At 63.9% G+C, this 43,447-nt stretch carries 39 protein-coding genes and 1 rRNA gene; 19 read left to right on the top strand and 21 right to left on the bottom strand.

Translation table 11 applies throughout. The features are described from left to right. The 4 genes from ACX80Q_RS15345 to ACX80Q_RS15330 form a co-directional block, all read right to left on the bottom strand. Nucleotides 1-73 (bottom strand): 16S ribosomal RNA (locus ACX80Q_RS15345); the annotation flags it as partial. A 511-nt stretch (nt 74-584) separates the two neighbouring features. Further along, a complete protein-coding gene (gene tyrS, locus ACX80Q_RS15340; protein ID WP_459331398.1) occupies nt 585-1,895 on the bottom strand; it encodes a tyrosine--tRNA ligase in 1,311 nt (436 codons plus the stop codon). Nucleotides 1,896-2,041: 146 nt separating this feature from the next. Next, nucleotides 2,042-4,282 carry a HelD family protein gene (locus tag ACX80Q_RS15335; protein ID WP_459331397.1) on the bottom strand — a complete coding sequence of 747 codons (2,241 nt, stop codon included), beginning with the start codon at nt 4,280-4,282 and terminating at the stop codon, nt 2,042-2,044. Between the two features lie 132 nt (nt 4,283-4,414). Beyond that, entirely contained in the window at nt 4,415-4,975 is a 561-nt protein-coding gene (locus ACX80Q_RS15330; protein ID WP_459331401.1) for an adenine phosphoribosyltransferase, read from the bottom strand. On the opposite strand from ACX80Q_RS15330, the gene ACX80Q_RS15325 reads away from it, so the two are divergent. Further along, entirely contained in the window at nt 4,896-5,714 is an 819-nt protein-coding gene (locus ACX80Q_RS15325) for a GNAT family N-acetyltransferase (protein ID WP_459331396.1), read from the top strand. The genes ACX80Q_RS15330 and ACX80Q_RS15325 overlap by 80 nt on opposite strands. Here ACX80Q_RS15325 and ACX80Q_RS15320 read toward each other — a convergent pair. Beyond that, a complete protein-coding gene (locus ACX80Q_RS15320) occupies nt 5,653-6,318 on the bottom strand; it encodes a DNA-3-methyladenine glycosylase (RefSeq protein ID WP_459331395.1) in 666 nt (221 codons plus the stop codon). The genes ACX80Q_RS15325 and ACX80Q_RS15320 overlap by 62 nt on opposite strands. A gap of 55 nt (nt 6,319-6,373) precedes the next feature. Here ACX80Q_RS15320 and ACX80Q_RS15315 point away from each other — a divergent pair, with 55 nt between their 5' ends. Then, nucleotides 6,374-7,249, top strand: coding sequence for a DNA-3-methyladenine glycosylase family protein (locus ACX80Q_RS15315; protein WP_459331394.1), 876 nt, complete (start codon nt 6,374-6,376; stop codon nt 7,247-7,249). Between the two features lie 104 nt (nt 7,250-7,353). On the opposite strand, the gene ACX80Q_RS15310 is transcribed toward ACX80Q_RS15315, so the two are convergent. From ACX80Q_RS15310 to ACX80Q_RS15295, 4 genes are all read right to left on the bottom strand, one after another. Beyond that, nucleotides 7,354-8,286 carry a hypothetical protein gene (locus ACX80Q_RS15310; RefSeq protein ID WP_459331393.1) on the bottom strand — a complete coding sequence of 311 codons (933 nt, stop codon included), beginning with the start codon at nt 8,284-8,286 and terminating at the stop codon, nt 7,354-7,356. Nucleotides 8,287-8,439: 153 nt separating this feature from the next. Further along, nucleotides 8,440-9,174: a maleylpyruvate isomerase family mycothiol-dependent enzyme gene (locus tag ACX80Q_RS15305; RefSeq protein WP_459331392.1), complete on the bottom strand. Its 735-nt coding sequence runs from the start codon at nt 9,172-9,174 to the stop codon at nt 8,440-8,442. An 83-nt stretch (nt 9,175-9,257) separates the two neighbouring features. Beyond that, entirely contained in the window at nt 9,258-10,682 is a 1,425-nt protein-coding gene (argH, locus tag ACX80Q_RS15300; RefSeq protein ID WP_459331391.1) for an argininosuccinate lyase, read from the bottom strand. 2 nt (nt 10,683-10,684) lie between these two features. After that, nucleotides 10,685-11,890: an argininosuccinate synthase gene (locus ACX80Q_RS15295; protein WP_459331390.1), complete on the bottom strand. Its 1,206-nt coding sequence runs from the start codon at nt 11,888-11,890 to the stop codon at nt 10,685-10,687. A gap of 265 nt (nt 11,891-12,155) precedes the next feature. Here ACX80Q_RS15295 and ACX80Q_RS15290 point away from each other — a divergent pair, with 265 nt between their 5' ends. After that, complete coding sequence (locus ACX80Q_RS15290) at nt 12,156-12,767, top strand: aminopeptidase P N-terminal domain-containing protein (RefSeq protein WP_459331389.1); 612 nt, start codon at nt 12,156-12,158, stop codon at nt 12,765-12,767. Beyond that, on the top strand, nt 12,652-13,623 hold the full coding sequence (locus ACX80Q_RS15285; RefSeq protein WP_459331400.1) for a M24 family metallopeptidase: 972 nt from the start codon (nt 12,652-12,654) through the stop codon (nt 13,621-13,623). The genes ACX80Q_RS15290 and ACX80Q_RS15285 overlap by 116 nt, the downstream gene beginning before the upstream one ends. Before the next feature lie 15 nt (nt 13,624-13,638). Here ACX80Q_RS15285 and ACX80Q_RS15280 read toward each other — a convergent pair whose 3' ends face one another. The 6 genes from ACX80Q_RS15280 to argC all read right to left on the bottom strand — a co-directional run bounded on the left by ACX80Q_RS15280 (nt 13,639) and on the right by argC (nt 19,735). Then, nucleotides 13,639-14,175 (bottom strand): arginine repressor, encoded by a 537-nt coding sequence (locus ACX80Q_RS15280; protein WP_459331388.1) that lies wholly within the window; start codon nt 14,173-14,175, stop codon nt 13,639-13,641. A gap of 2 nt (nt 14,176-14,177) precedes the next feature. Continuing rightward, complete coding sequence (argF, locus tag ACX80Q_RS15275; protein WP_459331387.1) at nt 14,178-15,146, bottom strand: ornithine carbamoyltransferase; 969 nt, start codon at nt 15,144-15,146, stop codon at nt 14,178-14,180. Continuing rightward, entirely contained in the window at nt 15,143-16,420 is a 1,278-nt protein-coding gene (locus ACX80Q_RS15270; protein WP_459331386.1) for an acetylornithine transaminase, read from the bottom strand. Before ACX80Q_RS15270 ends, argF begins: the two co-directional genes overlap by 4 nt. After that, a complete protein-coding gene (gene argB, locus ACX80Q_RS15265; protein ID WP_459331385.1) occupies nt 16,420-17,316 on the bottom strand; it encodes an acetylglutamate kinase in 897 nt (298 codons plus the stop codon). The genes ACX80Q_RS15270 and argB overlap by 1 nt, the downstream gene beginning before the upstream one ends. Before the next feature lie 206 nt (nt 17,317-17,522). Beyond that, nucleotides 17,523-18,692, bottom strand: a complete 1,170-nt coding sequence (gene argJ, locus ACX80Q_RS15260) for a bifunctional glutamate N-acetyltransferase/amino-acid acetyltransferase ArgJ (RefSeq protein WP_459331384.1) — start codon at nt 18,690-18,692, stop codon at nt 17,523-17,525. Further along, the gene (argC, locus tag ACX80Q_RS15255) at nt 18,689-19,735 is read right to left on the bottom strand and encodes an N-acetyl-gamma-glutamyl-phosphate reductase (protein ID WP_459331383.1); all 1,047 of its coding nucleotides are present in this window, start codon (nt 19,733-19,735) and stop codon (nt 18,689-18,691) included. Before argC ends, argJ begins: the two co-directional genes overlap by 4 nt. Nucleotides 19,736-19,875: 140 nt before the next feature. On the opposite strand from argC, the gene ACX80Q_RS15250 reads away from it, so the two are divergent. The 3 genes from ACX80Q_RS15250 to ACX80Q_RS15240 all read left to right on the top strand — a co-directional run bounded on the left by ACX80Q_RS15250 (nt 19,876) and on the right by ACX80Q_RS15240 (nt 26,327). Next, nucleotides 19,876-20,850 (top strand): quinone oxidoreductase family protein, encoded by a 975-nt coding sequence (locus ACX80Q_RS15250; protein WP_459331382.1) that lies wholly within the window; start codon nt 19,876-19,878, stop codon nt 20,848-20,850. 111 nt (nt 20,851-20,961) lie between these two features. Further along, nucleotides 20,962-24,927 (top strand): Pls/PosA family non-ribosomal peptide synthetase, encoded by a 3,966-nt coding sequence (locus tag ACX80Q_RS15245; protein ID WP_459331381.1) that lies wholly within the window; start codon nt 20,962-20,964, stop codon nt 24,925-24,927. A gap of 29 nt (nt 24,928-24,956) precedes the next feature. Beyond that, nucleotides 24,957-26,327: a M1 family metallopeptidase gene (locus ACX80Q_RS15240; RefSeq protein ID WP_459331380.1), complete on the top strand. Its 1,371-nt coding sequence runs from the start codon at nt 24,957-24,959 to the stop codon at nt 26,325-26,327. Here the strand turns inward: ACX80Q_RS15240 and ACX80Q_RS15235 are convergent. Next, nucleotides 26,278-27,000 carry a 4'-phosphopantetheinyl transferase family protein gene (locus ACX80Q_RS15235; RefSeq protein WP_459331379.1) on the bottom strand — a complete coding sequence of 241 codons (723 nt, stop codon included), beginning with the start codon at nt 26,998-27,000 and terminating at the stop codon, nt 26,278-26,280. The genes ACX80Q_RS15240 and ACX80Q_RS15235 overlap by 50 nt on opposite strands. Before the next feature lie 55 nt (nt 27,001-27,055). Between ACX80Q_RS15235 and ppk2 the strand changes: the two genes are divergently transcribed. The 5 genes from ppk2 to ACX80Q_RS15210 all read left to right on the top strand — a co-directional run bounded on the left by ppk2 (nt 27,056) and on the right by ACX80Q_RS15210 (nt 31,204). Beyond that, nucleotides 27,056-27,940: a polyphosphate kinase 2 gene (ppk2, locus tag ACX80Q_RS15230; protein WP_459331378.1), complete on the top strand. Its 885-nt coding sequence runs from the start codon at nt 27,056-27,058 to the stop codon at nt 27,938-27,940. A 32-nt stretch (nt 27,941-27,972) separates the two neighbouring features. Beyond that, entirely contained in the window at nt 27,973-28,593 is a 621-nt protein-coding gene (locus ACX80Q_RS15225; RefSeq protein ID WP_459331377.1) for an MBL fold metallo-hydrolase, read from the top strand. 199 nt (nt 28,594-28,792) lie between these two features. Then, nucleotides 28,793-29,590: a hypothetical protein gene (locus ACX80Q_RS15220; protein ID WP_459331376.1), complete on the top strand. Its 798-nt coding sequence runs from the start codon at nt 28,793-28,795 to the stop codon at nt 29,588-29,590. 16 nt (nt 29,591-29,606) lie between these two features. Next, on the top strand, nt 29,607-30,314 hold the full coding sequence (locus ACX80Q_RS15215; protein WP_459331375.1) for a class F sortase: 708 nt from the start codon (nt 29,607-29,609) through the stop codon (nt 30,312-30,314). Between the two features lie 50 nt (nt 30,315-30,364). Continuing rightward, nucleotides 30,365-31,204 (top strand): cupredoxin domain-containing protein, encoded by an 840-nt coding sequence (locus ACX80Q_RS15210; RefSeq protein ID WP_459331374.1) that lies wholly within the window; start codon nt 30,365-30,367, stop codon nt 31,202-31,204. 124 nt (nt 31,205-31,328) lie between these two features. Here the strand turns inward: ACX80Q_RS15210 and pheT are convergent, their stop codons facing one another. Both pheT and pheS read right to left on the bottom strand, forming a co-directional pair. After that, nucleotides 31,329-33,872, bottom strand: a complete 2,544-nt coding sequence (gene pheT / locus ACX80Q_RS15205; RefSeq protein WP_459331373.1) for a phenylalanine--tRNA ligase subunit beta — start codon at nt 33,870-33,872, stop codon at nt 31,329-31,331. A gap of 5 nt (nt 33,873-33,877) precedes the next feature. Beyond that, complete coding sequence (gene pheS, locus ACX80Q_RS15200) at nt 33,878-34,963, bottom strand: phenylalanine--tRNA ligase subunit alpha (protein ID WP_459331399.1); 1,086 nt, start codon at nt 34,961-34,963, stop codon at nt 33,878-33,880. 306 nt (nt 34,964-35,269) lie between these two features. Here pheS and ACX80Q_RS15195 point away from each other — a divergent pair, with 306 nt between their 5' ends. From ACX80Q_RS15195 to ACX80Q_RS15175, 5 genes are read left to right on the top strand one after another with little or no spacing between them, the layout of a single operon-like run. Next, on the top strand, nt 35,270-35,752 hold the full coding sequence (locus ACX80Q_RS15195) for a hypothetical protein (protein WP_459331372.1): 483 nt from the start codon (nt 35,270-35,272) through the stop codon (nt 35,750-35,752). Beyond that, nucleotides 35,749-36,378 (top strand): hypothetical protein, encoded by a 630-nt coding sequence (locus ACX80Q_RS15190; RefSeq protein WP_459331371.1) that lies wholly within the window; start codon nt 35,749-35,751, stop codon nt 36,376-36,378. Before ACX80Q_RS15195 ends, ACX80Q_RS15190 begins: the two co-directional genes overlap by 4 nt. Continuing rightward, the gene (locus tag ACX80Q_RS15185) at nt 36,375-36,956 is read left to right on the top strand and encodes a hypothetical protein (RefSeq protein ID WP_459331370.1); all 582 of its coding nucleotides are present in this window, start codon (nt 36,375-36,377) and stop codon (nt 36,954-36,956) included. Before ACX80Q_RS15190 ends, ACX80Q_RS15185 begins: the two co-directional genes overlap by 4 nt. Beyond that, a complete protein-coding gene (locus tag ACX80Q_RS15180) occupies nt 36,953-37,456 on the top strand; it encodes a hypothetical protein (RefSeq protein ID WP_459331369.1) in 504 nt (167 codons plus the stop codon). The genes ACX80Q_RS15185 and ACX80Q_RS15180 overlap by 4 nt, the downstream gene beginning before the upstream one ends. Next, nucleotides 37,453-38,091 carry an SIMPL domain-containing protein gene (locus ACX80Q_RS15175; protein ID WP_459331368.1) on the top strand — a complete coding sequence of 213 codons (639 nt, stop codon included), beginning with the start codon at nt 37,453-37,455 and terminating at the stop codon, nt 38,089-38,091. Before ACX80Q_RS15180 ends, ACX80Q_RS15175 begins: the two co-directional genes overlap by 4 nt. A 69-nt stretch (nt 38,092-38,160) precedes the next feature. Here ACX80Q_RS15175 and ACX80Q_RS15170 read toward each other — a convergent pair whose 3' ends face one another. After that, nucleotides 38,161-39,660, bottom strand: a complete 1,500-nt coding sequence (locus ACX80Q_RS15170; RefSeq protein ID WP_459331367.1) for a long-chain-fatty-acid--CoA ligase — start codon at nt 39,658-39,660, stop codon at nt 38,161-38,163. Between the two features lie 186 nt (nt 39,661-39,846). Between ACX80Q_RS15170 and ACX80Q_RS15165 the strand changes: the two genes are divergently transcribed. Next, on the top strand, nt 39,847-40,959 hold the full coding sequence (locus ACX80Q_RS15165; RefSeq protein ID WP_459331366.1) for an Rv2578c family radical SAM protein: 1,113 nt from the start codon (nt 39,847-39,849) through the stop codon (nt 40,957-40,959). Nucleotides 40,960-41,000: 41 nt separating this feature from the next. Here ACX80Q_RS15165 and ACX80Q_RS15160 read toward each other — a convergent pair whose 3' ends face one another. Further along, on the bottom strand, nt 41,001-41,192 hold the full coding sequence (locus ACX80Q_RS15160; RefSeq protein ID WP_459331365.1) for a DUF5302 domain-containing protein: 192 nt from the start codon (nt 41,190-41,192) through the stop codon (nt 41,001-41,003). Nucleotides 41,193-41,270: 78 nt separating this feature from the next. Then, complete coding sequence (locus ACX80Q_RS15155; protein ID WP_459331364.1) at nt 41,271-41,699, bottom strand: (deoxy)nucleoside triphosphate pyrophosphohydrolase; 429 nt, start codon at nt 41,697-41,699, stop codon at nt 41,271-41,273. 135 nt (nt 41,700-41,834) lie between these two features. Between ACX80Q_RS15155 and ACX80Q_RS15150 the strand changes: the two genes are divergently transcribed. Then, nucleotides 41,835-43,052, top strand: coding sequence for an MFS transporter (locus ACX80Q_RS15150; protein WP_459331363.1), 1,218 nt, complete (start codon nt 41,835-41,837; stop codon nt 43,050-43,052). Nucleotides 43,053-43,447: the final 395 nt, after the last annotated feature.

Below are 43,447 nucleotides of genomic sequence, written 5' to 3'. Positions count from 1 at the left end.
TTCATCGTTCGACTTGCATGTGTTAAGCACGCCGCCAGCGTTCATCCTGAGCCAGGATCAAACTCTCCGTTAATAACTAAACAGACACACACACTCACACCGGAAAAAGGTAGCAAATGCATGCACTAAATTCGAAACCAGCTAAACGGCCAGTCATCACCACAGGGGCGGCAACAACCAACCAAATAACCAATTCAATATAAATAAATTGGTATCAATAAAACTTGGCACACTATTGAGTTCTCAAACAACAATTACAATTCGAGTACTTCCAAACTGTTTTTCACAATTTGTTTTCGTCGACGTGATGTTTCAATGTTATTTCATCAGAATCCATTTGTCCAATCCGCATTTTGTGCGGCTGGTCACTTCATGAATTCCGCAAACCTATATTTCAATAAACAATTCGAATTGAAGAGACGAATATATTGTCTTGTAATTTGTAGGTTTGGTTTCCTGCAAGATGGGAGTCGGTGCTTCTCTCGAAGCGGCTCAACCTTGTGCAAGCAACAGATAGAACAATACACAGATGCCCGCCCCCAACGCAAATCGGGGGCGGGCTCCAGTGAAACGTTCGATGAACGCTAGCCGGCGAGTTCAACCATGGCCAGGGTCCGCTTGCCGCGGCGCACCAGCAGGTACTTGCCGTGCAAAGCCTCGTCAGCACCCAGAACTGCATCAAGATCGGTGACCTTGACATTGTTCACGTAGGCGCCACCCTCCCCCACAGTGCGGCGGGCCTCTGAATTAGTTTTGGACAGACCCGAGGCAACCAGCAGTTCAACAATGCCCAGGCCGGAAGCCGGAGCTGTGGCATGCGGCAATTCACGAGTTGCAGATTCCAGCGTTGCAGCATCCAGCTCAGCCAATTCACCCTGGCCAAACAATGCGGCGGATGCTGCAATGACCTTCAAGGTGGCGTCCACTCCATGTACCAGTGAGGTCACCTGGAAGGCAAGGGTGCGCTGGCCTTCGCGGGCCTGCGGCTTTTCCGCAACGGCGGCAGCAATCGCGGCGATCTCCTCGCGGGACAGGAAAGTGAAGACCTTCAGGCGGTCCACAACATCGGCGTCCGCGGTGTTAAGCCAGAACTGGTACATGTCGAACGGGCTGCACATGGCGGCGTCGAGCCAGATGGCGTTGCCCTCGCTCTTGCCGAATTTGGTGCCGTCGGAGTTGGTGATCAGCGGCGTGCCCAGTGCATGGACGGAAGTGCCCTCGACCTTTCGGATCAGATCGGTGCCGCTGGTCAAGTTGCCCCACTGGTCCGAGCCACCCTGCTGCAGAACACAGCCGTACTGGCGGAACAGTTCCAGGTAGTCCATGCCCTGCAGGATCTGGTAGCTGAATTCGGCGTAGCTGATGCCCTCATCGGAATTCAGGCGCGAGGCAACAATGTCCTTCTTGATCATGGTGCCGACCCGGAAGTACTTGCCAATGTCGCGCAGGAAGTCAATGGCGCTCATGGGCGCAGTCCAGTCAAGGTTGTTAACCATGCGGGCCGCGTTCTCACCCTCGAAGGACAGGAAGCGCTGCACCTGACCCTGCAGGTAGCCAACCCACTCGGCAACCGTCTCTTTGGAGTTCATGGTGCGTTCGGCTGTGGGACGCGGGTCCCCCACCAGACCCGTGGAACCGCCCACCAAACCGAGGGGCTTGTGGCCGGCCAGCTGCATGCGCCGCATGGTCAGCAGCTGCACCAGGTTGCCAAGGTGCAGGCTCGGTGCGGTGGGGTCGAAGCCGCAATAGTACGTGATCGGCTCGCCGGCGAGCAGCTCTTCAAGGGCTGCCTCGTCGGTGGAGACCTGGACCAGGCCTCTCCACTTGAGCTCCTGCCAAACATTGGCGAAGCTGGAGTCGTTCTCGGGGGCACGGAGTTCAGTTTGCAAAGGCACGCTGTCAAAATTACCAGCACGACGGCGTTTCTTTGCCATTCCTGACCGCGTTGCGTCCCGCTGTGCCCGCCAGGGCAACCCACCGCTGCCCCAAACAACGGCGGGACCCGCACCTGTTGCACGGGTCCCGCTGTCTAGGACATCAGTTACTTTTCGATTCCTGCCGGCAACGGCTGGGAAGTGATCAGGCGCAGGCGCTGGGTGGGCCGGGTCATGGCAACATAGAGATCGCCAACGCGGCCGCCGGCACCGGCCAGCAGTGCTGCCGGTTCCACAATCACCACACCATCAAACTCCAGGCCCTTGGCCTCGTGCGGATCAATGACCACAATGTTCTGCTCAACCGAACCGGCTCCATGACCCACGCGGTGCCCATAAACGGCCCGCAAGGCGGCAGCAGTTTCCGCCACCAAGGCTGTGGGTGCAATGACGGCCACCAGACCACCGGCCACGGCCGTGGATTCCTCCTCCATGACGGCAACAACCTGCGCCACCACAGCGTCGGGTGCCACCAGGTCAACCAAAGGTTCCCATTCGCCGTCGCGCACTGCCTTGGGGGCAGACACAATCTGGCCGGCGGCGTTTGCCATCCGCACAGCGGCTTCGGCGATCTGGATGGGCGTGCGGTAGTTGACGCTGAGCTCCTCCAGGTTCCAGCGCTCCCCCATGAACGGGGTCAGCGCCTGCTGCCAGGAAATGGCACCTGCCGCTGAACTTGTCTGGGCAATGTCGCCCACAATCGTGAAGGATTTCACGGGGCACCGGCGCACCAACAGACGCCACTGCATGGGCGACAGCTCCTGGGCCTCATCAACCACAACATGGCCATAGGCCCAGGTCCTGTCGGTGAGGGCGCGCTCGGCATTGCTCAGGCGCTCCCCCTCCACCACGTTGAAGTCCGCCAGCTGCTCGGCAGTGAGCATGCCGTCCACACCGGAATCCTCCAGCTGCTGGTTCATGTTGGAGATGGCTTTTTCAGCATTGGCCAGATCGCGCTTGCGCTGCGCATCGGCGGCAGCCTCGGCCCGGCCGCCCGTCTCATCCAGGTCTCCCAGCAGTTCCGCGGCCTCATCCAGCAGCGGAACATCGGACTCGCTCCACGGCGCATTGGCAGGGCGTGCCAGCAGGGCGCGCTCGGCATCGGTGAGGGCGGGGGTGACGGCCTTGAGGATTTCGGGCTTGCTGAACATGTCGCGGATGAGCTTTTGCGGGCTCATCGGCATCCAGCACAGGTTCAACATGACGCGGACGTCGCGTGAACCCCGCACGTCGTCGGCCAGGTATGACCTGTCGGCGGTGTTGCCGGCGCTGTTTTCCTCAATGTGCTCGCGCAGCTGGGTGGTCAGCTCGCCCAGGAGCGTCTTAACGAATGTCACGCGGGCCTCGTTGTGCGGCTTGCCCGTGGCGCGCGCCCGGTCTCTGGCGCGGCGCACCTGGCGCACCGTCAGGGTCAAACGGGTGCCTTCGACGTCGAGCCGCACATCCTGGTGCGGCAGGCGCTGGCGGTTGGCCACGGCGTTGGCAATGACCTGGGTCATCTCGATCCGGCCCTTGAGCAGGGAAACCTCGGGGGTCTCGGGGGCCGTGGCCGTGATGCCGGGCAACAACTGGCCGAGGCTGGCCATGACCACACCGGTTTCACCCAGGGACGGCAGCACGCGCTCAATGTATTTCATGAACGCGTTGGAGGGGCCCACCAGCAGCACGCCGGCCGACTGCAGGCGTTCGCGGTGGGTGTACAGCAGGTACGCGGCACGGTGCAGGGCCACGGCCGTCTTGCCGGTGCCCGGTCCACCCTGCACCACCAAGGCGCCGCTCAGCGGTGAACGGATAATCCTGTCCTGCTCGGACTGGATGGTGCCCACAATGTCATTCATACGGCCCGTGCGCTTGGAGTTCAAGGCGGCCAGCAGGGCACCCTCACCCTGGAGGTGCTCGCCGTCGACCAGCATGGTGTGGTCCAGGACGTCGTCCTCGATGGCCTTGACGTTGCGGCCCTGCAGGATCAGGTGACGGCGGCGGCGCACGCCCATGCGCTCAAAAGCCGTGGCCTGGTAGAAGGTGCCGGCTTCGGGGGCGCGCCAGTCAACCATGAGCTGGCGCAGATCCGCCGTGGACAGGCCAATGCGGCCAATGTAGCGGTACTCGCCGGTTTCCAGGTCGAGGCGGCCAAACACCAGCTTGTCATCCACTGCGTTCAGCTGGGCCAGGCGGTTCTCATAGAGCGTGGCAAAGGCGTCACGTTCGGACCGGTTCTGGTGCGTGCCCATGGATTTGGCACGGCGCACGTCCGCCAATTGCTCCACTTTTTCGGCCCGGAGTTCATCCAGGCGGGAGTAGAGACCGTCAACATAGCTACGTTCCTGGGCCAACTCGTGGTCATACATGCAAGACTCCTGAAATGTAAGGCATACCGCCAAAAGGCGGACCGTCTAGTCTATCCCGCCGGGCGCCCCCGCGCTGGCAGCTGTGAGCAGAAACGCACAGTGTCTTCCAGGACAGCCCGGCTGGCTTGGGGGTCAGACGTGCAGCAGCGACACCACGTCGTGGGCGGCCAAATTCGCCCGGCCCGGCAATGCGTCGATCTCCAAGACCACGCCGATGCCGGCCACCTGGGCGCCCGTGCGCTCCAGCAGGGCAGCAGCTGCGCCGAGCGTGCCGCCGGTGGCGAGTACGTCGTCGAGAATTAACACACGCGTACCAACACGGACGTCCTCCTGGTGTAGTTCCAGGGTTGCCTCACCGTACTCCAGCGCGTAATTCTGCGCGTACACCTCGCGGGGCAGCTTTCCGGCCTTGCGGATGGTGATCACGCCCGTTCCCGTGGCGTACGCAGCGGCAGCGGCCAGCAGGAAGCCGCGGGCCTCAACTCCGGCCACGGCGTCGAACGTTCCGGCGAATTTTTCCACAATGGCATCCACCACTTCTTTGAAGGCCGCACCGTCGGCAAACACGGGGGTTAAATCTTTGAAAACAATTCCCTCCGTGGGGTAGTCCTCAATGGTGGCGCAGAGGCCGCTGATAGTGGCTGCAACTCCCGTATTTTCGGGGTTTTTGGGGCTCTGGGCGGGGGTGTTCAAGTTCAGGTTCACAGCTCTACGGTACAGCGTTGAAAACAGGGGCTTTTCGGATGCCCAAAAAGGTGCTTATATATTCTCCGTGCAACACAACATTTCACTCCCCGGACACGGTGTCCGGCTTGTGCCGTTACGGCGTCGTCACGCGGCAGATTTGTACCCCTACATCGATGTAGACATGTGGGCAGGTATGGCCTCGGAACGGCCTACATCCAAACGTGCATTGGAACGGCTTTTTGCCACCCGGATCGCCGATCCGTCCATCATTGCCTTCGCTGTCATTGATGAGGAGACCGGCACCGTGGCGGGCACCACAAGCCTCTACGACTTTGTGCCGGAGCAGTCGCGGGTTGAATTGGGTATGACATTTTTTGGCCGGAATTACTGGGGCCGCAACGTCAATGCGTCCTCAAAACTGGCGCTGCTGACCTTTGCCTTTGAGGAGCTTTTGGTGCACCGGGTCACCCTGCGCTGCGATGTGCGCAATGTGCGCAGCGCCGCGGCCATTGTGAAGCTGGGCGCCACCCTGGAAGGTGTGCTGCGCGGCTACCGGCGCGGGCACGACGGTTCCCGCGTGGACACCAGCGTGTACTCGCTGCTGGAACATGAGTGGCCGGCGTCGCGCTCGGGCTTGGTCCACCGCCTCACCCCGGCGGATCTGCTGCCAGAGGTGACGGAGCTTATTGAGTTTTCCGAGCAGCTGGCACGGGCCGACGCGGAGCACGTACCGCTCCTGGCTTAAACGCGGAGACGGTGGGATCGCCGTCGAGCCAAAACCTCCACGGATAGTCGGCGGTGCCGCCGGGGCCGCTGATGCCCACGCGCGGACCCGTCATGACGTTTTTGGCGGGGGTGTCCGGCAGGGTCACGGTGACTTCGCCATGGAGCGCAGCCATGCCGTTGTGTTCGCGGCCGAAACCCATGGCCTTGGCGAGCCGGGCTGGGCCCCGCGCCAGCTCGGCGTCGTTCTTGGCCGTGGGGCGGCGCAGGCGTGCCAGTTCCTGGCCCTCAACAATCTCCCCCGCCCGCATGAGGCAACCGGAGGACGTGCCCTCGGGGCGGCACACCAGGTTGGCGCAAAAATGCATGCCGTAGGTGAAATACACATAGAGGTGGCCGGGCGGGCCAAACATTGCGTCGTTGCGCTTGGTCCTGCCCCGATAGCTGTGGGCCCCGGGATCCGGATCCGCCGAGTCCGCCGGGCCCAGGTAGGCCTCCACCTCGCTCAACCGGACTGCGACGGGACCTTCCGGACTCTCATGCCTCACCAAGGCGCCCAGCAGGTAGGGCGCCACCTCGGTGGCGGGTCTTTGGAGGAGTTCCAGCAGGTCCATGGACTCGGGCATGGCTCCACGCTAGCAGGGCACCCGTGGGTGTGAAGAGGCATGGGAGGATGTTTTCATGGCCGTTGCATTGGACTTCACTCCCCCGTTTGAGCCGGGCATCTTTGACTTTCTGGCCGCCCGCTCCGTGGCCGGCGTTGAAGAAGCTGATTCGAACAGCTACGCGCGTACTTTGTTGCTTCCTGGCGGCCACGGCTGGTTCCACGTTGCGTGGGACGGCAGTGCCTTGTGGCTGGATCATGCCGTGGAGGATCCTGCCGATGCGCCGATCCTGCTCAGCAGGGTGCGGCATTTGTTCAACCTGGACCACGACCCTCTGGCAGCCGACGCAGCCTTGGGCAGCCATCCCCTGCTGGCTGAGCGGGTTGCCTTGCTGCCCGGGATCCGGCTTCCCGGCTGCGTGGATCCCGCAGAGATCCTGATCCGGGCCATGGTGGGCCAGCAGATCACCGTGGCAGCGGCACGCACTGCTCTCAACCAGCTCGTTGCGCTCAGCACGCCAAGCCGCCTGCCTCATGGCTCGATGACGCAATTCTTTCCCTCGCCTGCTGAGCTTGCGGCTGGCGGGGGGGACATACTGCGCGGCCCCCAACGGCGGACTGACTCCGTTCTGGCCGTGGCCGGAATGCTTGCTGAGGGTTCGTTGCATCTTAGTGCTGCGGACACGTTGGAGTCCTTGGCCGAAAAGTTGCTCCCCATTCCCGGGATAGGGCCGTGGACTGTGGGCTATGTGGCCATGAGGGTGCTGGGCAGCAGCGACATCTTCCTGCCCAGCGACGCCGCCGTCCGCAACGGCTACGGGCTGCTGCGCGGGGACGCCCTGGCCCAGGCCCGCACCATCAAGCCGGCTGAGCTGGCACGCATGGCAGAGCCCTTGCGGCCGTGGCGTTCCTACGCGACCCTGCACCTGTGGCGCGTGTCGGGGGAAAAGTAGGCCCCTCCGTACTCGCCCCCTTGCCTCGCGAACGTACAGTTGATGCCCATGTTGTGCGACAACATCGGCATCAACTGTACGTTCGGCAGGCGTAAGCGGGGGCTTCAGCGGGGGCGCCATCCCCTGGCGCGCAATGCGTCAGCCACTTTGCGCACAACGGCGGGTTTGTCCCCGCGGAGGTCTTCCAGGGAAACTCGGACCTCTTCCCAGCCAAGAGCCCTGCTGGTCTGCAGACGGCGAATGTCGCGCAGGTACTGCTCGGGGGTGTCGTGATGGCGGCCGTCGTACTGCAGGCCGATTCGGAACTGGCGGTATGCGCCATCGGGCCACAGGACGGCACGGCCAGCCGGATCGCGCACCACAACGTTTAATTCAGGCTCCGGCAGCCCCGCTTCAAGCAGGGCCAGGCGCATGAAGGTCTCTGGCGGCGAGTCGGCGCCCACGCGAATCAGTTCCAGTGCCACCCGCGCGTTGCGCAGCCCCCTGCCGCCATGATGCCGGGCAACAACCTTAACCAGCTCTACCATGCGGCAGATTGGTTCACGCGGGGCTGGAAACTCCGGCCCGTGGCTGCACACCAAGAAATCACCGGCCGCCACCAAGTCTTCCAGGGGCAGGCAGGCGGCAAGGTCCAGCCACGTTCGTGCAGGACTGGTGAGCCGCACGCCGTCGAGCTCCCAAATCTCATCCTCAGCCAGCGCAAGCCTGTGCCCCACCACATTGACCCGCCGAGGGGCGCCTTTTGCGGGTGGATTGGCCAGGTGGATGCGCCAGTCGTTGGCGGCCCCCGGCGGCAGCGGAATATTCCACAATTGCGCGGCGGAGACGTGGCTCAGCACGCTCAGGGGATTGGCCTCGGTGTAGGCGGCCAGGGCTGCGGCGCCTTGCAGCGGAATGCCGGCGGGAACCCGGATGCCCCGGGAGACGATGAACAAGTCACCGGCACGGGTCCGCCCCCGCGGCACGCCGGCGGCATCGGAAGACTGGGTGGTGAACGACCTCCCATAAAGGTACTGCGGCAACTGGATTCGGCGCATATCCCATTGTTTCGCGAAAAAATGGGGCACGTCACAGTTATCCACAGGCAGTTCCAGCCGCTGCCTCGCGAACGTACAGTTGATGCCGGTGTTGGCGTGCAACATCGGCATCCACTGTACGTTCGCGAGGCAGGGGAAGTGGGAGGGGCGGGATTACTTGGTGGGGAACGCCGAGGGCCAGGGCAGCAGGACCGGCAGCTCCACCGAATCCGCGGCAGCTTCCGCGCGCAGCGACCCCATGGTGGGGGTGCGTCCGGCCAGCCAGGCGGTGATGTCCGTCAGCATGCCGGACACGGACACCGTGTTGGTGCCAGTGCCCACAGTCATGGGCGGCAGCGCCAAGGGCAGCAGCTTCAACTGGATTGAGCCGGGCACCCGGGCGTCCAGGAACTCAATCAGGTACAGGCAGAACTCCTTGGACCAGGTCTCGGGCCCGCGCCCCAGCTGCAGGTCGGCCAGGTGGATGACCAGCTCACGCCAGTACGCCAAAGCGCCGTCGCGCACCACGCCGTTGCGGTAACTGATGGGCAGCTCCCACTGGGAATCGTCCAGGCTGTCCAGCACTGTCAGGGCGCGTGAGAAGCCGGCGGCGATGTAGTCCCTGTGCAACTCCGCCGAATGCCCCGCGTTCATCTCGATGGCCTGCGTCCGCCCGCCTTGGCCGCCGTCGTAAAATTCAATCAATTCACCGCGCAGCGCGTACTCAACCTGGCGCGCAATGGCGTTGGAAACATGAGCAATGTGGGCCAGAACGTGGCCTCGGGTCCACCCGGGCAAATCGGTGGGGGCCAGGACGTCCTCGTCACTCAGGCCCACCAGCTTTGCGCTCACCGTGTCCGCCGCAGCCTTGAGGCGATCCATGAGCTGCGCGTTTGAAATATCAGTCATGAACATAGCGTAGAGCAGGAATTGCCCGCATCCAGCATGGATGCGGGCAATTCCTTGTGCTCTCGGAAGAAGTACGACGCCGGTCAGGCCAGGAAGGCCCTGACCTCGCCCAGCTGCCCCTCAAGGGCCGCCAGCTGCGCCAACACGGCCGAGGGGGCGGTGCCGCCCTGGGCGTTGCGGCTGTTCAGCGAGCCGTTGGTGCTCAGGACTGTGCGCACCTCGGGGGTGAGGTGCGCCGAAATACCGGCGTACTCCTCGTCCGTCAGGTCCCACAGCTCCACGCCGCGGCCCTCGGCAAGCTTCACAGCAGCGCCGGAGAGCTCGTGGGCATCGCGGAACGGCACACCCTGGCGGACCAGCCATTCGGCAATGTCGGTGGCCAAGGCAAAGCCCTGCGGCGCCAACGACTCCATGCGCTCGGTGTTGAACACCAAGGTGGCCATCATGCCGGAAACGGCGGGCAGCAGGAGCTCAAGGGTGTCGGCCGCGTCAAAGACGGGCTCCTTGTCCTCCTGCAGATCCCTGTTGTACGCCAGGGGCAGGCCCTTGAGTGTGGCCAGCAGCCCGGTCAGGTCACCAATGAGGCGCCCTGCCTTGCCGCGGGCCAGCTCCGCCACATCGGGGTTCTTCTTCTGCGGCATGATCGAGGACCCTGTGGAGTAGGAGTCGTGCAGCGTCACAAAGGAGAACTCCTTGGTGGCCCACAGGATGACTTCCTCGGAGATCCGGGACAAGTCCACGCCGATCATGGCGCACACCCAGGCGAACTCGGCAAAAACATCGCGGGAGGCGGTGCCGTCAATCGAGTTCCAGGCTGCCGAGTCAAAGCCAAGCTCAAGGGCGACGGCGTTCGGGTCAAGACCCAGCGAGGAACCGGCCAAAGCACCGGAGCCGTAGGGTGAAACCGCCGCACGCTTGTCCCAGTCCACCAGTCGCTGCACATCCCGCAACAGGGCCCAGGCGTGGGCCAGCAGGTGGTGGCTCAGCAGGATGGGCTGGGCGTGCTGGAGATGGGTGCGCCCCGGCATGGCAACACCGTGGTGCGCCTTTGCCTGCTCCACCAGGGCATCAACCACTGAGAGAACTCCTGCGGCTATGATCCTGGCGTGGTCGCGGAGGTACATGCGGCCCAGCGTGGCGATCTGGTCGTTGCGTGAGCGGCCGGCACGGAGCTTGCCGCCCAAGGCCGTTCCAGCACGCTCAATCAGGCCGCGCTCCAATGAACCGTGCACGTCCTCGTCCGAATCGGCCGGTCCGTAGGCTCCCGACTTCACATCGGCCTCGAGCTCCTCAAGCGCCTTGAGCATGCCTGCTAGTTCGTCTGCGCTGAGCAACCCCGCCGTGTTCAGAACACGGGCATGGGCCTTGGAGCCGGCAATGTCATACAGGGCCAGCCGCCAGTCAAAGTGTGTTGACTTGCTCAGTGCCGCCAGGGCGTCTGCGGGGCCGCCCTGAAAACGGCCACCCCACAGTGCACCCTCGTTCGTCCCGTGATTGACCTGAGTCATGGTTACAGGCCCAGGACGCGCTGGTCGCGGGTTGAGGCAACCTTGGAGGACATGCCCCACAGCTCGATGAAGCCCTTGGCCTGTGACTGGTCGAACGTGTCGCCGGTGTCGTAGGTGGCCAGATCGAAGTCGTACAGGGAGGTCTCGGAGCGGCGGCCGTTCACGATGGCCGCACCACCGTGGAGGGTCATGCGGATGTCACCGGAAACGTACTTCTGGGTGTCCTCGATGAAGGCGTCCAAGGAGCGCTTCAGCGGGGAGAACCACTGGCCGTCGTAGACCAGCTCGGCCCAGCGCTGGCTGACAGTTGCCTTGAAGCGGGCCTGCTCGCGCTCCAGGGTGATGTCCTCGAGGTGTTTGTGGGCCGTGATCAGGGCCATGGCGCCGGGGGCCTCGTAGATTTCGCGGCTCTTGATGCCGACCAGGCGGTCCTCGACGACGTCGATCCGGCCAACACCCTGGGCGCCTGCACGGCGGTTCAGTTCCTGGATGGCCTGCAGCGGGGAAACCTTGATGCCGTCAATGGCAACCGGGACACCCTGGTGGAAGGAGATGATGACCTCGTCCGGTGCCGGCGGGAATTCCGGGGTGGCCGTGTAGTCGTAAATGTCCTTGGTGGGAGCATTCCAGATGTCTTCGAGGTAGCCGGTTTCGACGGCGCGGCCCCAGACGTTCTGGTCAATGGAGTACGGGTTCTTCTTGGTGGTTTCGATCGGCAGGTTGTTGGCTTCGGCGTAGGCAATGGCCTTGTCGCGGGTCAGTGCCAGGTCGCGGACCGGCGCAATGCACTTCAGGTCCGGGCCCAGTGTCTGGATGCCCACTTCAAAGCGGACCTGGTCGTTGCCCTTGCCGGTGCAGCCGTGGGCAACCGTGGTGGCGCCGAATTCGCGGGCGGCCTTGACCAGGTGCTTGACGATCACGGGGCGGGAGATGGCCGAAACCAGGGGGTAGTGACCCTGGTAGAGGGCGTTGGCCTTCAAGGTGGGCATGGCGTATTCGTTGGCGAATTCGTCGCGAGCATCGGCAACGTAGGCTTCGACGGCGCCGCAACCGAGCGCGCGCTGGCGGATGTCCTCGAGGGACTCGCCACCCTGTCCAACGTCAACGGCAACGGCGATAACTTCCGCCCCTGTTGCTTCGCCGATCCAGCCGATGGCAACGGAGGTGTCGAGGCCGCCGGAGTATGCCAATACAATGCGTTCAGTCACGTTCGTGTCTCCCTATTTTGTACAACTCGTCAGAGTGTTGTTTCGCGTTACTTCACAGCATAGTGCATGGTTATGCATTCTCACTAAAAGATATTCACAGCGCGCCGCGTGGCCGGCCACCACAACCATCCCGTCCCCGCGGCCCGGCGGCCGAGCAACTGGCGCGGCGGCTGATTTCTGGGGAAGATGGAGGCAAAAGACGGACCCGTTTGCCATTGTGGCACGAGCCCAACAACAGCCGCTACCGGTGGAGGAAATTCAAGAAATGACCGAACATATTGCAACACCCACCCCTTCCCCGGCGGCCCGGAGACTCGAGGAGGCCCGCCCGCCAAAGTTGGCCAATGTGCCGGTCTTCACCGAGTACATGAGCCACGGCTGGGGAACACCGGATAGGACCCCGCCCGTGGTGGCGGGTGCCGCCGCAGCCGCCGGGCGCCACCGCTCGCGCCTCTCGGAACAATTCCCCGGCCAGGCGCTGGTGATTGGCGCCGGCACCGCACCGCGGCGCGCCAACGACACGTTTTACGACTTCCGGCCGGATTCAGACTTTTACTGGCTCAGCGGCGCCGCGATTGAGGGCGCAGTCCTGGTGATGGCCCCCTCCGGCGCATCCCACGACGCCACCTTGTTCATTCCCGCCCCGTTCTATCCCGGCGATCCGCAGTTCTTCACCAACGCAGCCCACGGTGAGATGTGGGTGGGTTCGGCCCCCCGACTTCTCCGACTGGGCCGACGCCCTGACCCTCTCCGTGAAGCCCCTGTCCGAGCTCGACGCCGGGATCGTTGCGGCCATGCGGGCCGGCACGGGCACCCTTGGCGCTGGAATCCTCACCACGGAGCTGCGCAGCCGCCACGGCATCCTGGCTGGCAGTGAACTTGGGCAGTCCCTGGCGGTCTTGCGCATGGTCAAGGACGACTGGGAGATTGCCCAGCTCCGCGAAGCAGTGGATCACACCATCAACGGGTTTGCCGCCGTCGTCGGGGAGATCCCCGCAGCCATCAGGGCCGGCGGGGAACGCTGGCTGCAGGGCACCTTTGACCGGCACGCCCGCACCCACGGCAACGGGGTTGGCTACGCCACCATTGTTGGCAGCGGCAAGCACGCGCCCACCCTGCACTGGGTGCGTTGCGACGGACCCGTCCTGGAGGACAAGGTGCTGCTGCTGGACATGGGGGTGGAGGCCAATAGCTTCTACACAGCCGATGTCACGCGGACCTTCCCGGGAAGCGGCACCTTCAGCCCCATCCAGCGCCAAGTCCACGACCTGGTCGAAAAGTCGCACCGGGCAGGACTGGCCGCCGTGGGACCGGGCCGGCCGTGGACGGACTTCCACCACGCCTCCATGGAGGTCATCGCCAACGGGCTCAGCGACTGGGGGCTGCTACCCGTCTCCGTGGATGAAGCCCTATCCCCCGCCGGCCAGCACCACCGCCGCTACCTGGTCTGCGGTGTGGGTCATCATCTGGGCCTGGACGTGCACGACTGTGCACAGTCAAGCCACGAAGACTACCAGGATGCCACCATGGTGCCGGGCATGGTGCTGGCCGTGGAGCCCGGGCTGTACTTTCACGAACATGACCTGACCCTGCCGCCCGAGCTGCGCGGCATTGGCGTCCGCTTGGAGGACAACGTCCTGATCACCGCCACGGGCTCCGAGGTCATCTCCGACGCCCTGCCGCTGGATGCCAGCGGCATCGAGGCGTGGATGGCGCAGGCGCAGAAGGGTTAGTCGGGTTCCGGGGCCTCAGGCCCCGGAACCGGATTCGGCAGCAAATTGCAGGAACCGCTCGGCCACGTCCGCCCCGCCCAGGGGGTCCCGGGTGATGACCATGACGGTGTCATCCCCGGCGATGGTGCCAAGAATGGCGGGCATCACCGAGTGGTCGATCGCCAGGGCCAGGAAGTTTGCGGCTCCCGGCGGGGTCCGCAGCACGGCAATGTTTGCCGAGGATTCGGCCGTCACCAGCAGTTCACCACACAGGCGAATCAGGCGGGTGTCCAGCAGCTCCTGCGACGACGCTGAATGCACGCTGCGGTCCCCGCCTTCCGGGGGCAGCGCATAAATCAAGGCGCCGTCCTTGCCACGCACCCGGACGGCCCGCAACTCCACGAGGTCCCGCGACAGTGTTGCCTGGCCCACCACCAGGCCGTCGTCTGCCAGCAAACTGGCCAGCTCCGCCTGGGAGCGCACGGCCCGGTTGCTCAGCAGTGCCTGCACCCGGGCCTGCCGGGCAATCTTGGTGGCCGGCATTCCTGCCCCGGACAGCGATGATTTAGACATGGCTAGCTGCCGGCCGCACTGTGGGCAGCCTCAGTCGCAGACTTTTCCACCAGCCAGACCATGAGCGCCTTTTGGGCGTGCAGGCGGTTCTCCGCCTCATCCCAGACCACTGACTGCGGCCCGTCGATGACGGAGGCGGAGATCTCATAGCCGCGGTAGGCGGGCAGGCAATGCAGCACAATGGCGTCGGGCGCCGCCTGGGCCAGCGCTGCGTCGTCGAGCGCGTAATCCTTGAACAGTTCCAGGCGTTGGGCCTTCTCATCCTCCTGCCCCATGGAAACCCAGGTGTCCGTGACCAGCACGTCGGCGCCGGCAACGGCTGCGGCCACGTCTGTGGTGATCAGGGCCGAGCCACCGGTGAGCAGTGCCCGTTCCTGGGCGGCCTGGACGACGGCGTCTGCCGGCAAATACCCGGCCGGACCGGTAATGCGAACGTGCATGCCAGCCGTGACGCCGGCCAAGAGGTAGGAGTTGGCCATGTTGTTGGCGCTGTCTCCCATGTAGGTCATGGTCAGCCCGGCCAGGTTCCCCTTGTGCTCCTTGATGGTGAGCAGGTCTGCCAGTAGCTGGCACGGGTGGTAGTCATCGGAGAGGGCGTTGATGACGGGCACCTTGGAGTTGGCGGCCATTTCTTCCAGCCCGGCCTGGCTGTAGGTGCGCCACACGATGGTGGAGACCATTCGCTCAAGCACCTTGGCTGTATCGCTGACGGATTCCTTGTGACCAATCTGGGCCTCACCCGGGTTGATGATTAGCGGGTTGCCGCCCAAGGCCGCGATGCCGGCGGCGAAGGAGACCCTGGTGCGGGTGGAGGTCTTGTCAAAGATCACGGCCACCGTTTGGGCACCGGATCCAGCACCGGCAAACGTGTTCTTGGAGTAGGGCTCTTGCTTCAGGAGTGCTGCGAGCTCCAACACCTCGGCCTGTTCGGCCGGGCTCAAGTCCGTGTCGATGAGGAAATGCCTGGTCATGGTTGGTTCCCTTCCAGATTGGCCGCTGCCACGGCTGTGGCAATCAGGGCGGGCAGGGCCGCGATGAATGACTGGGCCTGCTCAACGCTCAAGTTCAGCGGCGGGGCCAGGCGGACGGTGTTGGGGCGCGGGGCGTTGACAATGAACCCTGCCTCCAGCGCTGCGCTGACAACTCCGGCGGCAACAGGCTCTGCCAGGTCAAAGCCGATCAGCAAGCCGAAGGCGCGAACTTCAGTGACGCCGTCGACCTTGGCGATGCCCTGGGCGAAGACTTCGCTCACGGACCGGACATTGGCCAGCACCTGTTGGGACTCCAAAACATGCAAGGTGGCCAGCGCCGCGGCAGTTGCCACCGGGTTCCCACCAAAGGTTGTGCCGTGCTGGCCGGCGCTCAGAAGCTTGGAGGGGTCCTCGCCGAAGGTGATGATGGCGCCGATGGGGAACCCGCCACCCAGCCCCTTGGCCAGGGTCATGGCATCCGGGGTGATGCCTGCGGCAATGCCGGCAAACCAGTCGCCCGTGCGCCCAACGCCCGTCTGGACCTCGTCCAGGATCAGCAGCGCACCGTGTTCACGGGTCAATTCCCGGGCGGCCTGCAGGTACTCGGGTGAGAGCGGGCGGACACCGGCCTCGCCCTGAATGGGTTCGATGACCAGCGCGGCAACTGTCTCATCCATGGCCCCGCGTAACGCGTCAATGTCGTCAAAAGCGATGTGGCGCACGCCTGCCGGCATGGGCTCAAACGGTTCCCGGTAAGCCTGCTTGGCAGTCATGGCCAGGGCTCCCATGGTGCGGCCGTGGAAACCGCCCTCGAGGGCCAAAATGGTGGGCCGTGCCTTGCCGCCGTGGGCGCGGGCCAGCTTAAACGCGGCCTCGTTGGCCTCGGTGCCGGAGTTGGCGAAGAACACCTTGGAACCGTCCGGAGCCTGGCTGAGCTGGAGCAGTTTTTCGGCCAAGGCAATCTGGGTGGGACTCGTGAAGAAGTTGGACACGTGGCCCAGGGTGGCCAGTTGGCTGGCAATAACAGAGGTGACGAAGGGGTGGGCGTGGCCCAGCGCGTTGACGGCAATGCCGCCGAGCAGGTCCAGGTATTCCTTGCCGTCCGCGTCCCAGACCAGGGCGCCGGCGCCGCGCACCAGAACGCGCTGGGGGCTGCCAAAGACGCCCATGAGGGAGCCGCTGTAGCGGGCCAGCCACTGGGCGCTGGTGCCGGTGCCGGTGACGGCAGCAGCGTTGGCGTTGGACAGATCGGTTGTCGGCTTGTTCTCAGTCATTACTTGTCATCCTCATCCGGGAAAATTTGGGTCCCGTTGCCTTCAAATGTCATCAATTCCAGCAGCACCGAGTGGGCACTGCGCCCGTCCACCACTGCGGCGCGGGCCACGCCGCCGTCGACGGCCGCCAGGCAGGCACCCATCTTGGGGATCATGCCCGATTCCAGCCGCGGCAACATGTCACGCAGGGCGTTGGCGCTGAGCTCGCTGAGCAGCGAGGACTTGTCCGGCCAGTTGGCGTAGAGGCCTTCCACATCGGTCAGGATGACCAGCCGGGAGGCCTGCAAGGCGATGGCCAGCGCAGCGGCGGCGGTGTCGGCGTTGACGTTCAAAACGGTTGATGGATCGCCGAGTTCCGGCGCCACAGTGGAAATCACCGGGATCCGACCGGCCTCCAGCAGGTCCAAGATAGCTCCGGGGTTGACCCCCACCACCTCGCCCACAAGGCCCAGATCAACGGGCAGACCGTCCACGATGGTGCCCGTGCGCTCTGCCTGCAACAGTGCGCCGTCCTCACCGGACAGGCCCACGGCGTAGGCACCGTGCTCGTTGATCAGGCCCACCAGTTCGCGGCCCACCTGGCCCGTCAGCACCATCCTGACAACGTCCATGGCCTCCGGTGTGGTGACGCGCAGCCCGCCCTTGAACTCGCTCTTGATGTCCAGGCGCTTGAGCATGGCGTTGATCTGCGGCCCGCCACCATGAACCACCACCGGCTTGATGCCCACATGGTGCATGAACACAATGTCCTCGGCGAAGGCCCGGCGCAGCTCGTCGTTGATCATGGCGTTGCCGCCGTACTTGACCACCACCACCGTGTCAGCGAACTGCTGAATCCACGGCAAAGCCTCAATCAAAGTGCCAGCCTTGCCCTGCGCTGTAGCCACCGAACTCATCATGTTGTCCTTCAATCCTGTTGTGTACTGCACTGTTGGCGCCGCGTTTCCAACTCTCGTAACCGTGCGGCCGTCGCCCCGCCCGCGCAGCCGGTGCCCTGGTCCCGGAGCGAGGATGGATTTTGCCAGCGAGGAACGAGCGGCAAAATCTTACTGCTCGCGAGGGACCAGGGACCGGCGTAGCGGGCCTGGCCGATGGCCAGCGGTTACGAGGAGTAGGCGCTGTTTTCTTCGACGTACGCGTGCGTGAGGTCGTTGGTCCAGATGGTGGCGGTGGCCAGTCCGGCGTTGAGATCGATTTCCACTGTGACTTCGCGGCCACTGAGATCCACCAGGTCGCGGGAGTCGCCAATGCAGCCGTTGCGGCAGATTTGGATGCCGTTGATGCTGACGTTGATCTTGTCTGGGTCAAAGACGGCGTCGGTGGTGCCCACGGAGGCCAGGACGCGGCCCCAATTGGGGTCGTTGCCGAAGATGGCTGCCTTGAACAGGTTGGAGCGGGCCACGGATCGGGAAACTACTTCGGCGTCGCGTTCGCTGTCCGCGTGGGTGGTGATGATGGCGATGTCGTGGCTTGCGCCCTCGGCGTCGGCTATCAGCTCGCGGGCCAGGGTGGCGCACACTTGGGTCAGGCCGGCGGTGAATTCATCCATGTCCGGGAATGCTTTGGCGGCGCCGGAGGCCATGAGGAGAACGGTGTCGTTGGTGGACATGCAACCGTCGGAGTCGGCACGGTTGAAGGTGACCCGAACGGCGTCGTGCAAGGCGGAATCGAGCCCTTCTGCTTCAACCGCGGCGTCGGTGGTGATGACAACCAGCATGGTGGCCAGCCCGGGTGCCAGCATGCCGGCGCCCTTGGCCATGCCGCCAATGCTGTAGCTGAAGCCTTCCGCGTTGGGCGGTGAGGTCCAGGCCGCCTGCTTGGAGACGGTGTCGGTGGTCATGATCGCTGTGGCGGCGGCAGCACCGCCGTCGGACGCCAGGGCGGCCGCGGCGGCAACAACCCCGGGCAGGATCTTGTCCATGGGCAGTTGCTCGCCGATCAATCCTGTGGAGCAGACGGCAACGTCTGTGGCGGAAATGCCCAGGATATCCGCAACCTTCTCGGCCGTGGCGTGCGTGTTTTGGAATCCTTCGGGGCCGGTGCAGGCATTGGCGCCGCCGGAGTTCAATACCACGGCATCAACCCGGCCGTCGCGCAGGACCTGGCGGGACCAATGGATGGGCGCGGCAGCAACACGGTTGGTGGTGAAAACGGCGGCGGCTGTGCGCTCGGGTCCGTCGTTGATGACCAGGGCCAGGTCAGGGTTGCCGGATGTCTTCAGCCCGGCAGTAACGCCGGCTGCGCGGAATCCTTGTGCAGTTGTCACGCTCATGGTGCTACTCCTTGGAAGGTCAAGCCCGTGGTTTCGGCCAGGCCGAGGGCAATGTTCATGGACTGTACTGCGCCGCCGGCGGTGCCTTTGGTCAAGTTGTCAATGGCGCAGCAGACAACTACGCGGTTGACGTGGGCGTCATAGGCGATTTGCATGGCCGCATAGTTGGAGCCCTGCACGGATTTGGTGGAGGGCCACTGCCCTTCGGGGAGGACATGCACAAAGGGTTCGTCCTCGTAGGCGTCCACCCAAATTTGGCGCAAGGCCGAGGCGGGGTCCTCAAGGGCTGCGATCTCTGCCGTGACCTTCGCCGTGGCGGTGGTGAGGATGCCGCGGCTCATGGGGGCCAGGGTGGGCGTGAAGGACACCCGCACATCCAGTCCCGAAGCGGCGGAGAGGCCCTGCTCAATTTCGGGGGTGTGGCGGTGCCCGCCTCCCACACCGTAGGGGCTCATGGAGCCCATGACTTCGGCACCGATCAGGTTCATCTTGGCGGCCTTGCCAGCGCCCGATGTCCCCGAGGCGGCAACAATAACCACGTCATCGGGCGCCAAAGCGTTGGCGGCGAAACCGGGCATCAACGCCAGCAGCGAGCTGGTGGGGTAGCAGCCGGGGACGGCAATGCGCTTGGCGCCGCGGATCCGTTCCCGGTGGCCGGGCAGTTCGGGCAGGCCGTAGGGCCAGGTGCCGGCGTGTGCTGAGCCGTAGAACTTTTCCCACGCTGTGGAATCTTCCAGGCGGTGGTCGGCGCCGGCGTCGATCACCAGGGTGTCGGCGGGCAGTTGCGCCGCGATGGCCGCGGATGCGCCGTGCGGCAGTGCCAGGAATACGACGTCGTGCCCGGAGAGATTTTCAACTGTTGTGTCCACCAGGATGCGGTCGGCCAGGGCGTGCAGATGGGGGGCCAGGGAACCCAGCCGGGCACCTGCGTTGCTGTGGGCCGTGATGGCCCCAATGCTCACATCGGGGTGGCTGGCCAGCAGGCGCAGCACCTCTCCCCCGGCATATCCGCTGGCACCTGAGACGGCTACAGAAATTGTCATACGACGACTATACAGCAGAATTATTCACCATAACCGATATTTATGCATGTCGCTTCATTTCGCTTTCAGCTGGCGGTCCTATGATGATCATGAGGGGCTTGCTTCCTTGCGAAACCGCCAGTAACTGATTGGGAGTCATCATGACCGAGCATTGCAACGCCATTGTCGCTTCAGCCCCGGGTGGCCCGGAGGTTTTGCAGCTTGCCACCATCCCCCTGCCCGTCCTCGGCGCCGGCGAGCTGCTGGTCAAGGTGGCGGCCGTTGGGGTGAACTTCATTGAGAGCTACCAGCGCCAGGGCATCTACCCCGTGCCGTTCCCCTTCACTCCGGGCGCCGAGGCCGCGGGAACGGTTGTTGCCGTGGGAGGGGACGTCCATGGTTTTGCCGTGGGTGACCGCGTCGCCACGGCCGAGGGCAGTGCCTGCTACGCCGAATTTGCCTTGGTCCCCGCCATCAAGGCCCTGCATGTCCCCGCCGGCGTGCCGCTTGACGTTGCCGCGGCCCTGCCGTTGCAGGGCATGACGGCCCACTACCTGATGAACTCCACCTACCGCGTGGAGCCGGGCCAGACTGTGCTGCTCCACGCGGGTGCTGGCGGCGTTGGTTTGCTGCTGACCCAACTCCTGAAGGAGCGCGAGGCCCGCGTCATCACCACCGTTTCCACGGAAGACAAGGAAGAATTTTCCCGGGCGGCCGGTGCCGATGAGGTGCTGAGGTATGGGGACTTTGCCGCGCAGGTGCGCGAGCTCACTGATGGTGACGGCGTGGATGTGGTGTTCGACGGCGTTGGCAAGGACACGTTCGACGGCTCGCTGGCGTCCCTGCGCACCAGGGGCACCCTTGTGCTTTTTGGCGGCGCCTCCGGGCAGGTGCCGCCCTTTGATTTGCAGCGCCTCAACGCGGGCGGCTCCTTGAGCGTGGTTCGGCCCAAACTCGCCGACTACCTGCTCAACCCGCAAGAACGTTCGTGGCGTGCCACGGAGGTTTTCAATGCAGCGGCCACGGGCCACCTGGCTGCCCGGATCGGCGCCCGCTTCCCGCTCGCGGAGGCAGGTGCCGCCCACGCCGCACTGCAGGGCCGGCTCACCACAGGCAAGGTCATTCTGGAACCATGAGCAGTTCCACGTGTGTGAACCCTGCCTTGGGGTGCAACGTGGGGCCTCGCACGAGGCAATATGTTGCCCGCTATTCAACTTCCGTTCATCTTTATGGTGCACGGTGAGCCAGTGAACTCTGCCTCAACGAATGTCCCTCAGATTCAAGCACCCGCATTCAGCGAAGATTTACCGTCCGGCCAATTTGCCGCCCAACTGCCCGGCAGCGGCCTGGCACCGGAACCCCGGACGCTGTGGGACATCGTTCAGGCCACAGCAGCGATGCACCCTGATGCCACTGCGTTGGACGACGGTACCCAAGCCCTGAGCTATGAGGATCTCCTGCACGCTGTGCGGAACAGAGCCGGTGAATTGACGCAGGCCGGTCTGGGCGCCGGGGACAGAATCGGGGTGCGAATCCCCTCCGGCACCTCGGCACTGTATCTGGCCATCTTGGCCATTCTGTCCATTGGTGCCGCCTACGTTCCCGTGGATGCGGACGACCCGCAGGAACGGGCGGCACTGGTTTTCGGCGAAGCCAAGGTGGCCGCCGTGCTCGGGGACCCGCGGACCGGGCACGCCCTGACACTGTCCGGTGACCGCCCGGCCCCTTTTGCCAAACCACGGGAACCAGTTCCCAACGACGATGCGTGGATCATCTTTACCTCTGGCTCCACCGGCACCCCGAAAGGTGTGGCGGTCAGCAACCGCTCAGCCGCCGCGTTCGTCGACGCCGAAGCCCGCATTTTCCTGCAGGCCGAGCCACTAGGACCCGAAGACCGGGTCTTGGCGGGACTGTCGGTTGCCTTTGACGCTTCATGCGAGGAAATGTGGCTTGCCTGGCGCTACGGGGCGGCCCTGGTTCCGGCACCGCGGTCGCTAGTCCGGTCAGGCATGGATCTGGGCCCGTGGCTAATTTCCCATGGCATCACAGTTGTTTCCACTGTCCCAACACTGGCAGCTTTGTGGCCTGCGGAGGCACTGGAATCAGTGCGCCTGCTCATTTTTGGTGGCGAGGCCTGCCCGCCGGAGCTGGCCACCCGGTTGGCGGTCCGCGGCCGCGAAGTCTGGAACACCTACGGCCCCACCGAGGCAACGGTGGTTGCGTGTGCTGCACCGCTGGGCGGCCCCGGGCCCGTTCGGATCGGGTTGCCGCTCAACGGCTGGGATCTGGCAGTTGTCGACTCCGCCGGAGCACCCGTGGCCGAGGGCGAGGTCGGCGAATTGATCATTGCCGGCGTTGGCCTGGCCCGGTACCTGGACCCGGCCAAGGATGCCGAAAAATACGCACCCATGCCGGCGTTTGGCTGGGGCCGCGCCTACCGCAGCGGTGACTTGGTGCGGCTGGAGCGTGCGGGGCTCGTGTTCATGGGCCGCGCCGATGACCAGGTGAAGCTGGGCGGGCGGCGCATTGAACTCGGCGAAATTGATGCGGCACTGCAGGCTCTGCCGGACATTTCCGGTGCCGCTGCCGCTGTTCAGGAAACGGCTGGCGGCAGCCAGCTACTGGTCGGCTACCTGGTCCCGGCCTCCGGGACCACCCCTGATGCGGGCGCACTGCGCTCCTTGCTGGCCGAATCGCTGCCAGCGGCCTTGATCCCGCTGCTCACTTTCGCCGAATCCCTGCCCACCAAAACTAGCGGAAAAGTGGATCGCAAGGCACTGCCCTGGCCGCTGGAACAAACCTCGGATCACGACGTTTCCCTTGCCGGAACGTTGGCACCAGAGGCGCAGTGGGTCCTTGAGCAATGGCAGGCCGTGCTGGGCGGCTCGCCCTCCTCGCTCGACACTGATTTTTTCGCCAGCGGCGGCGGCAGCCTAGCTGCCGCCCAGCTGGTGTCGGCCCTGCGCCGGCGGTATCCGCGCATCACGGTTGCCGATGTCTATTCACATCCTCGAGTCGGTGCCCTGCTGGAACTGGCCTTGGGCTCTGGCCCCATCACTGATGCGGGCGAAATCGTCACCCGCACCGTGGGGCGGACCCGGCGCAGCTCACAGGTGTTCCAGACGCTGATGGGTGTGCCGCTTCATGTCCTGGTGGGAATGCGCTGGCTCACGTACTTGATGGCGTTGAATAACATCGCAGCGTGGCAGGGCATCCTGCCCGGAGCGCCGACCATTTCCTGGTGGTGGGTGGCAGCGTCATGGGTGGTGTTTGTGTCACCCTGGGGCCGGATGGGCATTTCTGTGGTCGCGGCGAGGCTGCTGCTCCGGGGGATCCAACCAGGCAGCTATCCGCGCTCCGGCAAAATACATCTGAAGCTGTGGCTGGCCGAACAAATTGCTGACATGTCCGCCGCCGTTTCACTGGCCAGCGCACCGTGGGTGCCCTACTACGCCCGTGCCTTGGGCGTGAGGATGGGCAAGAACGTTGACCTGCATTCGGTGCCGCCTGTCACCGGCCTGCTGAGCCTGGCTGACGGTTGCTCCATTGAACCAGAGGTTGATCTGTCCGGTTGGTGGATCGATGGCGACTGGGTGCACATTGGCGAAATCTCCATTGGCGCCGGGGCCGTGGTTGGCTCCCGCAGCACCCTGATGCCCGGTGCACGCATCGGTGCCGGCGCACAGGTGGCGCCCGGCTCCGCTGTGCGCGGCAAGGTTAAGCCCGGGGTCACGGTTTCCGGCTCCCCGGCAGAACGTACCGGCAAGGCCAAGAACACCTGGCCGGACCTGCGCACCGCCAGCACGTGGCGCGCTGAACTTCCCTTTGCCGGCGCCTCTGCATTGCTGTCCCTGCTGCCCTTTGTGGCAGCAGCAGCAGCTGTGTGGACGGTAGTGGCTGCCATCGCCGGCCAACCGTCATTGTCAGCATCCCTGCCCACCCTATTGTGGGCGGTTCCCCTGGCAGCCCTGGTCTGGTTCCTGACGCTGCTGGTGCTGATTCTGGTGACTGTACGCCTGCTCGGCGTGGGATTGCGGGAGGGGCATTACCCGGTCCGCAGCCGGATCGGGTGGCAGGTGTGGGCCACCGAGAGGGTGCTGGACATGGCCCGAGATCTGCTGTTCCCCATCTATGCCAGCCTCTTTACACCCGTGTGGCTGCGTCTGCTTGGTGCCACGGTCGGCAAGAATGTGGAGGCCTCCACGGTACTGCTGCTGCCAAAGATGACAACCATCGGCTCAGGCGCCTTCCTCGCCGATGACACCATGATCGCCTCCTACGAACTAGGCGGCGGCTACATCCACATCGCGCCGGCCAAGGTGGGAAAACGCTCCTTTCTGGGCAACTCAGGCATGGCGGCCGCCGGGCGGACCATGCCGCGCAACTCACTCGTGGCCGTGCTTTCGGCCGCGCCGGCCAAGGCAAAGGCTGGCACCTCATGGCTGGGCAGCCCCCCGGTCCGCCTGCGCCGCACCAACCTGAACACCGATGAGTCCCTGACCTTCTCCCCGCCCCTGCGGCTCAAGCTGGCCCGGGCCCTGTGGGAAAGCTGCCGGTTGATCCCCACGGTACTCTCGGTGGCCATCGCCGCCGCAGTACTTGCCGTGTTCGACGCCGTCGCCCTGGCCAGCGGCTATGGGCTGGCGGCCCTGCTCAGCGGCATCGTCATCATGGTGGCTGGCGCCGTGGCGGCTGGTAGCGCCGTCGCCGCCAAATGGTTGCTGGTAGGGCGGATCAAGCCCGGCGAGCACCCGCTGTGGAGCTCCTTCATCTGGCGCAACGAGGTGGTGGACACGTTTATTGAGATGGTCAGTGCACCTTGGTTTGCGCGGGCGGCCGTGGGTACTCCTGCCATGGTGTGGTGGCTGCGCGCACTGGGCGCAAAAATTGGCCACGGCACCTGGTGTGAAAGCTACTGGCTGCCGGAGGCCGATCTTGTCTCACTCGGCGAAAATTCCACTGTTAACCGTGGCTGTGTAATCCAGACGCACCTGTTCCACGACAGGGTCATGGCCATTGATACAGTTACGCTGGAGGCGGGGGCCACCATGGGCCCGCATGGGGTGATCCTGCCGGCGGCGTCCATCGCCACCAGCGGCACTGTGGGCCCGGCGTCCTTGGTGATGCGCGGTGAAAGCGTGCCCGCCAGCAGCTATTGGATGGGCAACCCCATCAGCCCCTGGAAGGGTCCGGAATTCGCGGACCGCGCCTAACCCCAACCGAATCGGATACTTTACCCAGCATGAAATTCCTGCACCGCCCCCGGCCTGAGGCGACCCCGGACAGCCCGGCCCTCCCCGACCCCTATATCCCCCTGCACGGCAGCCACGGTTACGCGGTGGAGCACTACGATCTGGACTTGGATGTCCGGCTCGCCGGGAACCGCCTGCAGGGGCGAGCCATCATCACTGCCCACGCCCTGGTGGCACTCGACACCGTGGAACTAGATCTCCTGGGCCTGGGCCTGGACAAGGCATCCGTGGACGGCGCGCGCGTGCTCAAGCATTCCCAACGCCAAGGGAAACTGCTGCTACGGCTCCCCAACGTGGTGGAGGCTGGTGCGGAGTTCACCCTGGACATCCGGTACAGCGGCATTCCCGCAGCCGACGACGGCGCGTGGGGTGAGGTGGGGTGGGAAGAGCTGGACGACGGCGTCTTGGTTGCCGGCCAACCCACCGGAGCACCCACGTGGTTTCCCTGCAATGACAGGCCCGATAACAAGGCCTCCTACCGTTTTAGCATCACCACCGACGCGGACTACACGGCCGTGTGCAACGGTCTGCTCGTGTCACACAGCAAGAAGTCCAGCCGCGAATCGTGGGTGTACGAACAGTCCGTCCCGATGGCCACCTACCTGGCCACGGTGCAGATTGGCCGGTACAAGTTGCTCGCCCTCCCAGCCTCGCAAGCCCAGTCACAGTTGCCCATCACGGTGGCCGTGCCCAAACAGCTTCAGGCGAAGGCAGCCACAGCCCTGAGCAGGCAGCGGGAAATGGTGGACGTCTTCACACAGTGTTTTGGCCCCTACCCTTTTGAGGCCTACACAGTGGTGGTCACGGCGGACGAACTGGAAATCCCGCTCGAGGCGCAGTCCCTGGCCATCCTGGGCCGCAACCATTTGGACACCGGCTGGGAATCCCAGCGGCTCATTGCCCACGAACTTTCCCACCAGTGGTTCGGGAACTCGCTCACCCTGGCGTCGTGGCGTGATATTTGGCTCCACGAAGGATTCGCCTGCTATGCCGAGTGGCTCTGGTCCGAGGACTGCGGATCACTCACCGTGGCCGAGCGGGCTGCGGCGGCTCACCAGAAACTGCTGACCGAGCCCATGGACTTGGTCGCGGGTGATCCCGGTCCCGGGCTGATGTTTGATGACCGGGTGTACAAACGTGGCGCCCTGGCCCTGAACGCGCTGCGGCTGTGGGTCGGTGACACCGCTTTCTTCACCCTGGTGCGGGAATGGGTGGCCCGCAACCGGCATGGATCGGTGTCCACCGCAGCCTTCGTTGCCCTGGCCGATGACCTGTGTGGCGACGTCGACGGATTTTCAGCGCTCGCGGTCCTCACCCCCTGGCTGTTTGAAGAAAAGCTCCCGGCGCTGCCTTCGCGTTAACCGCCACGGCGGCCGCGAACCCATCCGGCAGCCCCACGGACCCGTGGGCGACTTCCCAGACGTCCACGGCGGATCCCGGGGGCGGAAAGGCGAAGATGCCTGCCGGGTCGGTGCGCAGCCCCAGGCCGGAGAGTTTGGCCAACGCTTCCTTGCGGGCCCACGCTGCGGCCCGCCACGCGTCCCGTCCGGCCGGGGTGACTGCGGCGAGCCGCACCCTTTCGGCGGGTCCCAGCGCCACGTCGTCGAACCCGGCAAAACCCACCGAGGCAATGTGCTGCACGTCGGTCCCCAGGAACAGGCCGGCGACCGGCACCATGGCGGCCAGGGCCCACCCGTGACTGCGCGAAAAACTCATCGATATGGCAGCGGGTACGCCGTTCAACAAGTAGCCGGGCCGGCCGTGTGAGGGCATCGGATTTGGGCCGCAATCGGGGCAGCGGTAGGCGGACACAAGGTCTTGCGGGGCCGCACCGAGCATCTCTGCAGCCATGAGTCTCTGTGCTACGCGTCCGGCAATGAAATCGTGGCGGGCAGTTCCAACCATGATGGTGCCTGCCCGTGCCTGTTCTGCCGGCTCAAGCAACACGGCCAGGCTCTGGTCCACAGCAGCCAACTCGAATGCGCGCACCGTGACCTGCCGGCGCAAAAGCGCGTCAACACCAATCGCGTTCACCTTCGCCACACCTTCTGTTCATGTACTGTATTTTCCGCCACGTTAGAGTCAGGCCATGACTCGACCCACCCCCGACTTCACCGGCTTTGCCGTTATTGACATTGACGACGACGATCCCGTCCTGTTGGCCCCGGACGGATCCACTGTGGACACCTGGCGCGACGGCTACCCCTATGCGGCACGGCTGGAACGGGATGCCTATGACATTGAAAAACGGTTGCTGCAAATTGAATTGCTGAAACTCCAGCAATGGATCAAGGCTACCGGGCGTCGGGTGGTCATCTTGTTTGAGGGCCGCGACGCAGCTGGCAAGGGCGGCACCATCAAGCGGTTCACCGAACATCTGAACCCGCGAGGCACCCGGGTGGTGGCTCTGGAAAAGCCCAGCCAGCGCGAGTCCTCCCAGTGGTACTTCCAGCGATATGTGGCCCACCTGCCCAGCGCCGGGGAGATGGTTCTCTTTGACCGCTCATGGTACAACCGGACGGGCGTTGAACGCGTGATGGGTTTTTGCACCAAGGAACAATATGACGAGTTCATCCGTCAGGCCCCGTTGTTTGAACGCATGCTGGTCAATGACGGCATGACGGTGATCAAGTTCTGGTTTTCCGTCACACAGGCCGAGCAACGGACCCGCTTCATCATCCGGCAGGTGGACCCCGTTCGCCAATGGAAACTCTCACCCATGGACGTCGCTTCCTTGGACAAGTGGGATGCGTATACTTCGGCCAAGGAACGGATGTTCAAGCGCACCGACACCCGGCACGCCCCGTGGACGGTGGTGAAGTCCAATGACAAGAAGCGGGCCCGGCTGGGGGCCATGCGGCACGTCCTGAGCATGTTTGACTACACAGGCAAGGATCATGAACTGGTCGGCGTGCCCGATCCCCACATTGTGGGGCCGGCCTCCGCTGTGGTGGGCGAAGGCGAGGAGTTCTAGGAGTTGTCCTTGGCAGGACATAGGATTCGAGCATGCAAAGACTCTCAAACGGCGCCTTTCAGCTCAGCAAGTCCTGCGGATCCAACGGATATGTGGTGGCTGCCGGGGAACACCTGGTGGTCATTGATCCGGGCATGGCCTCGGGCGCGCCAGGTGTTGTCAAGGAGCTTCGGGAGGCTGGTCTACTGGAAGCTGTTCGCCACGTGTTGCTGACGCACTACGACCTGGACCATGCAGGGGCCGCGCAGGCTGTGGCTGCTGCGGCCGGGGCCACCCTGTGGATCAGCCGGCTCGATGCACAGGTGCTGCGAGGGGAAGCCAAGGCAGGCACCTTCCTCAGACGCCTCAGCAGCGCCTGGGCCAGGCCGCGGTTGCCGGAATCCGTCTCCTATATAGGGGAATCGGACGGCTTCCCCACCGGTATCACGGCTGTCGCAGCACCGGGCCATACTGGTGGCCACTATGCGTTTCTGTGGGAGAAGACCCTTTTCTGTGGCGATGCTGCCCTGGTGCGCCGGGACGGCTCGCTGAAGCAATTCTTCGGCTTCATCAACACGGACAGGTCAGCGGCACTGAAAACTGCGGCCGAACTTGAGGCGCTGGATGTTGCTTGGGTGTGCCCGGGCCACGGCAAGGTCACCCAAAAGCGTTAAGCAACTGACGCAGAAAACGCCGAAAAAGACCGCGAAATCGGGTTTTTTCGGCGTTTTCTGCGGGTCAGTTTGGAGGGCGCGTGGGCCCAAGGCCGGAGAAACTTTGCACCCGATCCAATCCAAGAATCACCTGTGCTCCGAATCACAGGGTGGATGAGCCCAACGATGGACCATCCACCCCTGTATCAGGAGGATTCCCATGCATAAGAAATCTGCTCTACTGATCGCGCCCGTGCTCGCACTGGCAGCTTTGTCCATGTCCGCCGGGGCCGCCATGGCCCACGAGGACGACACCACCACTTACGAAACCACCCTGGGCGCCATTAACGGCAGCAACGCCACCGGCTCCGTGTGGATCTCCCTCCATGGAGACGAAGCCACAGTGACGCAGGAGGTCAGCGGCCTGGCCGCCACCTTCGACGGCAAGCCCTACCCGCACGTGCAGCACATCCACATTGACGCGGCAGGTGTTTGCCCGTCCCCGGCGGCCGATACCGATGGTGACGGGGTCATCAGCACCACGGAGGGTGCGCCGTCGTACGGCAAGATCGGCACCACCCTTTCCAGCAGTGGTGACACCAGCGACAAGGCCGGTCTGGATCTGGCCGTGGGTGGCATGGGTGCCAGCTACAAGTACGAGCGGACCTTCACCATGAATGCCGCAACCATTGCCTCGTTGAAGGCCGGCAAGGCTGTTGTGGTTGTCCATGGCTTGGATCCGGCCACGTTGTCGGCCGCGGGCCAGGCAGCCAAGAGTGACTTGGTGCCGTCCTTGCCCCTGGCAGCCACCTCGCCGGCCCTGTGCGGGACGTTGGCCGTGTCGCAAATGGCGGCCATGCCCGGCGGTGCCCCCGGAACGGGTGTGACAACGCAGCTGGCTTCGAGCAACGCCTCGAGCGCTCCTGAGGTTGCCTGGTTCGCCGGCGGCGGCGCCTTGGTACTGGCAGCCGGTGCAGCGTTGGCCATGAATCGCAAAAAGACGCTTGCCGTAAAGTAGCGGCGGCCGATTCCCCATGGCAACCACCAGCAGCCGTCGCGGGCGCCTCACGGTGTCCGCGACGGCGGCGGTGCTCCTGACATCCCTCACCTTTGGTGTTGCCGGATGTGGGCAGGCAACCGCCACCCCTTCCCCCAGTACGACGCCGGCCGCCCAGTCCGCGGGCAGCTCACCAGCCGCGCCTGCCGCACCTGGGCTAGCTCCGCCGTCGTCCATCCCCACAACACCAACCCAGGCAACCCTCTTGGGACCAATTCTGCCGACGTCTGCACCACAGACGCTGTCCATCCCGGACCTTGGCGTGACCACCAAGCTGATAAATTTGGGCCGGGATGCCAAGGGCGAGGCCGAGGTGCCACCCATTGAGGCGGGTTCCCCGGCTGGCTGGTACAAGTTCTCGCCCACACCCGGGGAGCTGGGACCCTCGGTCATTTTGGGGCATGTGAACACCACAACCATTGCCGAAGGCGTGTTTTACCGCCTGCACGAGCTCACTGCCGGCCAGACTTTTTCAGTCTCCCGCACTGATGGGAGCGTGGCTGTCTTTGCCGTGGATAGAAGCGAAGTGTTCAAAAAGGACGCATTCCCCACCCTTGCGGTCTACGGCAACACCAAACGTGCCGAGATCCGGCTCATCACCTGTGGCGGCTATGAGCCCAGCACCGGCGAATTCACCGAAAACACCGTGGTCTACGGGCATCTCGTGTCCAGCCACGCCGGCTAGCCACCTCGGCGACACCGCAATTGAGTACAAGAACTCTGGATTGGACCACGATGAACAAGACCTTCAGCTTCACTACAGTCTTGGCCTTGGCCGCTGCGCTCACCCTGACTGGGTGCGGCGCGGGGGCCAACTCCACCACTCCGGGACAGGAACCTTCCGCACTTTCGACGGGCACGGCCACGTCCGCGACCACGTCCGGGGCCGCATCCATGGAGTCGATGATCCACATCCAAGACGGAACATTCATCAATCCCACGCCGCTGGCCGCGGGCTCTACGGTAACGGTCATGAACATGGACGCAGAAGACCGGACAGTCGTCTCTGCTGATTCCAGCTTCAGCGTCAGCGTTCCCGCCGGTGGCATGGCCACCTTTGCCGCCCCCAAAAAGCCAGGAAACTACCCCTTCCATGCCGTTGGCACGGACTTGCGGGGCGTTCTGACGGTGACGGCCAGTGCGCCGTCGGCGGCAGCAACCATGGTGTGCGCTGATGAAGCCAAACAAACTGTCAAGGAGATCCTTGGGCTTCCGGCCGCTCCCACAACCACTGACGCTTGGGACGGAACCACGTACTCCTGCACCTACCCGCTGGACGTTGGCAGCTTTGTCATGACAGTGACTGAATCTGCCAACAACGCCGACGCCGCAACTGTGGCCAAGCAACTGGCCGGATCCCTGCAGGCCGCTCCCATTGAGGGATTGGCCAATCTCGGCCTGCCGGGCTACCAAGCCAAGGACGGAAACGTGGTTTTTGCCAAGGACAACATGACGCTGCACGTTGACGCCACGGCGTTCCCCGCAACGGTGGGACCTCACACGGTCACAGCGAGCAGCTTCGCCTATGAAATGGCCACCACCATTTTGGGCTGCTGGACAGCGCACCACGGCTAAATGAGCGGTGCGCCCACCCAGATAATTAATCAACTGACCCGCAGAAATCGCCGAAAAAACGCGATTTCGCGCCGTTTTTCGTCGTTTTCTGCGGGTCAGTTGATGGGCCCACGCCCGGGCGGGACTAGCGCTGGGTGGCGCCGAACCGTTCGGCAGCCAATTCCACGGCTGCTGCACGGGCAGCCGAGGCTTCATCGGCTGTCAGTGTCCTGTCGGCGGCACGGAAACGCAGGCCGAACGCCAGCGACTTGCTGCCTTCGGGAATGCCGGTGCCCTGGTACTCGTCGAACAGGGCAACGTCTTCCAGCAGTTCACCGGCGCCTTCACGCAACGTTTCCAGCACGTCCTGTGCCGGAATCGCCACGGGAACCACCAGGGCAACGTCCTGCGTGGCCACCGGGAACGTGGAAATGTGCTTCGCCACGATGACGTCGGGAGCAGCAGCGAAGACCTTTTCCGCATTGATTTCCATCGCCACGGAACGGGCAGGCATGTTCAGCTCGGCCAACAGCTTCGGGTGAAGCTCACCGGCGTAGCCAACCACGTCACCGTTGCGCAGGCTCAAAACCGCTGCGCGGCCGGGGTGGAACGCCTGGTGCGAACCCTGTGAAACCACAAGCTCCACGCCCACAACGTCAGTCACCAGCCGGGCTGCATCCACAGCATCGGCCCAGTCCCAGTGGCGGGGAGTGTGGCCCGGCGCTGCCGGGGAATCCTTGCCGGTGAAGATGGCCGCCAGGGTCAGGGGCTGGTAAGGGATTCCTTCATACAAGGCATCCAGTACTTCCGCGGACGGCCTGGCACCCAGCGGCGGGATGGACGGCGTGCCCAGCGACTCGGACGGCAGGAACACCAGACCCGACTCGAACAAAGCCAGGTCGTGGAATCCGCGGGAGTGGTTGCGCTTGGCGATCTCAATGAGACCCGGGAGGATCGATGTCCGCAGGAAACCAAACTCCTCACTCAACGGGTTTGCCAGCTTCACCGCAGTGCGAACGGCACCGGCCTCGGCCACACCGAAGGTGTTGTTGGCTGCCTTGGACACGAACGGGTAGGCCAGGATCTCCGTCAGACCGGAGTCAGCCAGGGCCTGGACCACTTGGCGGCGCTGCTGCTGCGTGCGTGAGTAGCCACGCCCGGGAGGCGCCGTGGGCAGGGTTGCCGGGATCAGGTCGAACCCCACCAGGCGGGCAACTTCCTCCGTCAAATCCTCTTTGGTGACCAAATCGTAGCGCCAGGTGGGGGCAATGACGGAATATCCGCCGTCGACCTTCTCCACAACAGCACCCAGATCGCTCAGGGAACCGATGACCTGGGCCTGGCTGAAGTCAACACCAATGCGGGCCGAGGTGAAGCCGGACGGCAGGAACACCGGCTCCGGGGCCGCATAGGAGGCAACGTCGGTGGAGGTGGTCTCCTCCGTGCCGCCGGCCAGTTCAACCAGCAGGTTCACGGCGCGCTGGGCGGCAACGTCGGCAACCGCCACGTCAACGCCGCGCTCAAAGCGCTTGGACGCCTCCGAGGGCAGCTTGTGGCGGCGGCGCGAACGGGCAATGGACACTTCCTCGAAGTGCGCAGCCTCAATCAACACGTTGACAGTGATGGCGGAGACCTCGGTGGAGGCACCGCCCATGACGCCGGCAATGCCGATCGGCCCGGTGGAATCGGTGATCAGCAGGTCCTCGGCATCGAGCTTGCGGACCTTGCCATCAAGGGTTTCCAGCGTTTCGCCGGCGGCTGCGCGGCGCACCACAATGGCACCGGTGACCTTCTCGGCGTCGTAAAAGTGCAGCGGCTGCCCCAGTTCCAGCATGACGTAGTTGGAAATGTCCACGGGCAGCGAGATGGAGCGGATGCCAGCCAGGCGCAGGCGTGAGGACATCCACGGCGGGGTGGGCGCAGCGGCGTTGATGCCGCGCACGGTGCGTGCCACAAAACGGTCGCAGCCGGGCTTGCCGTAGATGGGGGCAGCGTCGTCAACAGCCACAGCCTGGCCGGGGCCTGAGGATGCGGTGACCGAAACCAGTGAGGCCGGGTCGGTGAAGACGCTGTCCGTGGCGTGCGCGTATTCGCGGGCAACGCCGCGGATGCTGAACGCGTAGCCGCGGTCCGGGGTCACATTGATTTCGGCTGCTTCATCGTCGAGACCCAGCAGTGCCAGCGCATCGGTGCCCAACTCCGGGTCGAGGCCCAGGGTGGAGAGCACCAGAATGCCGTCGTGATCGTCTCCTATGCCCAGCTCACGCACGGAGGCGATCATGCCGGCAGAGACGTGGCCGTAGGTGTTCCGGGGGGTGATGCGGAAATCGCCGGGCAGCACGGCACCGGGCAGGGTGACAACAACCTTGTCCCCCACCACAAAGTTGTGCGCACCGCAGACAATGCCCTGCACACCGGAGGGGTCAATCCCCTCAATGGAAAGGGTTTGTGCGGTACCCTCGGGAACCACACGCACGGTGCACCAGTTGATGGTCTTGCCGTTGGACTGCGGTTCCTTCTCAATGGTCAAAACCTGGCCCACCACAATGGGGCCGCTGATATCAGCCAGGGGACGGTGCACATCTTCTTCTTCAAAACCAACCTTGACCAGGTCAGTCATTACATCTTCGGCAGTTGCTCCTGCCGGTACCTGCGCATACTCGCGCAGCCAAGTCAGTGGAATACGCACTTGATTTAGATCTCCATCCCAAAGTGTTCGCTGAAACGTACATCGCCCTCGATCATGTCGTGCATGTCAGCAACCTCGTTGCGGAACATGAGCGCACGCTCAATACCCATGCCAAAGGCAAAGCCTGAGTACTCATCCGGGTCAATGCCTGCCGCGCGGAGCACGTTGGGGTTGACCATGCCGCAGCCGCCCCATTCGATCCAGCGCGGGCCGCCCTTGGCGCCGGGGTGCCAAACGTCAATTTCCGCCGACGGCTCGGTGAAGGGGAAGAAGTTCGGGCGCATGCGGACAATGGCCTCTTCGCCGAACATTTGCTGGACAAAGTGCTCCAACGTGCCGCGCAGATCCGCCATGGACAGGTTCTTGTCGATGGCCAGGCCCTCGAACTGGTGGAACACCGGCGTGTGTGTGGCGTCGAGCTCGTCGGTGCGGAACACCTTGCCGGGGCACAGCACGTACACGGGCAGTTCGCGTTCCAGGAGTGCGCGGACCTGCACCGGGGAGGTGTGGGTGCGCATGACCAGGTGCGCCTCGGGCGGCTCAACGAAGAACGTGTCCTGCATTTCGCGTGCGGGGTGGTCCGGCTTGAAGTTCAAGGCGTCAAAATTGAACCATTCCGATTCCACTTCCGGGCCTTCGGCAATTTCCCAGCCCATGCCCACAAAGATGTCGCAGACGCGGTCTTGCAGGGTAGACAAGGGGTGGCGGGCGCCTGCACGGCGGCGGCGGGGAGCTGCTGTGACATCAACAGCCTCCTCGACCAGGATGCGGGCAGCATCCTCGGCTTCCAGCACGTCTGTGCGGGCGGCGAGGGCCTTGGCCACACGGCCGCGGGAGGCGCCCATGATCTTGCCAGCGGCGGCTTTGAACTCCTTGGCCAGCCCTCCGATGACGCGGTTGGCAAGGCTCAGCGGCGACTTCTCACCGGTGTGCGCAAGCCTGGCAGCCTTGAGCTCATCCAGGGTGCTTGCGGCGGCAATGGCTGCGAGCGCGTCCTCGACGGCAACACCAATGGCGGCTTCGTCAAGCGGGTCCGGGACCGTTGTGGGTTCGGTGGTTGATTCGGGCGTTTCGGCCGTCTTCTGGGGCATCTCTGACATCTACAGTTTTTACCTAAGCTCGTGTGCGAGTAAGCGGCGGGGTAGCTCCTCCCGCCTCAACCAGTCTAGTTGACGGCGCCGGTGTGTTGAATTCCGTCTGGGCCCTGCCCTGTAATGCAATTGCCCCTGACTCTTTAGCGTTCCGTGACCCATTTGCCGCCCCTGCTTGTTACGCTTTGGCCCATGCGGTTCCTGCCTGCTTTTTCCCCTGGATGCACGACGCCGGGCACTCGCCCGTCGCTGCTGGTTGCCCTGCCGCTTCTGTGCTTGATGTTGACACTGGGTGGGTGCCACCCCATGCCGGAGGACATCACCCGTTACACCCCTGCGCCGGCAACTGTTGTGCCGGCTGTGGACTGCGAGCGCTCCGTATCAATTATTCCCCATGCTCCCGGCCCCACGACGGCGGCGATGCTTGCGGGCAGCGTGCCGGCAGGTTTTGTGCCTGCGCAGCTCGTGGAGTGCTTTCCCCCGGAGCCTGCCGTGGATGCGCAGGGGCGGGTGACCGGCTGGACTGTGAAGCAGCTGTGGTTCACGGGTGATTTCACGTCCGTCTTGGTTGCGTTGGCTGTGCCCAGTGACAGCCAGGAAGGAATTGCCTGTTTGGCCGCTGCCGTACTTCTGCCGTCGCTCTGGCTGGTCAATGCCGCCGGCCAGGCCGCCAACGTGGTGTGGCCGTTGGATGTTTGCTCCATGGCCAAGCCCCAGCTTGGGGAGGCCCTGCGTGGTCTTACCCTCAGCGACAGCAAAATCCTGACAGTGAAAGGCCCCACGCCATGAAAGCCATGCCCGGTCTCCCCCGCAGGGGTTCAAGAGTATTCGGGGCCGCGGCCCTGGCGGCCGCCGCTTTGCTCCTGGGCGCATGCTCCCCTGGAGTCAACTATGGCGCCCCACCCGCCGGGGGCAGCCCGTCCACGGCCGCCCCCGGTCCGGAACTCACCCACTACACCCCGCCCCCCGCGGCTGTGCAGGACAAGGTGGACTGTCTGGCCCCCTCTGACTGGCGACCCGACGACGGCGCCTCCTCCCCGACGTCGAGCCTCATGGGCTCGGTGCCCCAGGGGTTCGTGCCGGTGGATGTGGTTCGCTGCCGCATGGATTTCTTCCCAAGCCCGGACCCTTCCGGCAAGGCGGGAAACGTAGTTGTCCAGGAGCAGCTGGCGGGAGACTACACAGCGTTGCTGGCGGCCCTGGCCCAGCCCAGTGACCGCCAGGACGGCATTGCATGCACCGCGGATGCGGAAATCCTGCCGGGGCTGTGGCTTGTCAATGCAAGCGGCAAGGCGGTGCATGTGGTGTGGCCCGTTGATGCCTGCGGCAAGGCCCGCGGCAAACCTGACACAGCCAAGGCGCTGGCAGCGCTCACCGTGCACGGCAGCACAGTTTTGACGGCGTCCGCGCCATGAAACCTGCCAGGGCTGCACGGGGCACGGCACGCCGGGGCAGTGCGGGCAAGTTGGCCGGTGCCTTGATCACCGTGGCAGCGACTGCTCTGTTGCTGCCCGCCTGCACCTTCCCCAGTCACTACCAACCGGAGCCGGCCTCCCTGCAGGACGCCGTGGACTGCTCCGTGGCAACGGGGATGATAGCCAGCACATCCGATCCCGGCGCTCAGTTGAAGGGGCGGGTGCCTGACGGTTTTGTTCCCGTCGACGCGGTCCGGTGCACCTGGGAATTGCCGGCCGGATCCGCCTCATCCACCATGGCGCCGGATCCCATCATCACTGTTGACCACCTGTCCGGGGACTTTTCACCTCTTCTGGCGGCCCTAGCCGAACCCAGCGACCGAGAGGCGGGCGTGGCCTGCCCCGACTACGCCGAGATCCTGCCGGAGTTGTGGCTTGTCAATGCTGCTGGCGGTGCCATCCACGTCCAGTGGCCGCTGAACTCCTGCGATAAATCCAAGCCCGCCACCGCCGAGGCCCTCGCAGCCCTCACGGTCACCGCAACGAGCACCCTTCCGGCGAAGGATCCCGCCCCGTGAAAACGCCCCTGCATGTCCGCGCCGTTGCCAACGCCCTAAACCTGTCCACCGCCACGGGATTGCTGCTGGCGGCGTTGAGTCGCACTCCCCTGGAGACAGGACCGGACGGCCTGATTCTGGGCACCCACTACACACCCAAGCTGCCACTTGCCGGCGCCTTCACCGTAGGCAACGTCATCTTCTACCGGGCGGACCGGGCCTTCATCGACGCCAGGCCCGATTTGTTGGCCCACGAATCCGGCCACGCCACCCAATACGCCTGGTGCATGGGCCTGCCGTTCCTGCCCCTCTATGCCGCCTGCGCCGCCTTCTCCCTCTGGCGCACGGGGGATCCCGGCAGCAGAAACTTCTTTGAACGCAACGCCGGCCTGGAACTCGGCGGGTACCGTGAACTGCCCACCATTACCCGGCTTCCCGCGCTGCGGAACTATTTGCAACGCCTTACGTTGTTCAAATCACCACGCCCCACCATGCACCCCGAGGAAAGGAACCATCCATGACCGAGCCCCTCCACTCCATCACCGTCACCGGCCAAGGCACAGTGCAAACCGCGCCGGACTTCTTCAACATCAACATCGGCATTGAAGCCCAGAAGTCCTCGGCGCGGGAGGCCTACGCAGCAGCGAGCGAGGCCCTCAACGCCGTCAACGCCAAACTGTTGTCGCTGGGCGTGGCCCGTGAGGTCATCAGTTCCTCCTCGTTGGATGTCCGGGTGGAGACGCGCTGGCAGGAGGGCACCGGCTCAGTGGTGACGGGTTACACGGTTTCCAGCACCCTGAGCGTTGTCCTGCGCTACGACCAAGGTTCCGAGGACGTCATTGCTGCCATTGTGGACACCGGCAACAACTGTGTCCGTCTCAACGGCCTCACTCCTGTGGTGTCCAACCCGGCGGCTGCGCAGGATGCAGCCCGGGCCCTGGCCTGGGCGGATGCCGTGCGGGCGGGTGAGCTATACGCCCAATTGGCCGGCCGGTCCCTGGGCGCTGTCAGCTCAGTCCTGGAAGGAGTCGTTAACGACGGCGCCCCCAGACCCATGCTGGCTTTTCAGGCCATGAGCACTGAGCGGGCCATGGCGATTGAACCGGGGCAAAGCACCGTCTCCGCCGCGGTGCAGGTAACTTGGCAGCTGGCCTAGCCGCCCTGCCCGTACAGGCGCCTGCGCGGACCCGCGGGGGCTGACGCAGGCGCCTTGTGGCGGCCGGGTCTAGGTGATGACAATCTCGCGTTTGAGGATTTTTCCTGTCGGCCCCTTGGGCAGGGATGCCATGATGACCACCTTGCGCGGGTACTTGTAGGCGGCCACGCGGGCCTTGACGAATTCCTGGATGTCAGCGGCGAGCGCGTCCGGATCGTCGGCACCGGCGGCACCATCCTTGAGCGAAACCGCAGCGCAGATCTCCTCGCCGTGGACGTCGTCGGGCTTGCCCACAACAGCGGCCTCCGCGACGGCAGGATGCTCGTACAGGACTTCTTCCACTTCCCTGGGGTACACGTTGTAGCCGCCGCGCAGGATCATGTCCTTCTTCCTGTCAACAATATAGAACACGCTGTCCTCGTCCTTGCGGCCCAGATCCCCCGTGAAGAACCAGCCGTCCCTGATGGCGGCGGCCGTGGCCTCGGGGTTGCGCCAGTACCCCTTCATGACGAAGCCACCGGAGACCACAATCTCGCCCACAGCACCGGTTTCAACTTCGGTGCCGGCGTCATCCACCACCTTAAGCTGCGCACCGTCCACCACAGTTCCGATGGAGCCAGGCTTGCGAATCCCATCCACCTGGTTGAAGCAGATCACCGGTGAGGTTTCCGAGAGGCCATAGCCCTCCAGCAGTGTTGCGCTGAAGGTGTTCTCAAACTCGTGCAGGATTTCCACCGGCAGGGCAGAGCCGCCTGACGCGGCCACCCGCAGGCTGGAGACGTCGTAGTTTTCACGTCCCGGCGCCCGCAATAGGGCGATGTACATGGTGGGCACCCCCTCAAAGATGGTCACCTTGTCGCGCTGGATGATTTCCAAGGCCTTGACCGGATCAAATTTGGGCAGGATGGTCACGGAGGCCCCCGCCATGACGGCTGCATTCAAGGCGCAGGTCTGGCCGAAGACGTGGAAGAACGGCAAGCCGCCAAAGATCACGTCGTCGGCACTCATGCTGAACAGTTTTGTCGAAAGTTCTGCGTTGCTGCGCAGGTTCTCGTGTGTTAGTTCCGCACCCTTGGGCTTGCCAGTGGTGCCGGAGGTGTACAGGATGACGGCGGTGTCGTCTTTCTCCGCTGGCGCCACCGCGGAGATCGCCTCCGTTTGGGCCAGCAGCCCCATGAGCTCGGCGTTGATGGGAACAACCCGGGTGCCGGTGTTGTCAGCGGCAAGCTGGACCTCACCCATGACACCTTCCCAGGCAAAGGCAAGGGTGGCGCCGGAATCGGTCAGGTGGTATTCAACCTCACGGGATTTCAACAGCGGATTCAAGGGCACCACCACGGCACCGTAGCGCAAGATTCCGTAGTACAGCGGCGGCATTTGTGGCAGGTTCGGGGAGATGAGTGCCACCCTGTCCCCCGGCTTGACGCCCCTCGCTGCAAGTAGCCCGGCCACTTTGGCGCTGAGCACCTCCAGCGCACCAAAGGAGATCTCAATGTCGTCCAATTTTATGGCGACAGCTGCTGGATTGCGCTGCGCTGAGGCACCCACGATGGTGGCGAGGTTGGTCATTCCGGCTCCTTCTCACTGACGCTGCGCAGGGTTCTTGGCGAACCTACCCAGCGGGGGCCTCGTTGCCCCATGAACACAGCCTAGCCGCATTCAATTGTGAGGCACAGCACATACCTACTGACGGGTAGAAAAGGGTTTAGTGCTGCCATCATTGCCCTGGAATAGAGTATATGTTCTAATCTATTTATGCGGTGGACAACTCAGCAACTCAACCAGCCACTTCCCCTCGGCGAAGCGCCAACCACGCAGCCGCTGCTGCCCTTGGCGGGTCTGGTCAAAAGCGTTCAGACACCCGAGTTTGCCGGCATTACTTTTCACGAGGTGCTTTCAAAGTCTGCACTCAACAAGGTCCCACCCAGCTCCACCATGCCCTTTGAATGGACGGTGAACCCTTATCGGGGCTGTTCGCACGCCTGCGTGTACTGCTTTGCCCGCAAGAGCCACACCTACCTTGATTTCGATTCCGGAGTGGATTTTGATTCGCAAGTGGTGGTCAAGGTCAATGTGGCCCAAGTGCTGACCAAGGAATTGGCTAAGGCCAGCTGGCAGCGGCATCACGTGGCCCTTGGCACCAACACCGATCCCTACCAACGGGCTGAGGGCCGCTATCAACTCATGCCCGGGGTCATCAAGGCGCTGGCCGATTCCGGCACACCCTTCTCCATCTTGACCAAGGGAACGCTGCTGGCCAGGGACTTGGACGTGCTGCGCCAGGCCGGCCGGCAGGTCAGTGTGGGCATGGGCATTTCCCTGGCCCTGCTGGATGAGGACCTGGCCCACACACTCGAGCCGGGCACCCCCTCCCCCAAGGCGCGGCTGGCGCTGATCAGCAAGCTGCGCGACGCCGGACTGCCCTGCGGGGTCATGGCCATGCCCATCCTGCCGTGGCTCACCGACTCCGACGAGGCCCTGGATGCGCTCTTTGCAGCCCTGGCCCAGGCCGGGGCCACCGGATTGAGCGCCGGCGCGCTGTACTTACGCCCCGGCACCAGGGAATGGTTCATGCAGTGGCTGGCCCGTGAACATCCCGCCTTGGTGGGCCGCTACCAGCGCCTGTATGGCTCAGGCGCCTACGCATCAAAGGAGTACCGCCAATGGTTGGCCGCACGCGTCAATGAGGCCAAGGCCCGCCACGGTTTTGCCGCACAAGGTTTCATCCATGATCCACGGCACGAGGAAGCCCAGTACCCTGCGGGCAGCATGCCGGCAACCGGATTCAGGGGCGTTGTGCCCAGCAAAGAGGCGGGAATCCCCGTAGGAATTCCCGCCTCTGCCGAACTGGCACCTACCTTGTTCTAGGAAACCTCAAGGATCCTAGTGATGGGGTGCAAACTCGTGGCTTATCCGCTCTTACGGCGGAACTCACGCTTGTGCGACGCCGATCCGTGGGATGCACTGATCTTGGCGCCATTGGCAGCTTCTACAGTGCCATGCTGCTTGTTCTTCTTGTTTTCCAGTGCCTGGCGAAACTTTTCTTTTGTTTCGTCGCTGGCACCGGCGGGCGATGGTTCGTGGTGGTTTTCACTCGTCATGGCACAACCTCCTTGAGATCTTCGGTAGACCTTAGTCTGGCACAGCAGCCGCGGATTTCAACACCCGCAGCGATTTTTCTACTGTGCTGCCGTGAAAGCTATGAGCGCGTGAACAATGGGCAGGTCCGCCGGAATCCATGCCAACTCAAGGAGTTGCGGATCAGCCAGGTTCACCCACAACAGCTGGTCATGGTCCTCCAACGGTTCGGCGGCGCCTTCGTCCACCTCAGCTAGCCACACCCTCATGGCAGCGCTGGCGTTCAGGGGCCACCCGCCGTCCACCGGGCTTTCAAGTTCAGCGCCGAGTGTCACCGTCACGCCCAGCTCCTCAACCAGTTCGCGGTGCAGCGCCTCCTGGGGGCTTTCACCTGGCTCGATCTTGCCGCCGGGGAACTCCCACATGCCAGCAAATTCCGGTGGGGCCGTGCGCCGGGCAGCCAGCACGCGTTCGGGTGCCTGCAGGGAATCCACCACTGCCGCACCTACTATTTGTTTTTTGATCGTCACCGCCCCAGTGTAAGGCGAACTAGACTGGTGAAGGCATTTGCGTGCCCTCACCGCGCGGTCAATGTTGCCAGGCGCCGGCCAGACCGCCCAGCATAGTGCGGCACCCTCGGAAAACCACTTTGCGAAAGTTCTTAGATGACACTGCTTAGAAACGCCCGGCCTCCCAAGGTCATCACGCCCAACGTCGTGGCCTGGGCCATCCTGTCCCTTGCCATTGGCGGTTTCGGCATTGGCACCACCGAATTTGCCATGATGGGACTGCTGCCCAATGTGGCCGAAGGGGTGGGCGTCAGCGTCCCGGAAGCCGGTCACGTCATCTCCGCCTACGCCCTAGGGGTGGTGGTTGGTGCACCGTTGCTGGTGGCCATTGGCGCAAAAATGCCGCGCAAGGCCTTGGCCTTGGGGTTGATGGCCCTGTTCACGGTAGGCAATTTGCTCTCGGTTTTTGCCCAGGACTACACAACGCTGCTGATCACTCGCTTTATTGCCGGGTTGCCGCACGGCGCATTCTTTGGCGTTGCAGCCGTGCTTGCCGCATCCCTGGTGGCACCCACCAAGCGCGGTCGGGCCATTTCCATGGTCATGATGGGCTTGTCCGTGGCAAACGTTCTGGGCGTCCCCCTGGCCACTTTTGTGGGTCAGCAATTTGGCTGGCGCTGGCTCTTTGTCATGGTGGGTGCCATTGGTGTTATCACCATGATTTGCATGGCCATTTTTGTGCCACACCAGAAGGCCCATCCCGACGCCAGTCTGCGCCGCGAACTCAGCGCCCTGCGCCGCGGTCAGGTGTGGTTGACGCTCCTGGTGGGTGTTGTTGGGTTCGGCGGCTTCTTCGCCGTCTACACCTACGTTGCAAACACCATGACGGACGTTGCAGGCTTCGCCTCCGACTTCTTGCCCGTCATTGTTGGGCTGTATGGCCTGGGCATGGTCGCCGGCAGCTACCTTGGCGGCCGGCTGGCCGACTGGTCGGTCATGGGCAGCATCTACACCATGATGGCGTTCATTGCCGCCGTGCTGGTTATTTACTCCTTGACCGTGCACATTCAGTGGCTGGCCCTGGTCATGATCTTCGTGATCGGTGCCTCCGGCGCCATGCTCGTACCGTCCCTGCAAACTCGGTTGCTGGACGTTTCACCGGGCGCACCCACCCTGGCGTCGTCGTTGAACCATTCGGCCTTGAACATGGCCAATGCCCTTGGCGCGTTTGTGGGCGGCCTGGTAATCACCTGGGGATGGGGCTTCACCGCCCCAGCCATGGTGGGGGCAGCCCTGGCGGTCCTTGGCTTGGCAATTGCCCTCTTCAGCGGACTGCTGGACAAGATTGGCAGCAAGGCGCTCAAGGTCTCCTAGCCGCTCAGGCAACGAGTACATAGATAGGGTGAGTTGGGCAGCTTGGGTGGGTGACCTCGTATCCTTGCTGCCGTAGCTTGATGAGGGCGTGCTGTGGAATGCCTGGCGTCTGCTGGGTGTTCCTTGGTTGGTTGTGCGCCAGTCGGGGAGTTGGCGTGGCGCATGCTCTGGGCCCCTTGGTGTCTGCGCCACCCTCGTTCTCACCGCTGCGCATAATGCTGGGCAGCGCCGGTTCCTGGTGTCGCAGCATAGTCGGCAACCGCAGGATTCTTGCCTCGCAAGCAACAGTGACGACCACCACCGGCGCGGCAACGCCACCCACCAACTGGCCCGCAGAAAAAACCGAAAACCACGATAAAACCATGGATTTTCGGCATGTTTTTCCGGACAGGTGG

It is taken from the genome of Arthrobacter sp. HLT1-20 (assembly GCF_054510895.1).
The sequence above is the reverse complement of the archived record's forward strand: the minus strand, read 5'-3'. Positions and strand labels throughout refer to the sequence as shown.

Bases quoted from the DNA above. Each gene is read 5' to 3' on its own strand.
- ACX80Q_RS15170 (WP_459331367.1), bottom strand. From the start codon at position 39,660: ATGACCAACCTCGCCACCATCGTGGGTGCCTCAGCGCAGCGCAATCCA.
- ACX80Q_RS15320 (WP_459331395.1), bottom strand. From the start codon at position 6,318: ATGCCCGAGTCCATGGACCTGCTGGAACTCCTCCAAAGACCCGCCACC.
- ppk2 (WP_459331378.1), top strand. From the start codon at position 27,056: ATGACTCGACCCACCCCCGACTTCACCGGCTTTGCCGTTATTGACATT.
- ACX80Q_RS15290 (WP_459331389.1), top strand. From the start codon at position 12,156: ATGACCGAACATATTGCAACACCCACCCCTTCCCCGGCGGCCCGGAGA.
- ACX80Q_RS15190 (WP_459331371.1), top strand. From the start codon at position 35,749: ATGAAAGCCATGCCCGGTCTCCCCCGCAGGGGTTCAAGAGTATTCGGG.
- ACX80Q_RS15195 (WP_459331372.1), top strand. From the start codon at position 35,270: ATGCCGGAGGACATCACCCGTTACACCCCTGCGCCGGCAACTGTTGTG.
- ACX80Q_RS15280 (WP_459331388.1), bottom strand. From the start codon at position 14,175: ATGTCTAAATCATCGCTGTCCGGGGCAGGAATGCCGGCCACCAAGATT.
- argC (WP_459331383.1), bottom strand. From the start codon at position 19,735: ATGACAATTTCTGTAGCCGTCTCAGGTGCCAGCGGATATGCCGGGGGA.
- ACX80Q_RS15215 (WP_459331375.1), top strand. From the start codon at position 29,607: ATGGCAACCACCAGCAGCCGTCGCGGGCGCCTCACGGTGTCCGCGACG.
- ACX80Q_RS15250 (WP_459331382.1), top strand. From the start codon at position 19,876: ATGACCGAGCATTGCAACGCCATTGTCGCTTCAGCCCCGGGTGGCCCG.
- ACX80Q_RS15210 (WP_459331374.1), top strand. From the start codon at position 30,365: ATGAACAAGACCTTCAGCTTCACTACAGTCTTGGCCTTGGCCGCTGCG.
- argH (WP_459331391.1), bottom strand. From the start codon at position 10,682: ATGACTCAGGTCAATCACGGGACGAACGAGGGTGCACTGTGGGGTGGC.
- ACX80Q_RS15310 (WP_459331393.1), bottom strand. From the start codon at position 8,286: ATGCGCCGAATCCAGTTGCCGCAGTACCTTTATGGGAGGTCGTTCACC.
- ACX80Q_RS15150 (WP_459331363.1), top strand. From the start codon at position 41,835: ATGACACTGCTTAGAAACGCCCGGCCTCCCAAGGTCATCACGCCCAAC.
- ACX80Q_RS15335 (WP_459331397.1), bottom strand. From the start codon at position 4,282: ATGTATGACCACGAGTTGGCCCAGGAACGTAGCTATGTTGACGGTCTC.
- argJ (WP_459331384.1), bottom strand. From the start codon at position 18,692: ATGAGCGTGACAACTGCACAAGGATTCCGCGCAGCCGGCGTTACTGCC.
- ACX80Q_RS15160 (WP_459331365.1), bottom strand. From the start codon at position 41,192: ATGACGAGTGAAAACCACCACGAACCATCGCCCGCCGGTGCCAGCGAC.
- ACX80Q_RS15220 (WP_459331376.1), top strand. From the start codon at position 28,793: ATGCATAAGAAATCTGCTCTACTGATCGCGCCCGTGCTCGCACTGGCA.
- ACX80Q_RS15325 (WP_459331396.1), top strand. From the start codon at position 4,896: ATGGTGGCGCAGAGGCCGCTGATAGTGGCTGCAACTCCCGTATTTTCG.
- ACX80Q_RS15175 (WP_459331368.1), top strand. From the start codon at position 37,453: ATGACCGAGCCCCTCCACTCCATCACCGTCACCGGCCAAGGCACAGTG.
- ACX80Q_RS15185 (WP_459331370.1), top strand. From the start codon at position 36,375: ATGAAACCTGCCAGGGCTGCACGGGGCACGGCACGCCGGGGCAGTGCG.
- pheS (WP_459331399.1), bottom strand. From the start codon at position 34,963: ATGCCCCAGAAGACGGCCGAAACGCCCGAATCAACCACCGAACCCACA.
- ACX80Q_RS15305 (WP_459331392.1), bottom strand. From the start codon at position 9,174: ATGACTGATATTTCAAACGCGCAGCTCATGGATCGCCTCAAGGCTGCG.
- ACX80Q_RS15165 (WP_459331366.1), top strand. From the start codon at position 39,847: ATGCGGTGGACAACTCAGCAACTCAACCAGCCACTTCCCCTCGGCGAA.
- ACX80Q_RS15240 (WP_459331380.1), top strand. From the start codon at position 24,957: ATGAAATTCCTGCACCGCCCCCGGCCTGAGGCGACCCCGGACAGCCCG.
- ACX80Q_RS15270 (WP_459331386.1), bottom strand. From the start codon at position 16,420: ATGACTGAGAACAAGCCGACAACCGATCTGTCCAACGCCAACGCTGCT.
- argF (WP_459331387.1), bottom strand. From the start codon at position 15,146: ATGACCAGGCATTTCCTCATCGACACGGACTTGAGCCCGGCCGAACAG.
- ACX80Q_RS15315 (WP_459331394.1), top strand. From the start codon at position 6,374: ATGGCCGTTGCATTGGACTTCACTCCCCCGTTTGAGCCGGGCATCTTT.
- ACX80Q_RS15225 (WP_459331377.1), top strand. From the start codon at position 27,973: ATGCAAAGACTCTCAAACGGCGCCTTTCAGCTCAGCAAGTCCTGCGGA.
- argB (WP_459331385.1), bottom strand. From the start codon at position 17,316: ATGAGTTCGGTGGCTACAGCGCAGGGCAAGGCTGGCACTTTGATTGAG.